Annotated in this window: 63 protein-coding genes (2 of these 63 cut by a window edge); 12 read left to right on the forward strand and 51 right to left on the reverse strand. The window is 34.4% G+C overall.

Annotation, left to right across the window (positions count from 1 at the left end; translation table 11 throughout):
• The 4 genes in view from QPK98_RS09700 to QPK98_RS09715 are tightly spaced (at most 32 nt apart) and all read right to left on the reverse strand, a layout consistent with a single transcriptional unit that may run on beyond the window.
• A protein-coding gene (locus tag QPK98_RS09700; protein WP_310993069.1) for a VIT1/CCC1 transporter family protein crosses the window boundary here: on the reverse strand, positions 1–592 show its 5' portion. Its footprint begins 122 nt before the window's first position; the window shows 592 of its 714 coding nt (coding positions 1–592); it begins with the start codon at positions 590–592; the stop codon falls past the left edge of the window.
• A 32-nt stretch (positions 593–624) separates the two neighbouring features.
• A complete protein-coding gene (locus QPK98_RS09705; protein ID WP_310993070.1) occupies positions 625–1,509 on the reverse strand; it encodes an HlyD family secretion protein in 885 nt (294 codons plus the stop codon).
• A 10-nt stretch (positions 1,510–1,519) separates the two neighbouring features.
• Positions 1,520–2,776: a TolC family protein gene (locus QPK98_RS09710; protein ID WP_310993071.1), complete on the reverse strand. Its 1,257-nt coding sequence runs from the start codon at positions 2,774–2,776 to the stop codon at positions 1,520–1,522.
• Complete coding sequence (locus tag QPK98_RS09715) at positions 2,773–3,387, reverse strand: TetR/AcrR family transcriptional regulator (RefSeq protein WP_310993072.1); 615 nt, start codon at positions 3,385–3,387, stop codon at positions 2,773–2,775. The genes QPK98_RS09710 and QPK98_RS09715 overlap by 4 nt, the downstream gene beginning before the upstream one ends.
• Before the next feature lie 222 nt (positions 3,388–3,609).
• On the opposite strand from QPK98_RS09715, the gene QPK98_RS09720 reads away from it, so the two are divergent.
• Positions 3,610–4,242: a hypothetical protein gene (locus QPK98_RS09720; RefSeq protein WP_310993073.1), complete on the forward strand. Its 633-nt coding sequence runs from the start codon at positions 3,610–3,612 to the stop codon at positions 4,240–4,242.
• 7 nt (positions 4,243–4,249) lie between these two features.
• On the opposite strand, the gene QPK98_RS09725 is transcribed toward QPK98_RS09720, so the two are convergent.
• A complete protein-coding gene (locus QPK98_RS09725; protein ID WP_310993074.1) occupies positions 4,250–5,083 on the reverse strand; it encodes a universal stress protein in 834 nt (277 codons plus the stop codon).
• Between the two features lie 225 nt (positions 5,084–5,308).
• Here QPK98_RS09725 and QPK98_RS09730 point away from each other — a divergent pair, with 225 nt between their 5' ends.
• The 8 genes from QPK98_RS09730 (at position 5,309) to QPK98_RS09765 (ending at position 12,778) form a co-directional block, all read left to right on the forward strand.
• On the forward strand, positions 5,309–5,815 hold the full coding sequence (locus QPK98_RS09730) for a cytochrome c (protein ID WP_310993075.1): 507 nt from the start codon (positions 5,309–5,311) through the stop codon (positions 5,813–5,815).
• Positions 5,816–5,886: 71 nt separating this feature from the next.
• The gene (locus QPK98_RS09735; RefSeq protein WP_310993076.1) at positions 5,887–6,462 is read left to right on the forward strand and encodes a fasciclin domain-containing protein; all 576 of its coding nucleotides are present in this window, start codon (positions 5,887–5,889) and stop codon (positions 6,460–6,462) included.
• A gap of 33 nt (positions 6,463–6,495) precedes the next feature.
• Positions 6,496–8,466 carry a Sec-dependent nitrous-oxide reductase gene (gene nosZ / locus QPK98_RS09740; protein WP_310993077.1) on the forward strand — a complete coding sequence of 657 codons (1,971 nt, stop codon included), beginning with the start codon at positions 6,496–6,498 and terminating at the stop codon, positions 8,464–8,466.
• A gap of 213 nt (positions 8,467–8,679) precedes the next feature.
• Positions 8,680–9,294 (forward strand): hypothetical protein, encoded by a 615-nt coding sequence (locus QPK98_RS09745; RefSeq protein ID WP_310993078.1) that lies wholly within the window; start codon positions 8,680–8,682, stop codon positions 9,292–9,294.
• Positions 9,295–9,412: 118 nt separating this feature from the next.
• The gene (locus QPK98_RS09750) at positions 9,413–9,847 is read left to right on the forward strand and encodes a nitrous oxide reductase accessory protein NosL (protein ID WP_310993079.1); all 435 of its coding nucleotides are present in this window, start codon (positions 9,413–9,415) and stop codon (positions 9,845–9,847) included.
• A gap of 205 nt (positions 9,848–10,052) precedes the next feature.
• A complete protein-coding gene (locus QPK98_RS09755) occupies positions 10,053–11,306 on the forward strand; it encodes a nitrous oxide reductase family maturation protein NosD (RefSeq protein ID WP_435373097.1) in 1,254 nt (417 codons plus the stop codon).
• Positions 11,293–12,003 carry an ABC transporter ATP-binding protein gene (locus QPK98_RS09760; protein ID WP_310993080.1) on the forward strand — a complete coding sequence of 237 codons (711 nt, stop codon included), beginning with the start codon at positions 11,293–11,295 and terminating at the stop codon, positions 12,001–12,003. Before QPK98_RS09755 ends, QPK98_RS09760 begins: the two co-directional genes overlap by 14 nt.
• Positions 11,996–12,778, forward strand: a complete 783-nt coding sequence (locus QPK98_RS09765; RefSeq protein ID WP_310993082.1) for an ABC transporter permease — start codon at positions 11,996–11,998, stop codon at positions 12,776–12,778. The genes QPK98_RS09760 and QPK98_RS09765 overlap by 8 nt, the downstream gene beginning before the upstream one ends.
• 416 nt (positions 12,779–13,194) lie before the next feature.
• Here QPK98_RS09765 and QPK98_RS09770 read toward each other — a convergent pair whose 3' ends face one another.
• The 4 genes from QPK98_RS09770 to QPK98_RS09785 form a co-directional block, all read right to left on the reverse strand.
• The gene (locus QPK98_RS09770) at positions 13,195–13,752 is read right to left on the reverse strand and encodes a hypothetical protein (RefSeq protein WP_310993083.1); all 558 of its coding nucleotides are present in this window, start codon (positions 13,750–13,752) and stop codon (positions 13,195–13,197) included.
• Between the two features lie 77 nt (positions 13,753–13,829).
• Entirely contained in the window at positions 13,830–14,270 is a 441-nt protein-coding gene (locus tag QPK98_RS09775; protein ID WP_310993084.1) for a hypothetical protein, read from the reverse strand.
• Positions 14,271–14,470: 200 nt separating this feature from the next.
• Complete coding sequence (locus QPK98_RS09780) at positions 14,471–14,773, reverse strand: type II toxin-antitoxin system RelE/ParE family toxin (protein WP_310993085.1); 303 nt, start codon at positions 14,771–14,773, stop codon at positions 14,471–14,473.
• Position 14,774: 1 nt separating this feature from the next.
• Complete coding sequence (locus QPK98_RS09785) at positions 14,775–14,996, reverse strand: hypothetical protein (protein ID WP_310993086.1); 222 nt, start codon at positions 14,994–14,996, stop codon at positions 14,775–14,777.
• Between the two features lie 803 nt (positions 14,997–15,799).
• Between QPK98_RS09785 and ltrA the strand changes: the two genes are divergently transcribed.
• On the forward strand, positions 15,800–17,062 hold the full coding sequence (ltrA, locus tag QPK98_RS09790; RefSeq protein WP_310993087.1) for a group II intron reverse transcriptase/maturase: 1,263 nt from the start codon (positions 15,800–15,802) through the stop codon (positions 17,060–17,062).
• Positions 17,063–17,199: 137 nt separating this feature from the next.
• Here ltrA and QPK98_RS09795 read toward each other — a convergent pair whose 3' ends face one another.
• The 15 genes from QPK98_RS09795 to QPK98_RS09865 form a co-directional block, all read right to left on the reverse strand.
• The gene (locus QPK98_RS09795) at positions 17,200–18,072 is read right to left on the reverse strand and encodes an alpha/beta fold hydrolase (protein ID WP_310993088.1); all 873 of its coding nucleotides are present in this window, start codon (positions 18,070–18,072) and stop codon (positions 17,200–17,202) included.
• A gap of 70 nt (positions 18,073–18,142) precedes the next feature.
• Positions 18,143–19,699, reverse strand: a complete 1,557-nt coding sequence (locus QPK98_RS09800; protein ID WP_310993089.1) for an IS1182 family transposase — start codon at positions 19,697–19,699, stop codon at positions 18,143–18,145.
• A 180-nt stretch (positions 19,700–19,879) separates the two neighbouring features.
• On the reverse strand, positions 19,880–20,746 hold the full coding sequence (locus QPK98_RS09805; RefSeq protein WP_310993183.1) for an IS3 family transposase: 867 nt from the start codon (positions 20,744–20,746) through the stop codon (positions 19,880–19,882).
• Entirely contained in the window at positions 20,674–21,132 is a 459-nt protein-coding gene (locus tag QPK98_RS09810) for a helix-turn-helix domain-containing protein (protein ID WP_310993090.1), read from the reverse strand. Before QPK98_RS09810 ends, QPK98_RS09805 begins: the two co-directional genes overlap by 73 nt.
• A gap of 207 nt (positions 21,133–21,339) precedes the next feature.
• Complete coding sequence (locus tag QPK98_RS09815) at positions 21,340–22,716, reverse strand: alpha/beta hydrolase family protein (protein ID WP_310993091.1); 1,377 nt, start codon at positions 22,714–22,716, stop codon at positions 21,340–21,342.
• Positions 22,717–22,721: 5 nt separating this feature from the next.
• Positions 22,722–23,030, reverse strand: coding sequence for a DUF3784 domain-containing protein (locus QPK98_RS09820; RefSeq protein ID WP_310993092.1), 309 nt, complete (start codon positions 23,028–23,030; stop codon positions 22,722–22,724).
• A gap of 1,028 nt (positions 23,031–24,058) precedes the next feature.
• On the reverse strand, positions 24,059–24,673 hold the full coding sequence (locus QPK98_RS09825) for a hypothetical protein (RefSeq protein ID WP_310993093.1): 615 nt from the start codon (positions 24,671–24,673) through the stop codon (positions 24,059–24,061).
• Between the two features lie 139 nt (positions 24,674–24,812).
• Positions 24,813–25,907, reverse strand: coding sequence for a HigA family addiction module antitoxin (locus tag QPK98_RS09830; protein WP_310993094.1), 1,095 nt, complete (start codon positions 25,905–25,907; stop codon positions 24,813–24,815).
• A gap of 25 nt (positions 25,908–25,932) precedes the next feature.
• A complete protein-coding gene (locus QPK98_RS09835) occupies positions 25,933–26,253 on the reverse strand; it encodes a type II toxin-antitoxin system RelE/ParE family toxin (protein ID WP_310993095.1) in 321 nt (106 codons plus the stop codon).
• A gap of 240 nt (positions 26,254–26,493) precedes the next feature.
• On the reverse strand, positions 26,494–26,922 hold the full coding sequence (locus QPK98_RS09840) for a DUF1801 domain-containing protein (RefSeq protein WP_310993097.1): 429 nt from the start codon (positions 26,920–26,922) through the stop codon (positions 26,494–26,496).
• A complete protein-coding gene (locus QPK98_RS09845) occupies positions 26,915–27,388 on the reverse strand; it encodes a GyrI-like domain-containing protein (protein WP_310993098.1) in 474 nt (157 codons plus the stop codon). Before QPK98_RS09845 ends, QPK98_RS09840 begins: the two co-directional genes overlap by 8 nt.
• A gap of 4 nt (positions 27,389–27,392) precedes the next feature.
• Positions 27,393–28,154, reverse strand: coding sequence for a helix-turn-helix transcriptional regulator (locus tag QPK98_RS09850; RefSeq protein WP_310993099.1), 762 nt, complete (start codon positions 28,152–28,154; stop codon positions 27,393–27,395).
• Positions 28,155–28,754: 600 nt separating this feature from the next.
• Complete coding sequence (locus tag QPK98_RS09855) at positions 28,755–29,267, reverse strand: hypothetical protein (protein WP_310993100.1); 513 nt, start codon at positions 29,265–29,267, stop codon at positions 28,755–28,757.
• A gap of 164 nt (positions 29,268–29,431) precedes the next feature.
• Positions 29,432–30,799: a T9SS type A sorting domain-containing protein gene (locus QPK98_RS09860; protein WP_310993101.1), complete on the reverse strand. Its 1,368-nt coding sequence runs from the start codon at positions 30,797–30,799 to the stop codon at positions 29,432–29,434.
• Between the two features lie 281 nt (positions 30,800–31,080).
• Positions 31,081–31,878: a hypothetical protein gene (locus QPK98_RS09865; protein ID WP_093246026.1), complete on the reverse strand. Its 798-nt coding sequence runs from the start codon at positions 31,876–31,878 to the stop codon at positions 31,081–31,083.
• 447 nt (positions 31,879–32,325) lie between these two features.
• Between QPK98_RS09865 and QPK98_RS09870 the strand changes: the two genes are divergently transcribed.
• Entirely contained in the window at positions 32,326–32,952 is a 627-nt protein-coding gene (locus tag QPK98_RS09870) for a putative quinol monooxygenase (protein ID WP_310993105.1), read from the forward strand.
• Positions 32,953–33,024: 72 nt separating this feature from the next.
• Positions 33,025–33,888 carry a helix-turn-helix domain-containing protein gene (locus QPK98_RS09875; protein ID WP_310993106.1) on the forward strand — a complete coding sequence of 288 codons (864 nt, stop codon included), beginning with the start codon at positions 33,025–33,027 and terminating at the stop codon, positions 33,886–33,888.
• A 157-nt stretch (positions 33,889–34,045) separates the two neighbouring features.
• On the opposite strand, the gene QPK98_RS09880 is transcribed toward QPK98_RS09875, so the two are convergent.
• From QPK98_RS09880 to QPK98_RS10010, 27 genes are all read right to left on the reverse strand, one after another.
• Positions 34,046–34,567 (reverse strand): hypothetical protein, encoded by a 522-nt coding sequence (locus QPK98_RS09880; RefSeq protein ID WP_310993107.1) that lies wholly within the window; start codon positions 34,565–34,567, stop codon positions 34,046–34,048.
• 155 nt (positions 34,568–34,722) lie between these two features.
• Positions 34,723–35,013, reverse strand: coding sequence for a hypothetical protein (locus QPK98_RS09885; RefSeq protein ID WP_310993108.1), 291 nt, complete (start codon positions 35,011–35,013; stop codon positions 34,723–34,725).
• Positions 35,006–35,281, reverse strand: a complete 276-nt coding sequence (locus tag QPK98_RS09890) for a hypothetical protein (RefSeq protein ID WP_310993109.1) — start codon at positions 35,279–35,281, stop codon at positions 35,006–35,008. Before QPK98_RS09890 ends, QPK98_RS09885 begins: the two co-directional genes overlap by 8 nt.
• A gap of 225 nt (positions 35,282–35,506) precedes the next feature.
• On the reverse strand, positions 35,507–36,055 hold the full coding sequence (locus QPK98_RS09895) for a hypothetical protein (RefSeq protein WP_310993111.1): 549 nt from the start codon (positions 36,053–36,055) through the stop codon (positions 35,507–35,509).
• Complete coding sequence (locus tag QPK98_RS09900) at positions 36,037–36,525, reverse strand: hypothetical protein (protein ID WP_310993112.1); 489 nt, start codon at positions 36,523–36,525, stop codon at positions 36,037–36,039. Before QPK98_RS09900 ends, QPK98_RS09895 begins: the two co-directional genes overlap by 19 nt.
• Positions 36,526–36,731: 206 nt before the next feature.
• Positions 36,732–37,292 (reverse strand): hypothetical protein, encoded by a 561-nt coding sequence (locus tag QPK98_RS09905; RefSeq protein WP_310993114.1) that lies wholly within the window; start codon positions 37,290–37,292, stop codon positions 36,732–36,734.
• Positions 37,293–37,844: 552 nt separating this feature from the next.
• Positions 37,845–40,469 (reverse strand): AAA family ATPase, encoded by a 2,625-nt coding sequence (locus QPK98_RS09910; protein WP_310993116.1) that lies wholly within the window; start codon positions 40,467–40,469, stop codon positions 37,845–37,847.
• Positions 40,470–40,707: 238 nt separating this feature from the next.
• A complete protein-coding gene (locus QPK98_RS09915) occupies positions 40,708–41,052 on the reverse strand; it encodes a hypothetical protein (protein ID WP_310993117.1) in 345 nt (114 codons plus the stop codon).
• A gap of 1 nt (position 41,053) precedes the next feature.
• Positions 41,054–42,322 (reverse strand): bifunctional DNA primase/polymerase, encoded by a 1,269-nt coding sequence (locus QPK98_RS09920; RefSeq protein ID WP_310993119.1) that lies wholly within the window; start codon positions 42,320–42,322, stop codon positions 41,054–41,056.
• On the reverse strand, positions 42,315–42,695 hold the full coding sequence (locus tag QPK98_RS09925; RefSeq protein WP_310993120.1) for a hypothetical protein: 381 nt from the start codon (positions 42,693–42,695) through the stop codon (positions 42,315–42,317). The genes QPK98_RS09920 and QPK98_RS09925 overlap by 8 nt, the downstream gene beginning before the upstream one ends.
• Positions 42,696–42,709: 14 nt before the next feature.
• On the reverse strand, positions 42,710–43,180 hold the full coding sequence (locus tag QPK98_RS09930; RefSeq protein ID WP_310993122.1) for a hypothetical protein: 471 nt from the start codon (positions 43,178–43,180) through the stop codon (positions 42,710–42,712).
• 195 nt (positions 43,181–43,375) lie between these two features.
• Complete coding sequence (locus tag QPK98_RS09935) at positions 43,376–43,837, reverse strand: hypothetical protein (protein WP_310993123.1); 462 nt, start codon at positions 43,835–43,837, stop codon at positions 43,376–43,378.
• 193 nt (positions 43,838–44,030) lie between these two features.
• Complete coding sequence (locus tag QPK98_RS09940; protein ID WP_268225853.1) at positions 44,031–44,825, reverse strand: cation efflux transmembrane domain-containing protein; 795 nt, start codon at positions 44,823–44,825, stop codon at positions 44,031–44,033.
• A 528-nt stretch (positions 44,826–45,353) separates the two neighbouring features.
• Positions 45,354–46,364 (reverse strand): hypothetical protein, encoded by a 1,011-nt coding sequence (locus tag QPK98_RS09945; protein WP_310993125.1) that lies wholly within the window; start codon positions 46,362–46,364, stop codon positions 45,354–45,356.
• Positions 46,365–46,545: 181 nt separating this feature from the next.
• Positions 46,546–46,881, reverse strand: a complete 336-nt coding sequence (locus QPK98_RS09950) for a hypothetical protein (RefSeq protein WP_310993126.1) — start codon at positions 46,879–46,881, stop codon at positions 46,546–46,548.
• A 4-nt stretch (positions 46,882–46,885) separates the two neighbouring features.
• A complete protein-coding gene (locus tag QPK98_RS09955) occupies positions 46,886–47,284 on the reverse strand; it encodes a hypothetical protein (RefSeq protein WP_310993127.1) in 399 nt (132 codons plus the stop codon).
• A 174-nt stretch (positions 47,285–47,458) separates the two neighbouring features.
• Entirely contained in the window at positions 47,459–48,367 is a 909-nt protein-coding gene (locus QPK98_RS09960; RefSeq protein ID WP_310993128.1) for a hypothetical protein, read from the reverse strand.
• A gap of 134 nt (positions 48,368–48,501) precedes the next feature.
• Entirely contained in the window at positions 48,502–49,401 is a 900-nt protein-coding gene (locus QPK98_RS09965; protein WP_310993129.1) for a cation diffusion facilitator family transporter, read from the reverse strand.
• A 2-nt stretch (positions 49,402–49,403) separates the two neighbouring features.
• Positions 49,404–49,907, reverse strand: a complete 504-nt coding sequence (locus QPK98_RS09970) for a DUF2231 domain-containing protein (RefSeq protein ID WP_310993130.1) — start codon at positions 49,905–49,907, stop codon at positions 49,404–49,406.
• Positions 49,908–49,911: 4 nt separating this feature from the next.
• Positions 49,912–50,232: a hypothetical protein gene (locus tag QPK98_RS09975; RefSeq protein ID WP_310993131.1), complete on the reverse strand. Its 321-nt coding sequence runs from the start codon at positions 50,230–50,232 to the stop codon at positions 49,912–49,914.
• A 216-nt stretch (positions 50,233–50,448) separates the two neighbouring features.
• A complete protein-coding gene (locus tag QPK98_RS09980) occupies positions 50,449–51,054 on the reverse strand; it encodes a hypothetical protein (protein WP_310993132.1) in 606 nt (201 codons plus the stop codon).
• Positions 51,055–51,348: 294 nt separating this feature from the next.
• The gene (locus QPK98_RS09985; RefSeq protein WP_310993133.1) at positions 51,349–52,548 is read right to left on the reverse strand and encodes a protein kinase family protein; all 1,200 of its coding nucleotides are present in this window, start codon (positions 52,546–52,548) and stop codon (positions 51,349–51,351) included.
• A gap of 3 nt (positions 52,549–52,551) precedes the next feature.
• Positions 52,552–53,847 carry a hypothetical protein gene (locus tag QPK98_RS09990; RefSeq protein ID WP_310993135.1) on the reverse strand — a complete coding sequence of 432 codons (1,296 nt, stop codon included), beginning with the start codon at positions 53,845–53,847 and terminating at the stop codon, positions 52,552–52,554.
• A complete protein-coding gene (locus QPK98_RS09995) occupies positions 53,847–54,653 on the reverse strand; it encodes a vWA domain-containing protein (protein ID WP_310993136.1) in 807 nt (268 codons plus the stop codon). Before QPK98_RS09995 ends, QPK98_RS09990 begins: the two co-directional genes overlap by 1 nt.
• A gap of 11 nt (positions 54,654–54,664) precedes the next feature.
• Entirely contained in the window at positions 54,665–55,165 is a 501-nt protein-coding gene (locus QPK98_RS10000; protein ID WP_310993137.1) for a DUF805 domain-containing protein, read from the reverse strand.
• A gap of 313 nt (positions 55,166–55,478) precedes the next feature.
• Positions 55,479–56,228 carry a Plug domain-containing protein gene (locus QPK98_RS10005; RefSeq protein ID WP_310993139.1) on the reverse strand — a complete coding sequence of 250 codons (750 nt, stop codon included), beginning with the start codon at positions 56,226–56,228 and terminating at the stop codon, positions 55,479–55,481.
• A 156-nt stretch (positions 56,229–56,384) separates the two neighbouring features.
• A protein-coding gene (locus tag QPK98_RS10010; protein ID WP_310993141.1) for a hypothetical protein crosses the window boundary here: on the reverse strand, positions 56,385–57,020 show its 3' portion. It continues 30 nt past the right edge of the window; 636 of the gene's 666 nt are visible here — the last part of the coding sequence; its start codon lies off the right edge, out of view; it ends in the stop codon at positions 56,385–56,387.

Raw genomic sequence — 57,020 nt, forward strand, 5'->3', positions numbered from 1 at the left:
CTCCTAAGATCATTAGGAATAAGATGGCAGAACCGTAAAGTATATATTCCATGTTTTTTAAAGGAAAAAACAGGGTTACGGCAAGCGGAAGAATGCCCCCAGCAATAAATGAAGCTCCAGAAGCTAGTGCTGCTTGCATGGGGTGTGCTTGGTTCATTTCATTAATTCCCAATTCATCTCTAACGTGTGCTGCCAAGGCGTCTTTTTCAGTAAACTCTTTTGCCACAAGCAGGGCGGTTTCTTTTTTAAGCCCTCTTTTTTCGTAGATCTCGGCTAATCTAAGCAGCTCGATTTCGGGCATTTCCGCCAATTCTATCTTTTCTCGCTCAATATCAGCTTTTTCAATATCTGTTTGGGAACTGACAGATACGTATTCGCCAGCTGCCATTGATAAAGCGCCTGCTACCGAACCCGCTACTGTTGCTAAAATTATTGGATCTCTTGTTGTGCTTGCCGCTGCTACGCCAATTGCAATACTAGCTATAGATAAAATTCCGTCATTAGCGCCAAGCACTGCGGCTCTTAACCAATTACTCTTGTGTATAAAATGGTTGTCTAAGTAATTATCTAAATTGGCTGTGTTTGTTTCCATTTTTTTTTATTTTTCCCATTTACTACTCACCACTACTCAGAAATCCACATTTCCGCTGGCATTCCAATTTTTAGACTTCCATCGTTTTTTACTGTAAGCTTTACGGCATAAACTAAGTTTACACGTTCTTCTTTGGTTTGAATAATCTTCGGTGTAAATTCTGCCGAAGCCGATATCCAACTAATTACGCCTTGGTAGGCTTTCATTTCTGCACCAGAATCTATTTTTACAATTACTTCTTGCCCAATATTAATGCTTGAAAGTTGCGTTTCGCTTACATAAACCCGCAATGTCATTGCTTTCATATTTGCAATTTTGTATAAAGGTTTTCCGTAGGAAACAACTTCTCCCGGTTCAGCAAATTTGGTTAAAACCGTGCCTGTTATTGGGTTGGAGATTTTACTCTTGGCAAGCTGGTCATTGAGTTGTGCTATTTTTGCATCAACCGATTTTAATTCGTTTACAATTGGCGCATTTTGTGTTTCAATGTTTTTTATCTTGCTTTTAAGTACGTTCACTTGGCTGTTCGCTTGATCTAACTGGCGTTGGGTAGCGGCATTTTCCGCAAACATGTTTTGAACGCGCTGGGCTTCAGATTTAGCGGTTTTCAATTGTTGGTTTATTACATTGATTTGCGACCAAACTCCGCCTGACTTTGACGCAACCGTTTTTTTTGAAGCTAGTAGCTGTTGTTTGTTTAAATAAAGTGGAAGGGTGTCAACAAGGCCAACAAGGGCTCCTTTCTCTAGAACCTCACCTTCTTCAAGATTGAAAAACTCGAGTTTCCCATTTGCTTCAGAAGAGACTATTACCTCAGTCGCCTCAAAATTGCCGTAGCCATCTGCTTTCTCGCCGTTGGAACAGGAGAGAAGTGCTCCTAAAAAGGATGCAATTACAGGTATAAAATGTTTTTTCATGGCTATCCTTTTAGTTTCCTTTAATTACTCTATAATTCGCTTTTGCCATTGACAACTGTATTTTATGCAATTGGTGGTCAATTTTCGCTTTGTATAGATTGTTCAATTCTACGATGTACTGTGAAGAAGTAATTGCACCATTCTGTAATTGTGAGGCTGTTGCCTGCAACACTTTTTCGCGTAGTGTAATTATTTCAGCGTCTCTTTTTAGCATTGCGTCATATTTAGCAATGTTACTTTTGGTTTCCTTTTGTTGCATTTGGTTGTTCAAGACAAAGGTTTCTTTTTCGGAAGAAATTATTTCTTTTGAAATATCTACAGCTTGTTTTTGAACTTTCGTCTTGCCCCAGTCAAAAACGTTCCAATTTAGCTTTAGGCCAACCATATAAAAATCTTGAAACGAATTGTCGAGCATGTTCAACCCTGGATTGCCATAACCAGCTTGGGCAAAGCCTAATAATTTAGGGTAGTTACTTTTAGTAATTACCTCTTTTGAAGTTTCTAATTGTGTGTTCTGAAGCTCGAAAAGTTTTAGTTCCGGGCGTTGAGCGTTAACTTTTTCTGTAACTAAGATGTTTGAATTGGTTAAGCTTATACGATTATCCAAATCTTTTGAAATTAGGATAGACAAGCTATTTAAGGCTTTTTCTCGGTTAAAAGTTATTTCCGAAAGTTGTTGTTCTAATAGAAGCAATTCTGCTTTCAATACTTGTTGGGAAGCTGGGAGAGCTACGCCGTATTTTACGCCAGTATGTATTTCGTTTAAGCGGGCTTCTAATTGCTCCATTTTTGAACGTAGGAGCTTTTCTTGTTCTTGATGTAACAAAACACTAAAGTAACTCTGATTGATGCGAGATTTTAGCGTGTATAGATTTACTGCAACCTGTTGTTGTTTTGTTTCAAGTTCGGCGGTTTTTAGCCTTGTGTTTGCTGCAATTTTACCACCGTTATAGATTAATTGGTTTGCGTCTAAAGTGGCTCGATATTGATCTTTATTTGGCGGTTTAATTTCAAAGTTTGGAACTTGTAAGGGGAGTTGAATAACATCAGACTGGTATGTTGCCTGTGCGTTTAAATCTAGCTTTGGAAGCCTTTCTTTTTTGAGAATTCTAGTCTCGGCATTCCATTTATCTTGCAATAAAGCTGTTTGTTTTGTCAATGGATAGTTTTTTTCCGCTAGAGAATAACAATCTTCCAAGGTCAGAGTTTGCTGGGCATAAGCCAGAAAGGGAGCAATTAAGAATATTATAAATACAATCCTTTTCATTTTTTTATCGAATTGATAATAAAGTCAGATACCGCTACTTTCCTTTCTTCCATTAGTTGGTTGAAAGCTTTGTCTTCAATCTCAAAAAAACCTTTTATTAATGGTTTAGCGATGAAAGGAAAAATATTCAGTGAAATTAAATTTATAAAAAGCTGCTCACCGTCAATAGGCTTTAGGATGCCTTTTTTTACTTCAGCTGCAACTTGATTGTTAAATTTATCGAGTGAGGGAAAAGCAGCACTCTCTTGTATTTTCTTAAAAAATTTTGGGTTGCGATTCATTTCATGAATAATGAAGTTGGGCAAATATGGATGCTTTGATATAAAGGAAATATAATTACTGGTAAAGTTTTTCACCTTTTCTTCAATCGAAGAATCGTCATTCAATACGCTATTCAGCTGGGGAGCTAAAAGAGAAAATGCATTGCTAAAAACCGCTTCAAAAAGTAATTGTTTGCTGCGGTAGTAATAGTGGAGCATAGCTTTGTTTATCCCGGCTTCGTCTGCAATTTGTTGCATTCGGGCACCGTCCATCCCTTTCTTCTGGAATATATTTTTGGCTGCTAGCAATATTTGGCCTTCCGTGTCTTTATGCTTATTTCTTTTTGCCATAATTTAACTTTATGGTTCAACCATTTGGTTAACAAAAATACATAATTTATCTTTACGAAAAGTTATTTCGTATAGTTTTATAAAACAGCGAGTAATTTTTAGGGGTAATCACTTTTGAAACTGTGGGTTCGCTGCAACTTTTTAATCAAGCTTAGATTTTAAAAAGAGAAACGTATATTTACAAGAACGTACCTTGGTAAGGTTTCGGCTAATTTGAATATTATGAAAAAACTACTTGCGTTATTGATTTCCCCGATTTTCTTCTTCAGTTGTTCAAGTACCAAATTGGTAGATGAATACATTAATACCGAAAACCCAAATTTTCATCCTAAAAAGGTTTTGGTGATTGGGCTAACGCCTGATGGTGGTTTACAACGTCAATTTGAATTTAGCCTTGTCAATGCGCTGAAAGCCGAAAATGTTAATGCCGTAAAAAGTGTTGACTACTTTGAAGCCCATGTAGCTACAATTGATCAAGCTGAGGGGAATCTGGCAAACCTTGAAAACGAACTTTTAAAAACTGGTTTTGATGCCGTTATTTTTTCTAAAGTTATTGGGCAAGAGCATAAAGTTACCCTCGCCCAATCTTATAGAAATTTATCAAAGAGCTTTCAAACATTTAGTGACTATTACAATGAAAATAAAATAATTTCTGGCAAAGAAAACACAGAAGATTACCCTGTTTATAATACCGAAACCTCATTGTATTGTTTATGCCCAAACCAAAAACAGGATTTAATATGGCGCGGAAACATAGATATTGTCAATCCATCCGGTTCAGAAACTACCATTATGGATTATGTAGAAACGCTTTTAAAACGGTTTAAAAAGAATAAAATCTTAGGAAAAAATTAATTCTACTTTACTTCAGTATTAATAGAGGTACCGACGAGGCATAGCTAATTTTAGTTGTATCTGAACCAAAAATAAACCGGTCTAAAAATTTCTTTTCATCGTCAATCACAGCATGAAAATCAATTGGGATTAGTTGCTCAAAAGCACTAACTGCCACTGGTGCAGGTAGATCTTTAATGCTGAAACGTTCAAAATTGACATCTTTAAAGATAGCTTCGGTAGCCTTTCGCTTGCCATCTAGGTTTTTCACACTTTTGCCTTTTTCTAAAGTTTCAAGAACCTTAAGTGCTGCGGAATGATTGATAAGTGTGTCTAATAAAGCTTTCATGTTCTCTTCCGTAATGTCATGTTGATAGTTTAACGAAAGTAAAACCGAATTGATGTCCTTAAAACCATAGTTTTCAGGTATTGCAAGAACTGGGCATTTTGCATTTCTAACGGCCTTAACGGTGTTGCTTCCAAAAACAACACTTGCCGCCCCCGTAGCACCTTTAGTACCCATTACAATTAATTCAATATTGTGATCGGAAACCGTATGGTTTATAGCATCTATTATGTTTGCAAAATCAACTTTTGAGACAAAGCTAAAATCCTCATTTGGAGCAAGTGATTTGCAAAACTCAATCAATTTTTCAAGCTCCTTTTTGTTATCACTTAAGATGCCATCATGAATGGAATCTGCTCCGGTGCCGGTAAATACATCGGCAGTCATGTAACTGGAGGGTATTTGCGAATTTAAGAGGTGGAAGGTGCAAGTCTGCCCTTTAAAAAATTGCATGGCATATTTAATAGCATGCTTTGCGTTTTCTGAAAAATCTGTAGGTAAAAGAATGTTTCTCATGGTTTTTGTTTTGGTGAAAAATAAGCAATAAGAAACGTATTCAAAATGACTTTTGTCATACCCTGGCTTCTTAAATATGTTGATATTTAAAACGTAAGAGATTTGATTGCCAGTAACATATTAATTGTTCAGATTATAGGATTAAAAAATCCTATTTATGATAAAAGTCATATTCTATTTGGTAATACAAGCCTAATTTTGTCACGTAAATTAAATTTAACAACTATGAAGATCATAATTAAATCAATGGCCGCATTAGCAATACTATTATTAGTTAGCTGTGGCGGAAAAGAAGAAAAAAAGGATGAAGGCATTAAAATTGGCCAAAAGCCAGCTGCTACCGAAACTCCTAAAGAGGCTCCTGCCGAATCTACAACCAAACCCTCTGAAACAATAGATTTGACTAACAAGGGTGTTGGGCCTATCAAAAATGTAGAGATTGGTGAAAACATAGATCAAGCAATGGCAGCAAAAGGAGCAGAGGTTTTTAAAGCTAACTGTACCGCATGCCATAAAGTGGATAAAAAGTTTATTGGTCCCGCGCCAACTGGAATTTTAGAAAGACGTACGCCAGAATGGGTTATGAACATGATTATGGATCCAGAGGGTATGACCAAAAACGATCCGCTTGCCAAGGCGCTTTTAATGGAATTTAATGGCTCGCCAATGGCTAACCAAAATATGACTGAGGAGCAGTCAAGACAGATACTTGAGTATTTTAGAACACTTTAATATTTTACTTAAACAACCAACCAGCCCTTGTAGGATGCTAAAGCCTACAAGGGCAAAAAACCAAGATTATCATGAAAACAACCATCAAAATGCTATTCGTTTCAACTGCAATACTCGTGTTTTCTGCTTGTAAAAACGAAACGAACTCTGAAGGGAATGCGCCTGTAGTTGACAGTCCCACAGAAACTGAGGTATCTTCAAATAAAGGGCAAGCTTTTATTACTGATGATGAATCTGCACCAAGCGTGCTTCAAATTGCAATTGATTCTCCAGACCACACCACCCTGGTTGCAGCCGTACAAGCGGCCGGATTGGAAAATTCACTGGTTAATGCAGGACCCTTAATGGTTTTTGCACCTACTGACGCTGCTTTTGACGCTTTACCTGCCGGGACGGTAGACGATCTTCTAAAACCTGAAAATAAAGACCAGTTAGCGGCTGTCCTAAAGCATCACGTAACTCCTGGAAACTATTCAAAAGATTTTTTGAAAAAATTTAAGAAAGTAGGCCAAGCTGGTGGTCAGGACGCCAAAGTAGAAGTAAAAGACGATGATGTATACGTAGGCGGAGCCAAAATAATTGGTAGTGTGCCCGCAGGAAACGGTATTGTTCACGTAGTGGATAAAGTAATATTACCAGAAAATTAAACTTAAAATCAATCTAATTTAAACCATAAAGTAATGAAAAAAACAATTAATATTTTGATTGCTCTTGTTATGGCTGCCGGAATGGTGAGCTGTAATGATGGCGGTAAGCAAAAAGCTAAGCGAGGCGCTCAAGGAGGTCTTTCTACTAACGCTGCCGAACGCGTGTATGTAGCTCCAGGCGAGCACGATGAGTTCTACGGATTTATGTCTGGTGGGTTCAGTGGTCAGCTTGGTGTGTATGGGTTACCATCTGGACGCTTGTTGAAAGTGCTTCCGGTATTCTCACAAAACCCAGAAAACGGATGGGGATATTCTGAAGAAACAAAGCCTATGTTGAACACCTCATACGGGTTTGTGCCATGGGATGACTCTCACCACCCCGATATTTCGCAGACCAATGGTAAGTTGGACGGACGTTGGGTATTCATTAATGGTAATAATACCCCACGTATTGCACGTATTGGTCTGGAGAGTTTTAAAACCGAAGAAATTATAGAGATTCCAAACAGTGCAGGTAACCACAGTTCTTCTTTTATTACTGAGAACACAGAATATGTAGTTGCAGGAACCCGATTCTCTGTACCTGTTCCACAAACAGATATGTCTATTAAAGACTATAAAGGAAACTTTAAAGGCGCTTTGACATTTATAGAAGTGAATCAAGAAACAGGAAGAATGGGGATTAAATTCCAGCTGATGATGCCTGGGTTTAACTATGACCTTTCTCACCCTGGACGTGACAAGAGTCATGGTTGGTTCTTCTTTACAACATATAATACAGAAGAGGCACACTCTTTATTAGAGGTAAATGCTTCACAGAACGATAAGGATTTTATTGCAGCAGTTAACTGGAAAAAGATTGAGGAATACGTAAATAACGGGGGCGGAAAAACAGTTCCTGCTAAATATGCACATAACATCTTAGATGAAAATTCGCATACTGCTACTTCAACCATTAAAGAAGAAGTGCTTACGGTAAACCCAATGGATGTTCCTGGAGCGGTATATTTCTTGCCTACTCCAAAATCTCCACACGGTTGTGATGTTGACCCAACGGGTGAGTATATTGTAGGTAACGGAAAACTTTCTGCCGACTTAACAGTTCATAGTTTCACCAAAATGATAGATGCTATTGAAAATGAAAGATTTGATGGCGAAGCTTATGGAATTCCAATCTTAAACTTTGAGGATATTCTTGCAGGTGTTGTAAAACAACCTGGATTAGGACCACTTCACACTGAATTTGATGGTAAGGGGAATGCGTATACCACTTTCTTTATCTCTTCTGAAGTTGTAAAATGGAAAGTTGGTACTTGGGAAGTTATAGACCGTCAACCGGTATTCTATTCTGTAGGTCATGGAATGATTCCTGGAGGAAACTCACGCGAACCATTTGGAAAATACTTTGTAGCCCTAAACAAGATTACGAAAGATAGATATTTGCCAACAGGGCCAGAGCTTACACAATCTGCTCAACTGTTTGATATTACAGGTGAAAAAATGGAATTGTTGTTAGACTTCCCTACCATTGGTGAGCCGCACTATGCAGCTGCGATTCCTGCAGAAATGGTTGCTCCTAACTCCAAAAAGATCTTTAAACTAGCTGATAACACGCACAAGTATGTTTCACATTCAGATTCTGATGTTAAAGTTGTGCGCGAAGGGAAAGAAGTTCATGTTTATATGAATATGATCCGTAGCCACTTTAACCCAGATAACATTGAAGGTGTAAAAGTTGGTGATAAAGTATATTTCCACGTTACAAACCTTGAACAAGATTTTGATGTACCGCACGGGTTTGCAGTAATTGGTGCTAACAATGCTGAATTGCTTGTTATGCCAGGAGCAACCGAGACCCTTGTATGGGAGCCCAAACAAGTAGGGGTGTGGCCAATCTATTGTACTGACTTCTGCTCTGCACTTCACCAAGAAATGCAAGGGTACGTTCGTGTAAGTCCGGCCGATTCCGACATCGAATTGTCTTGGAGTCTAGGAGAAGATTAAAAAGATGTTTTTAGTTGTGAAAATACTCGATTAGTGATTAATGGTATTTTCAATAAAGACGGGGGTTGTTGATTTCCCCCGTCTTTTTAAAAACAATACTTATAAAACCCTGTGTTTTAAAAAGTATAAAATCACACTTCCAAATAGCTTCAGCCACACTCTAGCTAAAAATCCAACCAAACACTGATGTTTAAGCACTAAAATTTAAACAAAATGAAAAAAGCAGGAATTATAATGATAATTGGCTCCTTGCTATTATTGGGTCTTTTTAAGTTTCCACTGTGGAACATTGTATTGGGTGCTCCCCAATACCCAGATCCGCTTGGAATGAATATTTATATACAAGGTATTGAAGGGGTAGAAGAGTTTGATATTCAGAATATTGATGGCCTTAACCACTATATAGGGATGAAACCCATTCCGAAACCAGAAGAGATGTGGGAGTTTGAAGTGTTTCCTATGGTAATAGGTATTATGGTTGCCCTAGGTGTTATAATCGGAATCCTTGGTTTTTTGGGTAAAGTAAGTTATAAGTGGTTTCTGGGCTGGTTTATAGTAATGTCTATCCTGGGCCTTCTAGGAATGTATGACTTTAACCTTTGGTTAATTGAATACGGAACCGATCTTGACCCTATGGCAATAATGAAACTCGAAAATTTAGATGGAACACCAATGACCTATAAGCCACCTTTACTCGGGTACCAAAAAATGCTCAACTTTGATGTTGACTCATGGCCTTCAACAGGCGCATACATGATATTTATTGGTATGTTACTGACCGTTGTGGCGTTCTTTGTAGGGAAAAAGGAATATAACAAAGTAAATTAAAAAAGCGCTCCTTCCTTTTTTTCCAAGGGAAGGAGCTTATTAAAAAGCTGCAAATTTTTTAACAAAACGAAAGAGGTAAAATGGAATTAAGTAAGGCCTAACTTTAATAAGAATAACTATGAAATTCATAAAATTAGCATGTATAATACTACTATTTACAGCTTGCAATGTAAGCCCACAGCCTATCAATTATGGTCAGGACGCTTGCCACTATTGCGATATGACCATTGTAGATAGACAGCACGCCTCTCAAATGGTTACAGCCAAGGGAAAGGCTTTTAAATATGATGCTATTGAATGTATGGTACATTCGTTACAAGACGAATTTAAAAACACCGAAATGGCATACTATTTAGTGGCAGATTTTAATCAGCCTGGCGAATTGGTTAATGCTACAGCGGCTTCGTTTTTGGTTAGTGAGGAATTGCAAAGCCCTATGGGTGAAAATCTTTCAGCCTTTAAAAATGAAGAAGCTGGAAAAAAAGCCAAAGCAAAATTTACCGGCAAAACTTATACTTGGCAAACAATTCAAGAACATTTAAAGTTGCGTTAAACAAATAAGAATGATAACACTAACTCGTATAAATGATTCTCTTAAAATTTTTCGAAATCTTTAAAACATTCATAAAACCAGAGGTTGGTCTAGTGTTGAAATAACAACATTATTATCGGTATCTATTTAAAATTCTTATCTTCATCTTTTTTTAATTCACTTCAAAAAAACGAATATTTTCGTATTGAAAAACTTTACTTGAATTTTGAAAAATAAACCCTATATATTATTTCTCTTTATTGCTTTGTTTTCTATCGCAAACGTGTTGTCAAATACAATAACCGTATGCGCTACTTGTTCGGTAAAAACAATTCAGCAAGCGGTGAACCAAGCAACAGAAGGCGATACAGTCTTAGTGAAAAAAGGCGTTTATAAAGAGGCTAATATCAAAATTAACAAAAGCATTACCTTAATTGGAGAAGACCTTCCTACCATTGATGGGGAAGAAAAAGGCGAAATTATAACCATTGGCGCCGACAATGTTACGCTAGACGGATTTAAAATTATCAATGTTGGCGTTAGTTATACTACAGATTATGCCGCTGTACGTGTAGTAAAAAGTCAAGGTTTTACCATTCAGAATTTAGAACTTGAAAAATTGTTCTTCGGAATTTATCTTCAAAAGTCTGATGATGGAAAAGTCTTGAACAATACCGTTAGGGGAGAAGCGGTAACCGAATTTAACTCTGGGAATGCCATTCACCTCTGGTACTGCAAAAATGTTGAAGTAAGAGGGAATGATGTGCAACGAGTTCGCGATGGCATATACCTTGAATTTTCAGACAACATTCGTATAATAGATAACTTTAGCAAGGGTAACGTGCGGTATGGTCTGCATTTTATGTTTAGCAACGACAATTATGTTATTAATAATGTGTTTGAAACCAATGGAGCTGGCATTGCCTTGATGTTTTCAAAATTTATGGAGGTGCACAATAACGTCATTAAAAACAACTGGGGTACCGCCGCTTATGGCTTACTTCTAAAAGAAGTTAACGATGCCAATATAAAAAACAACACATTTAAAGAAAACACAGTTGGTATAACGGTAGAGGGAAGCAACCGGTTAGAATACTCCAACAACGATTTTGTTAGCAATGGTTACGCGTTAAGAGTGAAAGGCGCTTGCTACGAAAACTTTGTTGTTAAAAACAACTTCTTGTATAATTCATTTGATATTTCTTATAACGGAAGAATCAACGACAATAAATTTGATAATAACTATTGGAGCAGTTACACGGGTTACGACCTTGATAAAAATGGAATTGGCGACGTGCCTTTTCGCCCAGTAAAACTGTTTTCTTATATCGTTAACCGCACGCCAGAGACTATTATTTTAATGCGAAGCCTGTTTATTGACATTATTGATTTTTCTGAAAAAGTTTCACCTGTATTTACACCCGATGATTTGATGGATGAAAATCCACAAATGAAACGTATAGACCATGATAGAAATTAAAAACTTACATAAAAAATTTGGAAAGAACGAAGTGCTAAAAGGTATCGATCTTTCTATAAATGAAGGGGGAATTTTTTCAATTCTTGGCCCAAACGGATCTGGAAAAACCACACTGATAAAATCAATCTTAGGGATGGTATTGCCAGATTCCGGCGAAATATTTATCAATGGAAATTCCTTAAAAAACGACTATAAATATCGCGATAAAATTGACTACCTACCGCAAATTGCAAATTTTCCTGGAAACTTAAAGGTGAAGGAGCTCATTGCCATGATCAAAGATTTAAGAGCTTCAAAAGCCACCAATGATGAGGAGTTGATTGCTTTGTTTAGGTTGGAGCCATTTTTAGACAAACGATTGGTAAACCTTTCAGGAGGCACCAAACAAAAAGTGAACTTAGTACTCACGTTTATGTTTAATAGCCCTTTGATAATTCTGGATGAGCCAACCAGCGGTCTAGACCCGATTTCGCATCTGCGATTGAAAAACTTGATATTTGCCGAAAAGGAAAAAGGAAAAACCATTCTCGTTACGTCGCATATTTTGAGTTTTGTTGAAGAAATTGCCGATGAGATTGTTTTTCTTTTAGAAGGAAAAATTTATTTCAAGGGCAGTATCCCAGAATTGAAGACCAAGACCGAACAACCCGATTTTGAACACGCAATAGCCTCCATTTTATCCGCTAGTTATGCTTAAGATATTAAAATACAGTTTTTACGATTTAATGCGAAGCCGTTGGAGCTACGTATATTTTTTATTCTATTTATTGCTGGGTGTTGTATTGTTGTTTTTAAACAACGACCTCTCTAAGGCAGTAATTACCCTAATGAACGTCATTATTATTCTCGTGCCGCTTATTGGGACAATTTTTGGAGTAATGTACTATTACAACTCCCGTGAATTTACCGAACTGCTTTTAGCACAACCCGTAAAACGGAGTTCCATATTTTTGGGGCAATACTTTGGTGTGGCTACCAGCTTGGCAATGAGTTTGGTCATTGGGTTGGGCCTGCCGTTTGTTTTCTACGGAATATTTAATAGTAATGCTATCTGGGACTTTTCACTATTATTGGTAACGGGTGGTTTTCTTACCTTTATTTTTACTGCTTTGGCTTTTGTAATAGCACTTTCAAACGAAAATAAAATCAAGGGCTTTGGCTATGCAATACTTTTATGGCTCTTTATGGCAGTAATCTATGATGGCATCTTTTTAATGTCGCTGCTATACTTTGAAGATTATCCGTTGGATAAATTCTCTTTGGTGGCCACAATGTTAAACCCCGTAGATCTGTCGCGGGTATTGATCTTGTTAAAACTGGATATTTCGGCATTACTGGGTTATACCGGAGCTGTTTTTCAAAGGTTTTTCGGAACCAATTTCGGTTTAATCCTATCATCCGTAATGTTGGTCTTTTGGGTAGTAGTACCAACTTTCTTTATTTGGAGAATAGCCAAACGGAAGGATTTTTAAACAAGTAACACACCGTTTGAAGCATAGGTGTGAATAGAACGTTTGTAAGGCACCTAAATCATCAATCCTATGTTTTCACTTAAAAACATACCATGCTTAAAAATGGCTTATCGAAGCTCGGTTTTATAAAAATTATCATTAGTGTCCGATTAAAAGAGTGAGAAAATTTGTTGAGTCACAGAAAATAGGCAATTAGAATATTTTTTATTTAATGACAGCATGCTATTATACTTAGCATCAAAATTTATCGATTAAAAAGTATGTTTAATCAATTTTATCTAGTTTTCAATCTATTAAAAAGCAAGTCTTACGTCTTTCAGCGCAGCGGTCTTATATCTTAGTCGGACACGACTAAAAAGTTATAGGGTTTTGTACTTATTTGTCGTAGGAGGAATGGCTACTTTTGTTAGCAAATGTTATTTGTTTTTAGCTTTTTTTAAAGCTTCCCAATATTCTGGATCTACTGCTTTCCAATATACTTCATAAAATTTTTTGTTTTCAAAGTCATGGCTTCTTATAAGATCAGCAAAAAGAGTGGTAATGGCTTTCTTTTCGGTTGAAGTTTCAGACAACAAATCTTTATTTTTACTATCAAATACCATAACCGAAGCATAAATGTGTTTCCTGTTCTCAACTCCATTAGTCATAATAGTATATTTTTTTCCATTAGAGAACAAATCAATATTCTCCCATTTTAATATGGGTCTAATACTATTGCTTGGGTAGATTTCCTTATCCCATTTACCATAATTATCATACATCACTTTATGTGTGAAGACTGAATAATATACACATTGAAACCTTAACTCATTGAATAATATTGTATCATTCTTGTATACTGTTTCGTATTTTTCATTTCGTATTTCAGAAAAGTTATTCTTGTAGATCTTTGGACATTCATTTTTTCTATTAGTTTTTGCAGAAGAGCAGCTCAATATTATTAATGTTCCCATTAAGGTTGAAATAGATTTCATTTTTTATTTTTAGTGTTTGCTGGCGGGTTATAATAATTGCAGTTATGGCTATACTGGTGTTGGCACGTCACTTTTATTTACCAACTCAAACAGAAACTATTTTTGCCCTGGTCTCTGTCAATTTGCATTGAACCTGCTTCAGCTCCATAAGTCCAATGGCCGGCAAAATTCAGTTTTATTGGATCAGTGTTTTTAGTTACCGTGACGTTACTTATTTTCCAAATTCGGGTCGATTCGTAGCCTTTAGTGTTTCGTGTGTCAGTGTCTAAAGTCCATTTAACAATTCCGTTTTCTTTTAAAGTTAGAGTAGGCGATAGCGAGTCATTTCGATTGTCTAAAATCAGAATTCCGTTATTTTTCAACTCAAAGAATTCCGAGTTTTCCGAAATTTTATTTTGATTAATTAATACGGCATTGAATGGTCCGTCATCCATTCCGCAACCACTCGCAAAAGTGTACATTACATACCCTACAAATCCTATGTATCCCATTATTCCGATTCCAATAATCGAAATCATCCAAATTAGTATTTTTTTTGTGGTTTTGTTCAATTTGTACGTTCGTTAAGGCGCAACGGTTAGTGTATGAGCAGTGGCGTGTTTCAGCAACTAAATTAGGGAATAAAAACCGAATTGAAAATCCGCGTCCCGATAGCTATCGGGATTCGTAAGTAGGCGAGAACTAGCAATGAATTATACACGGTGTTGGGCTTTCGTTTTTATATTTCTTTGTCTAATTTATTTGGGTTTTGTCTTGTGTCAAATAAAGTAACAATATTGATTCGCTTGGAATTATAACGATAGTATAAAGTCGTTTGTTTTGTGATTACACATTTTCTTAAACTTTTTCCTTTTTTAGATTCAGGAAATATTTCAGGCTGGTTTTTAATAATTTCAATAGATGAATCTAATTTTTCAACAAAGTCTTTTTTTGCTTTAACAGACCACTCTTTGATTAAGTATTCGAAAAGTTTTTCTAATTTCTTTTCGGCTGTTATTGAAATGACCACTCTTCTGCTCAATTTACCTGTGTTTTTGCATAAAAGATTCGTAATCTGTTACTTCTCCATTTTCTATTTCGCGAGAAGCTTTCTCAATTTCCTTTCGTTGTTCCATGGATAAATCGTCCCAAAAATCAGTTGTTTTTGATTTTTTGAAGATTTTTTTAATTGATTCAATAATTTTGGGATTTTCTGTATCCAAAAGCATTTTAACAAGTTCTATTTTTTCCGCCTGAATATTCATCACGTTTTATTTTAAAATCAAAAATAAGGATATAAACCTAAATTTTTGTTGAAACGATGTTTTTTTTAAAATGCTTGGCAACGTCCCGGCTATGAATAGTGCGTCTAAAAATACACTGATTTTTGAAATAGGCACTTAGCCAAAGCTTTGTTTTTTACTTATTTTCAGTATTGCGCCAAAATAAAGTTTTGGCGACCTCGTAAATATACGATTGCTTTTGGAATAATCTCCGGCGCAGCATTATTTATAGCCATTGTGTGTGCCCAGCATGGGCATCTTTTAGATTACCGAAAGGTAACTAATTAATCTTGAGGGTGCAAGTCCCTTATGGGCAGGGGTAACGCCTTGAACCATTAGTAAGCTGTAAGGTCGCTATCCGTGAGGATAGGACTGAAGGGAGCAGGCCTACAAACCTCGGTACTGACGAACAGGAATCAGATAAGAGGCTGTTAGGTTGGATGAGCAAGCACATCATTGTGAAGTCCAGAACACTTTTAAAGTGAACACCGAAGCAGTAGATCTGGCAGGAATCGAGGGAAAGAAGATGTCATTACCCCGATAAAAATCGGGGCAGGCTCTGGGGAGGTCTCTATAACCACGAATTGGGTCAATAGAGAAGTCAGCCGAGGTCATAGTACCCACGGGAAACGAGGCGCAGAGAAGACTGCACAGGCCTCACAAGTGGGGAAGGACTGAACGATAATGGTCCTTAATGAACGAAGGAGCGATTTTACGCTACGGATAGTTTTCCAGTAAGATAGTAGCCTTTGATTAAGCGGGACAGCAAATTAATTTTAGTATTAATGATCAAACAATTAAGAAGTAAAAAGAACCTAAATGCTGCCTATCGGCAGGTGTACCGCAATAAAGGGGCGGCAGGCGTGGATGATGTTCAAATAACAGAACTAAAATCCATTCTACAAGCTCACGGAAAACAATACGCCCAGCAGATAGAAAAGGAATCTTATCAAGTGTCTCCAATACTGGGTGTTGAAATACCAAAAAGCAATGGGAAGATACGTTTACTCGGTATTCCGACAGTTGTAGACAGGGTGTTTCAACAAGCATTGCAACAAGCTTTGCAGCCCGTACTCGAGCCAGATTTCCAAAAGCACAGTTATGGGTTCAGGCCAAACCGCAATGCGCATCAAGCCCTTGCACAGAGCCTTGAAAATATCAACACAGGACACCAGCACATAGTGGACATTGATTTAAAGAGCTTCTTTGATGAAGTGGAACATTATGTGCTTCTTGAACTGATATATAAAAAGGTAAAATGTAAGGCAACGATGAAGTTGTTGCGTTCATTTCTTAGAGCACCAATACTGATTGACGGTAAACTGCACAAACGCAGAAAAGGAGTTCCGCAAGGTTCTCCTTTAAGTCCATTGCTTTCCAATATCCTGCTCAACGAGTTGGACAAAGAGTTGGAAAAACGTGGACATCGTTATGTAAGGTATGCCGATGATTTCAGTATTTACGTCAAGAGTAAGAAAGCTGCAAAACGGGTAGGCAACAGTATCTACAAGTTTTTGCGGGACAAACTCCAGCTTCCCATAAATAGGGAGAAGAGTGGCATACGCAAGCCTTTGACCTTTCAAGTATTAGGATTTGGTTTTGTACCGACCTACAAGAAAGGGGAAAAAGGGAAATACCAACTCGTGGCTGGATCGTCAAAATGGAAAGAGTTCAAAGCAAAGCTTAAATACTTGACTAAAAAGACAATCCCCGTGAGTTTTGAAGAACGTATCTCACGCATCAATCTGCTGATAAGAGGCTGGATAAATTACTTTAGACCGGCATCCATTCAGGGAAAACTTAAAAAGTTGGAAGAATGGCTAAGAAACCGTTTACGGTACTGCATATGGCACCACTGGAAGAAACCCGAAAGGAAACGGAAAAACCTGATTCGATTGGGAATTGACAAAGATCAAGCTTACGCTTGGAGCCGTACCAGAATGGGCGGTTGGGCAGTTGCCCAGAGTCCTATTTTGCGTACCACCATTACCGTAAAACGGATAAAGATGAAAGGTTATGTTAGTTTGACCGAATACTACAAACGATGAGTTTCATTATTGAACCGCCGTATACGAGACCCGTACGTACGGTGGTGTGAGAGGCGCACCGTGGGCTTTACTGCTCACGGCCGTCTACTCGATTGGCAGTAGTTATTTTATTGTACATAATTGTATAGTTTTACATTTTACTGTTTTAAAAACCTTATAATTGTTTCATTAAATTCTTTTGGTTTCTCCATATTTAATGAATGACCAACATCTGTTAAAACAACTCGTTTAGAGTTCTTTATGTTTGACTTATATAGTTTTGAAATTTCTAAAATATCTTCTGAATCTTTATCTCCAGAAATTATTAAACTAGGTATTTCAATCTCTTTTAACCTATCAATCGAGTTTATGGAATCTAAAGAAGAACGAGCTTCGCCCCAATGGTTGTTTATGTTATAAGATATCATTTCCTTAAGGTTTGTTCTAGCCTTCAAATCCATTTCGGACTCTTTTCTTTTAGGGCCAACTATCCAGTATTTATAAGATAATTTTCCCACTTTTAGACTATCATTATCTTCATACGCTTTTTGTAAAATTTCATATTTTTTTCTAGTTTTTTGGTTTGCAAACCAATCCCAACCATTTATTCCAGGTGAAACTAATATTATTTTGGTTACTTTATTTGGATATTCAAGAGCATAATCTGTTGCAAGAACTCCTCCCCAAGATAAACCAATGATACTCACTTTTTGACCGTTACATTTTTCGTTTATAAAATGATTGATTATTTCAGTTCCTTTTAGGTCAACCTTTCCTCTTTGCGTTTTTCCGTGTCCTAACTCCGAATAGCGAATGGTTTTAAAATTTTGTTTGTTCAAATCTGAAATTTGGCTATCCCAAGCAGATAAGTTCAATTCGCCACCGTGTAACAAAAGTACTGGATTCCCTGTTCCAGAAATTTTATAATGAACTTTGCTATCTTCAATTTGTAAATAACCTTCTTCGGTTACCTCTTTTTGGGTACAAGAGGTAACAATTAGAAATAATAATAGATTAACTAATAACTTCATTTTTTAATTCTAGTAACTGGTTTTTAATTACTGCCAACGTCAGTCTGTCTCAAAACTACGTTAATTTCCTTTAAAAATCTGGTGCGGTTCTGATATTTCCAAATTCAATGATATGTACGAGATGTTTATCAAAGTCAACTATCGGTTCGTAGGGAAGCGAAAAATGGGCAATATCTTCCAAAATGGGCCCTAAAAGCGAATTGAAATGTGCGAAAAGGGAGTTTAGGCGCATTTTCACCCCTAGGTTGAAGAGTCTTTTTAGATTATAGGCCAAGGTCATCAGGCCGGCATCTGCCGAAGCCACCGTTATCTTCCTTTTGGTGATTATGTGGTCAAAGCCCCACTGGCGTTTCAGGGTGCCGTACGGATGTTCCACCAGTGCCTGTCGTTGTTTATAGCGTTCCTTGTTCTGGGCCACCCTACTGGCATTGGCTTCTATGTAAGGGGTGTATTCACTTCGCTGGACGATTTTTCCATTTTTTGCCTTGGTGCATAAATCGCGAGCCGGACAACCTTTGCAGGCCTTGGTCTTGTACTGTTTGAAAGTGTAGTTTCGTGCTTTATAGCGGCTTTGGTTACTGGTGAGTCTATTTCCCTCGGGGCAGGTGTAGGTATCGGTTTTTTGATCGTACTGAAAGTTCTCGGCATTGTACCTCGGATCGGGCGCCTGGCTGGCACGGCCAATGGCGGGGATGGCAACCAAGGTATCGATGTCCAGGTCGTGTGCTGTTTTAAACTCGCTTCCGGTGTGGTAGCCTTTATCGTACAATGCCGTAAAAGCACTGGTTCTTAAAATGGACTTAGCTCTACAGAGCATGTTTCCCATGGCTTTCTTATCATTTTGGTTGGTGAGCTTGTAGTCTATGAGTATCTTGTTTTGGGCATCGACGGTGGTTTGAAGTGTGTAGCAGACCTCTGTGATCATCCCGCGTACGATTTGGTGCCGGCTATCGGGATCTGATGTGGATAGCTGCGGGTTTTCCGAGCTTTTGTCCGCCTCGAGCTCTTGTTGGATCCGCGTGTATTTTCCGTGGTGTTTTTTGTGCTTGGCCAATTGCGCCCGGTGCTCTTCTGCTTTATCCCCGTCGGCTTCTTCCAGTGCGGCACTGTGCTCCTTGAGCTTGTTTTCGATATACTCCAGGTGGCGTTCAATTTTCTTTTTGTTGTAGTTGTTCTTCTTGCTGTTCTGGGCGCGCAGTTTGGTGCTGTCCCCAGCGATGAGCATACCGCCTATGAGGTTGAAGTTGCGTGCTATGGCAACGCTCTGTCTAAACACCCTACGGATGGCCTTGGGATTGTCTTTCCGGAACCGGGCGATGGTATTGTGGTCGGGGGTCAGGTTCTTGAGCAGCCAGATGGCCTCGATGTTTCGCCGGCACTCTTTTTCAAGTCGGCGGGAGGAACGCATTCGGTTCATGTAGCCATAGATAAAAAGCTTGAGCAGGTCAGCGGGGTGGTAGGGTGGCCGGCCTTGAGCGGAAATGGATTTAAAACCCATCTGGGCAAGGTCGAGCGACTCGACGAAGGCATCGATAAAGCGGACCGAATTGTCATCCGGAACCATATCGTCAATACAGGTGGTAAAAAGTGCAAGCTGATCGCGGGGCTGTCCTTGTTGATATTCCATGCTTCAAGATCGGTATTTAACACGGGTTTTCCACGAAAAATCAAAGCAAGTTTTTCACAAAATAAACGGGAGTGTATTATACTGATATAGGTTGACCTTTTTTCGGGTCTGTTTTGCACGTCCAAAATATTTTTTTTAGCCGTTTGGAAGGCAAAAAAATCCTTTGGACTAGGTTCGTTCTTAAATCTTAAGTTCAGGTAAATCTACTTTATTTTTTCGATATGACTTGTATTTGATGTTTGGATTTAAATGTACTTCAGCCGGTTTTCTTAAATCCAGGCTAAAATGGGTTCTTAAATTGTTGTAAATATATACAGCTTGCTGTGTCATTTTCTGAGCTAATTCTTTGTTTTTGATAGTTCTCTTAAGCCCATATTCGTATTTAAGCGTCCTGTTAATGCGTTCGGCAACAGCATTTTCGTAAGGGTCATATTGTTCTGTCATACTCATTGTGATACCGTTGCTTTCGGCAAATACTGTATATTTTGGATTGCAATATTGAAAGCCTCTATCTGAATGATGAATGAGTTTTTGTCCAGGATATTTTCTATTTTTAACAGCCATAGCGAGCGCCTTTGTGCAGAGTGATGTTCTCATATGGTTGTCTATATTATAGCCCATAACCTGCTTTGAATAGGCGTCTGTAACTAAAGCCAAGTAGTTATGGCCATTTTCTGTTTTGATGTATGTAATATCGCTTACCCAGAGTTGTTCAGGTCGGGTAGGGAGTTGGTCTTTTACGAGGTTTCTATATTTTTTGAACATATGGTTTGAGTTGGTTGTGGTGATATAATTTTTAGTTTTAGGTACCAGTAGGTTATGGAGCCTTAAGAAGCGGTAGAACTTATCTCTACCTATCTCAATACCAGCGTTTTTGAAATCTTGTTTGAGTTCACTGTATAGCTTGATTCCACCGGTTTTAGAGCCTACTGCTTTACGGTAGTCCTTTACCATAGTTGCCATTTTTTGATGGTCTATTTGCTGTTTTTGCTGGGTTTTGAGTCTTTTGTGGTAGGCTTGTTTAGAGATTCCAAGGCACTGATAGATCCATTTTGTTTTGAACGGTTTTTCTTTTTTCGTTCTATCTCTTTCGCGAGTGACTTGGGCAAGGACTTTTTTGCCATATCGACGCCTGTAATCAGTTCCATTTCAGCGATTATGTCTTGTTGAAAGTCCTTTGCGAACTCAAGTTCTTCAATCTTTTCCTTTAATTTTTTAATCTCATCGTTTTTACTCATACCTGTATTTTGTTGTACTAAGGTACTGTATTTTCTTAACCAATAGGTAATGGTGGTTCTGGGAACGTCGTACTTCTTGGAAGCAAAGCTTGTGGATAATTGTCCGTTTAGGATTTGGTCAACGACTAAAAGTTTAGTCTCTAAAGTTGCTTTTTGGTAGCTTTTTTTTAGCCAGTGTTCATTTTTTGTTTTCATAAGTGACTGTAATTAATTGATTAATTTTTAGTCAACCTATTTCAGGAAAGTATATGGTCTAAATGTTGCACAACGGTCTAGGCTATGAGTAGTTGCGTGGGTTAGCACTAAACTTTGCAAGCACTCACCAAGCTGAAAATCCGCAAGGATTTTCAGAAGTAGGGGAGAACAAGCAATTACTTATAGCCATTGTTGTGGTGTCGTTTTTTATTTAATCTGTTTTTTTATCCAATCAGTTATTAAGTCCAAAACATCTGGCGATATGGTTTGTTCAATTTCTGAATATTCAGACGATATTCCTGTATTGCATTCTTGAAACAAATGGTTTAAATTTTCCAACTCAATTATTGTTACATCATTATTTCCGTTTTTTTCAATAGCATCCTTTATGGCGTTTAGATTTTCTTTTGAAGGAACTTGAAAATCTTTATTTCCATTGATTGCTAAAACAGGACAATTGACTTTCTCTAAATACTTTGAGGGTTTTGACTTGATTAAACTCAATACTTCATTTCCCGTAATTTGGTTTACCAATGTCTCTCTTTGGACTTCAGGAAACATCTTGCCATACTTATTTATGTAAAATGAATTTAGACTGTCTTTTAGGGCTTGATTATCAAGATTGGTACTGACAATAATGTCATAAGCTCCTTTTACTAATTCTTGTCCTTGTGCAATTTGTAGTTCATTCATTCCCATAGTTTTTTCCAAAGTTGCTTTTTGGGAAAGCATTAATTTATCACCATTTATCCCAGGTGCAGCCATAAGAACAATGAAATCAACATCGTTAATTTCCGAAGCTACTTTTGGTGCAATAATGCCTCCAATACTGTGTCCTATCAATCCAATTTTTGAAGTATTTATATCATTCCTTGTTTTCAGGTAATCAATAGCAGATTTGATATCAGTTGATAATTCTTCGATTGTAGCGGTGTTGAAATTGCCTTCGGATTTTCCTACTCCACGTTCATCAAATCTTAAGACACCAATCTCATTTTTTGTGAGTTGGTCAGCAATGACGTAATATGGTTTATGTCCGAACATTTCCCCATCTCTGTTTTGTGGCCCACTACCACTTATTATAATTACTATGGGAAATTTTCCATCTTTCTTTGGAAGTGTTAAAGTTCCTTTTAATTTTAAATTGTCTGTAGTATTGAAAGTTATTTCCTCTGAATAATAATTAAATGGCGGTTTTGGTTCTTGTGGTCTATTGAGAACGATTTCTCCACGCTTTAGATTTAAAGAGACAGGATAACCACCTTTAAACAAATTTCCTATAATCTCGTTTTTATCGTTGATACTTCCCTTATATTCTAAATTGAAATTAGGAAATGTTATTGTTAATAGCGTGTCATTTAATTTGGTAGTTTCCGCTTTGGCTCCATTCAATCCTTGTTTTGGAATATCCATTGTAGATTCATAATTATTTCCATTTTTTGTGATTTTGAATGCAACATCTAATTTGCCGCTTGGAATTGGTATTTCTCCAATCCAATTTCCGACATAATCTTGTGCGAATGATGTGATTGAACAAAGGGAAAATAGCAAAAGAGTAAAAATATTCCTCATTCTTTTTGTCATTTTAATTATTGTTTAATTTTATACTTGTTTGAATTAGCTTTAATAAGTAGATATGGTATTCCAATTAAAATTGCGATAAACATAAAAATCATTTCAAGATTTGGTTTGTCAAGCCATTTTGAAATGAAGTAGCCCAGTATTATTACAATAGCCATTGCAAACATTACATTTCTCATAAGTGTAGCAATTCCGTCAATATTATATTTTGCTTTTTTTTCAGTGGTCATTGTATTGTAACCAGCAATCAAAAAATACATTTTCCCGTACTTTATTAAAATTCCAAGTATTATGAAAATTATTGCTACTAATATCATTTTTTTCAATTTTATACGTTTGTTTTTTCAAAATGCACCACAACGTCCCGGCTATGAATAGTGCGCCCAAAAACACACTGAATTTTGAAATAGGCACTTAGCCAAAGCTTTGTTTTTTACTTATTTTCAGTATTGCGCCAAAATAAAGTTTTGGCGACCTCGTAAATATACGACTGCTTTTGGAATAATCTCCGCCGCAGCATTATTTATAGCCTTTTGTTGCCAAGCGTTTTTTTATGCAGTCTCCATTCAGATTCCGCTTCGCTACTTTTTCTCTTTTAAATTTTAAAATTCTAGTATTCGATTCCGCCCTGATTGCGTTTTGCTGATAAATTTTTTATCCTTTTTAGAGTTCCGCACCTGCTTCGGATGGTTTATGTGTCTGATGGATTTTGAGCTAAAATCGCGGGTTTGATTGTCCAGAATATATTTATCAAATGCTTGGCAACGTCCCGGCTATGAATAGTGCGTCTAAAAATACACTGATTTTTGGAATAGGCACTTAGCCAAAGCTTTGTTTTTTACTTATTTTCAGTATTGCGCCAAAATAAAGTTTTGGCGACTTCGTAAATATACGACTGCTTTTGGAATTATCCCCGCCGCAGCATTATTTATAGCCTTTTGTTGCCAAGCGTTTTTATATGCAGTCTCTATTCTGATTCCGCTTCGCCGCTCAATTCTATCACGATTTGTGGAGCTCCGCTTTGCCGCTTTTTCTCTTTTAAATTTTAAAATTCTAGTATTCGATTCCACCCAGATTGCGTTTTGCTGATAAATTTTTTATCCTTTTTAGAGTTCCGCACCTGCTTCGGATGGTTTATGTGTCTGATGGATTTTGAGCTAAAATCACGGGTTTGATTGTCCAGAATATATTTATCAAATGCTTGGCAACGGTCTCGTATAACCGTCAGTTACGGGTTAATATGCGTTAATTTTCGGTTTAGCACAGGCTTTAGCAATTCCGAGTGGATTCGGACGCAGTCGAATCCGCCGTAATTGCGGTTATACATTGTTGTGCATAGTATTTTTTATTCCGTACTCCATTTTTCATTTCTTTTGGCTTGGTCATTTAACGATAAATAGTGAATTGCTAAAATCAATTGAACATTGGGGTCATTTAGGTCAAAATATTTTTTATTTTTTGATACTTTTGAGTAGAGCATTTGTAAAGGATTGAAGTCTCCTGAAGCATTAATCCAATGTGCATATTCCTTAATTTTGGGATTATGTTTTCCTAAATCGAAAAGATAATTATTATATTCTCCAATGGCATTAGCACACAAAGATTTTTTTTCTTTTCCAGTTTTATATTCGATTGATTTACAAAACCACCAAATTTTATCAAACGTTGATCTTGATATTTGTTTGTAAAGTTCCTTTTGTTCCTCAAAGTCTATATTTGTCCAAAACCCATTTCCTGTTGCTTCTAAATATTCGTGAGGAATTCGTTCATAACAAGTTTTAAAATCAGAGTCCATATTTAGGCACATTTGATTTTTAAAAAAGGTAGTTATTTTTTTTAAATCGGCTATTTGTTCAGAAGTAAAGTTATTGTTTAATTCGGTCACAGAATATTGAGATTTACAAGCGAAATTCAGTTGTAAAATTGTAACTCCAAATATCAATATTATTGCTTTCTTCATATTATGCACAACGTCTCGGCTATGAGTAGTTGCGTGAGTTTGCGATTAACTTAGCAAGTACACACCAAGCTGGAAATCCGCGAGGTTTTTCAGAAGTAGACGACAACAAGCAATTACTTATAGCCATTGTTGGCAACAGTTATTTCATTTTTTTGTCAATCTTTGTTCTTATTGCATAATAATCCATTTCATAGCAAACTCGACCCAATAATATAGCTGGATTAATTCTATGTTTATCTCCTAAAGCTATAATTTTCTCATCATCTAAAGGAAGATGATTGTCTAATATATCTTGCCAAATATTATTAGGGATTAATTTTTGTTGAGCGTAATTGTCGGCTTCAGTCTCGCATTTGTCTACATTCTGTTTTCGAGTTAAGTCCATAAACTTTCTGTCCTTGTCGTTTCTCAAATGTAAATCAATATGTCCCATTTCGTGCATAATTGTAAAAGCAAAATTATCTATCCGATTATACCTCAAAGTCAATGCTATAGCTGGATTTTTTCCTGACCAAAAAGAGAATCCATCAATAGGTGTTTTCTCTAGTTTGTCAATCAGTAACATTTTAATCCCAAATTGATTAAGTACAGATTTAACTCTTTCTGGTGTTCCAGAATTTTCATAAAATATGTTATTTAAATTTAAACAGAGTTGATTTAAATTGTCAAAATTAAAAGTATTTGTCTTTTGATTTTTAGCTTCATATTGAGCTAATGAGCTCCAAGCAAACATATTTTTTTCATCAATTTTCAGTTTATCAGACTTTCGAAAATATGCGTATTTATCTTTGGAAAATGAAGAGACTAGTCCATCAATAGTTTCCACTTCATAAATGTTTTTTATAGTTTTAATGTCACTTTCAATATCATCGCTTAAATAATTATGTTTCTTGAAATATCGAACAGGAACATATTCTTTTATGATGCTCCATAGTTCAATATTTCTTACTTTTTTAATATTCTTTTGCTTTACTCTTGCTTTATCAATCTCATATTGAGATTGAAACTTCATCCAATAGTCCGCTGAAATTCCCAATATTTTTTCTAATAAAATTGCAATATCTGCGGTAACTGGTCTTTTCCCTTTAATAATTTCGTTTAAAAATGATGGTTGAACATCTAATTCTTTCGCCAATTTTCTTTGGTTTAAATCAGGTGTTGCATCTAGTTCATCTTTAATTAGAACTCCTGGATGTGTCGCTTGTAACGGTGTTAATATTTTTTTTGTTGCCATCTTTCCCTGTGTTTGTTTGTAGTAATTACTTGTAATGATTACTCAATTCAATAATTGAGCATATTGTAATACTATTAGGTTCTTCTCCTTCTAGTGTAGTTATAAATTCTATTCGATACTTGCCATCCACTCGAACAGACTCTAATCCTTTTTTATCGCCAATAAGTTTTTCGTAATTCAAACTTCTAATGGGATATAACTCTTCTGTATTTTTTGCAACTCTTAATTTATCTATTGTTTGTATATACTTTTTAATAACATTTGGTTGAAACCTATGCTTTTTGCTTCGAGCCTTGCCGTTTTCGTACAGTTCTTTTAGATAATCTTTCTCGAAATTTATTTCCATAGCTTTCTTTTATCATAGTGCAAAGATACAAATAAAAAAAATAAAAGTTCACTTAAATAGTGAACTTTTTGTTGTTTATCGTAATTGTTGCCAACGTTTAGTATATGAAAAGTAGGCGATTTCGAAGCCCAGAACCTTCGGTTAAACACAAAGCTCGATGCGAGCCAAAACTCTTTATTTTACTACTATTTCGCCTATTTTTTATATACATTGTTAGCCACTGGCTTTTTTATTCATTTCTCAAATTCCCAATGTAATCTGTTCCTTTACATTGTGATAAATCAAAGATGCTTTTATGCATTCCTTTAATTCCATTTCAGGAATTTTTTGGTTTAACTGAAAAACGATTGCTCGTTTTCCTTCGTATTGAAATTTGTGGTCAAAAACTAATCTGAAAGTATCAACTAATCTACTCGTGCATTGGAAATACATTGCATATTGGTCAGGTGTTTTTTCTTTCCAATCCATACGCAATGTGCTTCCATTTTTGGTAACAAAACTGGGTTCTCCCCATTTCAAAGTTTCTTCCAAAACAGTTACGCCTTCGGTTTCTTCTGCTGTTTCTATTACCAATTCCCGAAGATGTTGCAATTTATCCCGAACAAAGTCGGGATAATTCGCAAAAACTTCATTTACTCTTGGGTCTGTCTTTAAGGATAGTTTACCCATTTATTTCTTGCTTTATACCTACATAGAAATCTACTTCCGCATCAGAAGGATTTTGTGCTTTTTCCCCGAAAATCTCAAAATCGGCATCATAGGTTCTGTCTAATTCCATTTCAAAAATTTTAGACCATTGGTTAACGATCAATCCTTGCATTAAGTCTCCTTTTGCAGTTGTCTTGTTGTATGTTCCTCCACTAAATGATTTACCAACCATTCCGTTGGGAATATTGTCTAAATTTTCAACTTTGCAACCAAGTATTGCCGTATAAGGTTTTGTATGGTCTTCTTCATAGTCCGTATAAAGTGAATAAATTTCATTATCAACTTTGTTAGGGATTTTTGATAAGACACTCTCGGACATAAACTTACCCCAAAGCTCTGCAATTTCTTTGCTTGCCTGTCCGTTCTCGTTTGTCGTTCTAATAGAGATTCCGATAATGTTAAAAGGTTCAATTTTTACTGTTTGCATTTTTTTAAATTTTATGATTTAATGCAAAAGTAGATTGACCTTGTGCCAAAGGTGTGTCAGGGGTGTCTTTATATTTTTCACTACATTTTTCAAGGTATTCTTGCAAAGTCATTTTGTGTGGTTCAAAATGACTACCAAAGATTTCTATTTTTTGGATACAATCAAGGCGAAACGCTCTAAAGTCATTTCTTAATTTACAAAAGGCGATAAGTATCCAATTGTCCTGTGTAGTGTAAAGTGCAAACGGTTCGATTTTTCTTTGACTTTGCTTGTTTTCCAATGACAGGTAATCAATTTTTATTGTTTGATAATTTGATATAGTAGATTGAAGTTGTATCAGATATTTGCTTGTTTTTTCATTCTCACGATTATTGCGTACCTGTATTCTGTTAGTCAACAATTCGGCTTTTTCTTTTTGGGCGTAGTTTAAGACTGACTTGATTTTTGTTACAGCACTTTCGTATTGTTCTGTCAAAGATTGGTCTTTATTCTTTCTGATTAGTTGTTCTGCTGTTATTAAGGCGTTCGCTTCGCCTTGGGTAAACATAACTGGCGGAAGTTTATAACCTTCCATAATGGAATAACCTTTTCCTTCTTCCGTCACGATTGGAATTCCTGATTTCTCAAGCGTTCGGATATCTCGATAAACCGTTCTGATACTTACATTATGCTTTTCGGCAATATCCTTTGCGGTTACAATCCTTTTCGACTGTAATTGGGTTAGGATTGCTGTCAATCTTGCAAGTCTGGGTTTTTCTTTGTCCATTTGTTTTTTTCAGCTTGTGGCTAACGTCCCGGCTATGAATAGTGCGTCTAAAAATACACTGATTTTTGGAATAGGCACTTAGCCAAAGCTTTGTTTTTTACTTATTTTCAGTATTGCGCCAAAATAAAGTTTTGGCGACTTCGTAAATATACGACTGCTTTTGGAATTATCCCCGCCGCAGCATTATTTATAGCCTTTTGTTGCCAAGTGTTTTTTTATGCAGTCTCCATTCTGATTCCGCTTCGCCGCTCAATTCTATCACGATTTGTGGAGCTCCGCTTTGCCGCTTTTTCTCTTTTAAATTTTAAAATTCTAGTATTCGATTCCGCCCTGATTGCGTTTTGCTGATAAATTTTTTATCCTTTTTAGAGTTCCGCACCTGCTTCGGATGGTTTATGTGTCTGATGGATTTTGAGCTAAAATCACGGGTTTGATTGTCCAGAATATATTTATCAAATGCTTGGCAACGTGTTTGTGTATGATTAGTGGCGTGTTTTACGGAACTAATTTAGCAAATAAAAACCGAATAGAAAGTCCGCGAGGACTTTCGTAAGCAAGCTCTAATTAGCCATTAATTATACACGTTGTTGTGCCTAGTTTTTATTTCAGAATATTCAATCCAGCCTTTTCGGCAATTTTCAATATCGGAACTATTTTTTTCTCATCAGTATACCAAATAATATTAGTCCAATCCCATTCTTCGCTATAAATCGCAGAAAGTTTTGGTAAAATCATACTGTATCTTCTTCCACTTTGCGACCATAAATTATCAAAATCACATTTCCTTAAAACGTCTTTGTAATCCATTGGTTTTTTCAAAACCATTCGATAATTTCGTTTATATTTCCAAAAATAAATGTCAGTTGCTTTATATAATTCCTCTGCAACAATTTCGAATTTTTTTCTACGTGCTTTTAATTCATTCAAATTTTCATCGACAAAAATCATTTCACTCGCCTCTTCATTTGTCAACCAATGGTCAAAAACACTAATAAAAATCTTTTTATATTTTCCGTTTTCAATGTATGAGTCATCTTGTTCAATTATCTTCTTATAATCGGGAAGATTTCGCTTTATTTCCTTTAATTCCGCTTTCGAAATATTCGACATCATAGTTAGTTCGGGCATTTTTTTAAATTAGGCACAACGTTTAGTATAACCGCAGTTACGGATAAATACACGAGGTTTTTCGATTAAGCACTGACGTTAGCAATTACGCGTGGATTCGGACGCAGTCGAATCCGCCGTAATTGCGGTTATACATTGTTGTGCTTTCGTTATTCTTTAACGATTTTATAAGTAGCTTTCTGATCAGCAATCTCAATCATAATAATATATATTCCTAATTTAAATTCTGACATATCTATCGTTTCAGTTAGAGTGTTAGGTGCTGTGGTAAGAATTTGTTGACCTATTATGTTATAAACCTGTATTGAATTAATTTTATCATTCGCAACTATATTCAGTGTATTTTTCGTTGGGTTAGGATATAAACTTAATTTATTTAGCCCATTTTTATCAACTGATAATAATGCACTTAAATCATAAACACTGACCCTACCTGAGTCTGTTGTCGAAGAATCATATTTTGGTGCGCCAATACTGATAAAATTTCCTTCTGAAGATAATGATATTGCGTTACCAAAAAAATCTTGAGGACCATTAAGATTTCCATTTAATTCAGTTACTAATGACCATTGTTCATCTATAAGCTCATAAACCCTGACGATACCATGATATCTTGCTCCGACTGCTAATATATTTCCATTAGGTGATAATGATAACCCATGTGAGCCTAGAGATTCGTTAGGTTCTTGGCCAAAAATATCTTGACCGATTTGAACCCAATTACCACCATCGTATTCAAAAATGGTTACTTTTCCACGATTTGAACAACAATTCCATCTTGAAACTGCTACTCTATTACCATCCGAGGATAATGAAACTTGTGCTCCAAATAAAGCATTACCTCCCACAATAGTCTCCCCAATTTGAACCCAAGTGTCAGATTGATTTTCAAATATTTTTAATTTCCCATCATTCGCTCCATCTGCTGGAGCACCAATTGCCAATATGTTTCCATCTGATGATAAACTTATTGCTTCACCAAAATGTTCTCCCCCTATTCCGCCATAAATATCATCTCCCACTTGCACCCAATTACTATTTATATATTTATATACACTTACATAATCTTGAAGAGAAGATCCAATCGCTATAATAGTACCATCTGATGATAAGGATACGGCACGACCTCCAATATCAATAATATTACCTATTTGCACCCAATTCTCTCCGATATTCTCATATATATTTACCTTTCCAATTCCTGTTAATCCAACGGCTAACACATTGCCATTTGAAGACAATGCTAGACTTTCCCCAAACGATTCAAACACCTCGGCACCCAATAAATTTTCTCCAATTTGAACCCAACTATTATTTTCATTTCTAAAAACACTTACCAGCCCTGTAAAGTTGTTATAACGATAACCGGCTATTGCTAGAACATTACCGTTAGAGGACAATGCTACTTTGTCGCCAAATTCACCATTTTCATATACTCCGAATATATCTTGACCGATTTGTATTTGAGTAAACCCTAGAAAAGGGAGTATTAAAAGTATAAGCAGTAATTTTTTCATATATAAAATATTTTAATGTTTCTAATTTAGGTGTGTCTTTGTATTTATTATTATGTCATTTTATGGTCATAATGAAGCACAACGGTCTTGTATATGGCTCGTAGCGTGAAAATTAGAAAATTATTTTCGGATTAAGCACAAGCCAGATTTTTAAATTTTACTATTTATCTTTTTAATTGGAAATCGTCAAATTTAAAAATTTGGCGACTTTCCAAATATACCTTAATTTCGATTAAGCAACTGCCCAGCTATGAGCTATATACGTTGTTAGCCACAGTCTTTTACCCATACCTTCTGTCCAATTGGTAAATTTCATCTTCGGTATAATTTGGGTTTACTTTTTTAAACAATTCTTTAAATTTCTCAAATTCTTCTTGTGGTGGTTTTCGACCGCAACAATATTTCATCATTTCTTGAGCGGATTCATCAAAATCGCTTTTTAATTTCTCATCTTTTGAAATAAATTCCTCCTGTATTTTTATCAAGACTTCGGATAATTCTATCGAATGCATATAAACAGAAACGTGAGCCATTTGAAATTCCTGAATGTCATTAAACTCTTTTAGGTTTACTTTTAAGTCACTTATGATACTGTAAAATTCGTAAATGTAATTAATAACTTTAGACGACATATACAGCATATTATTAGCTATCTCTTCGTGATACTTAATTATCGATTTGTCAAATTTCTCAAGGGAATTGTCAATACAGTTTTTGTCAATACAAGTTCCAGATAACGAGACGTGAAGTTGTTGAACATCGAATAAAATTTTTGACAAAGACGAATAAACAACTCTTTCTTGATTTTGAATTATTCCTTTTTTGTCAATTTCTTCCGATAGTTCTTTATCAAGTTTTTTAGAATCTAAATTCAGTTTGTTTTCAAGTTTTTTAATCCGAACATTGTTTCTGTTGTTTAACCAAACTAAACCTAAAGGTAAAAGTAGTCCTGTTACAATAGATAAAATTATAGATGGATTGTCTTGGATAAATTGAACAAACCAGCCAGTATCATTCGGTATCTTTTCAGCAACATTTTCAGTAGTTTCTGCTTGTAATAATGTTGTGAATATTGTCATTTACGATTGGTTTTTTAGATTGTGGCTAACGGTTGTGTATATGGCTCGTAGCGTGCAAATTAGCGATATTTATTCGGATTAAGCACAAGCCAGATTTTTAAATTTTACTATTTATCTTTTTTTATTGGAAATCGTCAAATTTAAAAATTTGGCGACTTTACAAATATGCCTTAACTTCGTATAAGCAACTCATTAGCTATGAGCTATATACGTTGTTATGTGCATACTGAATTTAATAGTGTTGCTTTTTTAGTATTACTTTCCTGAAAATCGTCCATGCCATAGTAATAAACATCCATTCCACAGTCCTTTATTTCTCTCCAAATTTACACTGTAACAAAAAAACAAGAAAAAATGAAAACTACAGTTCCATTATAATTAGCGCTCCTGGTTTTTTTACTAGGATTTACAATTCAAACATTTTCAAAAACTAAAAACACAAACATTATGAACAGTACAAAAAATGAAACAATCGGATTATTAGTAATTATGAAGGCAAAACCAGGAAAAGAACAAGACGTAAAAGACTTTTTGCTTGGTGGATTAGCACTAGTCAATCAAGAACCTCAAACAGTATCTTGGTTTGCCTTTCAGATAGACAGTAAAACTTTTGGTATCTATGATACCTTTGAAGTTGAAGAAGGTAGACAAGCGCATTTACAAGGAGAAGTTGCAAAGGCACTATTAGCAAATGCAGATGATTTATTAGAAGATTTTGATGCTGACACAGATATTCAAGCCATAGACATATTGGCATCTAATCATAAGTCTGGACTGCAAAACAAAGGCTTGCTTGTTATCATGAAATCTAAAGAAACAAAGACAGCAGATGTCGAAAACTTTCTAAATGTTGGAAAACAATTAGTAAGTGATGAGCCAAAGACTTTATCTTGGTATGCTATAAAAATAGATGCGACTACGTATGCAATCTTTGATACTTTTGCTGATGATTCAGGTAGAGATGCCCACTTAACAGGTAAAGTTGCTGCAGCACTTATGGAAAATGCTCCGGTTCTTTTAGAAGGTTTTAAACCAACTGCAATTCAAAAAATAGACATCATTGCTTCAAAATAATTGATATCTTTAGAAAGGAGTGCAATAAGCACTCCTTTGTTTTTAAGGATACTAAAAAAGAAATAGATGTTTATGGCTCAAATTATTATTGATAAACAAAATGGTGAATTAGCCTTTAGACTAGAAAGGTTTGAAAATCTTAATCAATTTGACCATTTACAGCGAAAGAACTATTATTCTATTATTTTACTTTACGGAAGCAACTATAAGTTAAGTGTGGACCTTTCTAAGTATGAACTGCAAGGTTATCAAATGATTTGCCTGTCGCCTTATCAGCCATTTATGATTTCTTCTGCAGCATCTTGTTCGGGCTGGTTATTAAATTTTCACTCAGATTTTTTCTGTACTTATCGTCATCAAAATGATATTGAAACAGAAGGCGTTCTTTTTAATAATTTTAGTGGAATACCACATTTTAAGATTTCTGAAGAGGCTTTGTTTTTTAATCTCATAGACCAAATTTCAAAAGAGATGGATAAAGATTCTATAGCTCAACATGAAGTTCTTGTCGCATTTTTAAAGATATTTTTAATAGAAGCAGTGAGGCAGAAAAAACAATTCGATAAAGAGATAGTTCCAAAATTTTCAGATGGCCAATCTGAAATACTACAAAATTTAGTAGATTCTATTGAGAAAAACTTTTGTGAATTACATTCTCCCAAAGATTATGCAGATGTTTTGAGTGTTAGTACAAAAACATTGGCAAAGATTGTAAAAAAGTATTTACAGCAAACACCCAGCGATTTAATTTCAAATAGAATTATTATAGCGGCCAAACGGGAGCTATATTTAACGTCAAAACCTTTGAAACAAATTGCAGCAAATCTAGGTTACGATGATGAGTTTTATTTTAGTCGGTTTTTCAAAAAGAAAGTAGGTGTTTCTCCAGATAATTATAGAAAGACAGTTGGTTTCGCCAAATTAGAAAAACTATAATTGTCATTGTCTTAAGTTGCACATAACGGTTTTGTGTATGATTTCGTTGCGTGTTTAAGCACTAAAGTTAGCAAATAAATCACAGATAGAAAGTCCGCGAGGACTTTCGTAATTAGGCTCTCACTAGCAATGAATTATACACGTTGTTGTGCGTTCGTTATTTCTCAAACGGTAATTTCTGTTCAAATTCGGGATTCCGTTTTTCCCAATTCGTTTTTTCTTTTTTATAATGTTTCTTAAATTCCGATATCATTAATTCGTAATCAGCTTTTAAGAATTCAAATCCGCTTATTTTTTCAAACCATTCAGATTTTGAGCCAACTTTTTCAGCGTTATATTCTGTTGTTTTATCAATTCCTAATTTGTTCCATTTAATTGTTTTTCCACAATTTTCAATTTCCGCTAAAATTATAGTGCAGGAAAAATCATTATCGTCAGGACACATTAGAATTGGGCAAATTGTTATTTCTCCAATTTTCGGTAAAACTCTATTCCAAACAACTTCTCGTTCCTGTTCAATTTCCATCCAAAAAAGTAGAGTAGGATAAAGTCCTTTATACATATTGTTCGGATAAAGCTCTTCGAGTTTTTCGTCAAGCCAAAATTCGTCAATTTTCAGATTCGGAAAATCATCTCTTCCGTAGTCACTTTTATCTATTTCGGATTTTATCGTATTCATTGGTTTTAATGACGCACAACGTGTTTGTGTAAGCGTCAGTAACGGGAAAGTGCGCGAGTACTTTCCGCTGACGCCACCAAGTTAATAAAAAGGCGAGAATTTTCGGTAGAAAATTCCGCCGTTATTGCGTTTACACGGTGTTGCCAACAGTATTTTTAATTAAATCCATTATTTTTCAATTCAATAAACAACATAATTGAAAATCCGATTGCTATTAAAATTCCAATTCCGTTGAGTACTTTTTTGTTCTTGATTATTAAAGTCAGAATAAAGTCAGTTAGTAATCCAAAAAGTCCGATTACAAACAATCCAACCATATAAACAACTCCCCAACCTTCTGCATAAGAAAGTGTCTCCCACTTGATGATTGTAAAAATCAAACAACAAGTCAGATAGACTAATAAATAGCCTTTGAGAAAAGTCCATTTGGTTATTTTTTTAAGCATAACTTAAATTAAAATCAATCGCAAAATGTAGAATGTAAACTATTCCGATTATGCTTATAATCCAATTATATTTTTTCGTTATCAGTCTGCTGATTAAATAGCCAATAACAGTCAAAACTCCGATTAAAGGTGGATAAATTAAGGGAATAAATCCGCCGTGATTTGAGCTCGCTGGCAAGTCAGTCCGCATTGCAATAATCCACGCAATTATAGTTCCGACTAAAATTCCGATTAGGTTGTATTTTCGGCTATCGAGAATTTTTTTCATATTGTTGGCAACGGATTTGTATAAGAATAGTAGGGCTGAAAAAAGGCGACTACCATTCGGTTGAACACAAGCCGAATTTTTATATTTTTCTTATTATCTTTTTTTTAATAAGCCAAATTTAAAAATTTGGCGACCTCGCAAAAGTGCCTTTGCCATTGGGTTAAGCACTTATTGCCCTATTATTTTTATACGTTGTTGCCCACAGTTATTCTGTGCCAAGATTTATCAGTATATTCTAAACTCTTGAAAGCGCAATGTTTTTATAATTTTATAATTTTTCTTATTTTCTTTAAAATCAACAATAGTTAAATATACTAAGCCACTGTTTGAAATTGGATATGTAATGTAAAAAGATTGTAATTCTTCGAACCTTTCCGACTTTGCCATTTGCACTAAAAAATCAAAATATTCGTGGTCATAATTTTCTCCTGGATACCATCTCTTTACATCCTTGCAATAATTATTATCGATGCTTGCATAATCGTAATTGAATCTTTCAGTTATTATTTTTGCTTGTAGCGTTTTATCCTCATTTCCATAAATTTCAATAATATAAGCACGTTGATTTTTTACAATATTTTTTTCTAATACAAGATTAATTAAAGATTTTCGAGATTTTCGAATGCAATCGGCAAAATAATCTGAAAAACCTTCTTCCACATACTCGTAATTATAGGTTTTATTAATGGACTTAACTAAACTTGATTTACAAGACATAAATAAAAATGATATAACTACAAAGGCTATTTTAACAGTTATTTTATTCGTGTCCAAATCGTGTAATGTTTTTCAGTTCCTAATTCAAGTCGATTTTTAATGATTGATTTCAATTCTAAAATTACCGGTCTGTAATAATAAAATCCATCTTGTTTTTTTATTATCAATTTTTTTTTAAGATACGATTCTACTCGTTCTTTATTGTTTTCAATTTGATTTTCCGATAATCTATTCTCAAGCGTTAATTTATGATTTTCAATATTATATTTTCCGCAACTAATTTCATTTAAATTATAATAAAACTCAAAATCATTATTTTTTTTGAATGTTCGGTCAGCGTATTCAGTTCCATTTTCAGTTTCAGGTCCGCACGAAATTACCACAAATTCGGATTTTTCTGTTTCTGTTCTTAAATCACACTTTTTTTCAAATCTCCACGTTCCAATAATCAATTCAGATTGAGTTTTTTGAGCACTCAAAAGTCCAATTTGAAAAATCAATATTATTGTTAGTAGATTTTTTTTCATAATTGTGGGCAACGGTTTTGTTTATGGCTCGTAGCGTCTAAATTAGCGATTATTTTCGGTTTAAGCACAAGCCAGATTTTTAAATTTTACTATTTATCTTTTTTATTGGAAATCGTCAAATTTAAAAATTTGGCGACTTTCCAAATATGCCTTAACTTCGATTAAGCAACTACCAAGCTATGAGCTATATACGTTGTTGCCCACAGTTATTTATTAATTATACTTTTCTTCAGTTTTTGAAATTCAGTCCACTTATTTGAAGGATAATCTTCTATAATTAAACTTGAATCTTTTGAAATAACTCGATTTACAATTCCACTATGAGAAAAAGATGATTTTGAATTAATTTTTAGTTTAGTCAGTTCCATTATTGCATTTTCAATCAATTCAATTTGCTCGCGGTTCAATTCGACACTATCAATGGTTTTTTCCAACTCTTTGTACTCATACCATTTTTTCGGTTCTTCGTTCTCTTTCGGTGGTTTTGGTGGCTCATAAGAACCCAAATATCTCAAATAGTTTGCGTAAATTTTTTCACCATCAGAGTAAACTACTATGATGTCAGAGTTTCCGCCCCATTCTCCGAATTCATCATCAGTTTGAGCAAGTTCAATTTTATTCCACCTGTCAATATATTCGAGTTTAATTTCGCTTTCCGTTTTAGTCTTTTCCGATTTTATAGTTCCTGTTGCATCCAACTTATCTTTTTTATCAGCACAATTGGCAAATAAAATTCCGATTATCATTATTTGCAGGATTTTTTTCATAATTGTGGGCAACGTCCCGGCTATGAATAGTGCGTCTAAAAATACACTGATTTTTGGAATAGGCACTTAGCCAAAGCTTTGTTTTTTACTTATTTTCAGTATTGCGCCAAAATAAAGTTTTGGCGACCTCGTAAATATACGACTGCTTTTGGAATTATCCCCGCCGCAGCATTATTTATAGCCTTTTGTTGCCAAGCGTTTTTTTATGTAGTCTCCATTCTGATTCCGCTTCGCTACTTTTTCTCTTTTAAATTTTAAAATTCTAGGATTCGATTCCGCCCTGATTGCGTTTTGCTGATAAATTTTTTTGTCTTTTTTAGAGTTCTGCACCTGATTCGGATGGATTTTGTGTCCGATGGAATTTGACCTGAAATCGCGGGTTTGATTGTCCAGAATATATTTTATCAAATGATTGGCAACGTTTAGTATATGAAAAGTAGGCGATTTCGAAGTACTGAACTTTCGGTTAAACACCAAGTTAGATACGAGCTAAAAGCCTTGATTTTATTACTGTTTCGCCTATTTTTTATATACATTGTTATGCTTTGTTATTTATTGTCTTTTTCTTTTTCGCATTTCACCTAAATAATCTTCTAGGACTTTTAAATCTATTTCAACTTCATCACAATCAGGCATATTTTCAATTAATGCACCCGAAGAATCGTGACCAGTCATATATGTTGAGCATTTCTTCATATTTTCTTCGATTAAGCTATAGTCATCATCCGTTAAATCAGTAAGGACTTTTATTCTTTGGGTTTGTATTTCTCTACCAAATCTTTGAACAACTTTGTTTAATAAGATTTCTTCAATAAATCTTTCCCAAGTTTCTCTCAATTTACCATAGAAAGGTTTTACTCGCTCCTTATAGATTTCTTCTGTTTCGTTTTTTTCGATTGATTTTAATTTAACTAAGCCGTTTTTTAGAACTCCAATTCGTTTTTTTACAGATAGTGTATCCCAAGGTGGATTTGTAGCGATTATTCCAGTTTCAGTTTTCTTTCTTGTAAGGCTTTTTACTTCTAATGGACAATTTAATTTTTTTGAATGTTCTTCTATCATAAGAAGAAATGCAATATCGTGAGTGAAAACAATAACTTGTCGTTCTAAAGCTTCTTCTGCAATTCTTTTTGATATTTTATTTCTCCATTTATGGTCGAGTGATGAAACTGGGTCGTCAAAAATTATAGCACTTTTATGCTCTGAAATGGATAATTCCGATAAGAATGTTGCCAAGGAAATACACCTATGTTCTCCTTCACTTAAAACGTCTTTTAATGCAATTCCATTGGCGTTTTGTTCATCAAGTCTTAAGTAGTGATATTGTTTTCCTCTTTGTCCTTTTGTTTCGGTTTCTATCTTGATGTTTTTAAAACCTAGTTTGGTAAGTTCTGCTTTAAAATTCTGTTTTAGATGTTGGCTTATGTAATTTGTTGCTAAATCATTACTAAGGGTAGTAATCGTTCGGGTATTACATTTACTAATGCACTTATTTAGCAGTTTTATCTTTTTTTGTCGATAAATCTCACGACCTAATTTGGGTTTATAATCAAAAATCTTTTTTTCTCCCTTTAATTGATTTAGTTCCTTATTTAGTGGTTTTAAATCTTCTTCAATTGACTGAACTGCTAATTTCTCATTTGCTTCTTTTAAGTCTTTAATGAGATTTTGAATTTGAGTTTTAGGTGTATTCTCAATTTCAATTGAATTAATAGTTTCAACAGATTTTTTAGAATTAAGTAGTCTAACTAAATAATCTTTCTGCTTAGAAAGTAACTCTATATATTGTGATTGATTTTTCGAATATTCATCAATCAGTTCATCTAACTCAATTGTTGTAGGCTTTTGTTCTTCAAAAGAAAAATCCAGATTATTTAAGTTTTCTAATTCTAAATCAAATTTATCAGAAGCTTCATCAAAAGTTTTTTGAATATCATTTTTTACAAAATCTTCGAAAGCAGTAAATCTGCTTTTTGCATCTTCTTCTAAATCTTGAAAACAAAGAGGGCAATTACTCTCTCCATTAACTTTTGGGAAATCTTTTGTTTCTGTACTTTCGTTATAGAATTTTCGTGCACTTTCCCAAAGTAATTTCCAAGAACTACTACCAACGCCTTCAATTGGTAATTCTGAGAATGCCTTATCAGAAGATTCTTTAAGTGCTTCACTTGTTGCTGAAAAATTATTTAATACTTGTTTTAAGCCCTCTAATTTTTCTCCTGTCAAGTTATTTTCGAGTGTTTGAAATTTGCTTTGTAAAACCTCAAAGCGTTTTATCTTATCGTTGTTTTCTTTTAAAATTTTCTTTGGGTCGGTTGCTTTTAACTTATCTATTTGCTTGGTTAGCTCTTCAATTCTAGAATTTTTAGTTTCATTCCAAATTGCTTCTGCTCTTAATTCGTTAAGTGAAGTTTCCGAATTTAAGTTGTCGAGGAATGTTTTAGCAGTCGAACAATCTGAAACCTCTAAAAGAGTGTGGTCAAATTTTTCTAATCCAGGGTCTGAAAATTCTGCATTTAGTTCATTCTCAACTTTCTTGATACAGACTGCTAATTTTTCTACAATAGATAGCCCTTGAGGAATAAAAGCGATTTCATCTTCTCCTTCAATGTAATGATTAGCGCTAAATGTATCGAAAACATCAATACTTTTTAAAATAGAGTCATTTACTACTTCATTTAAGAGATTTATAGTGTAGAAGTTTGTTCCATCAATTGTATATTCAATATCTGCTTTTTTATCGTTTCCAAAACAAGTTGGGTCGTATAAATTATCATTTATTTTTGGCTTATTTCCTCTAGTATTACAAGCGTGTTTTAAGATACTAACATAGCTTGATTTCCCTGAACCATTATCTCCATAGACAAGCGTAAGACCATTTGATGCAAATTCTAATTCACTAGTTTTTGAGAGTGCGTTTATGTTGTCTACATTGGAAATTTTAGAGAGTATTATGTCATCACTGCTTGTTGCATTGTTTGCGAAATCTCTTAAATCATCAAAGTCCACTTCATCAAAATCAAAGTCTGATAATCCATAATCTACTTTACAGATTTCCTTTAGTTCTGAAATATCATTTTCAGTTAGTTCATTGTTTCTGATTATACGGTCAATGGCAATTTGCCAAAAAACAGGCTTGTTTTCCACCCAATCAATTATATCATTTAGTATTGGCATTATTTGTATTTATCGGGTTGGTTTTTAATAAAGCATAACGTGTTTGTATATGGCTCGTAGCGTGTAAATTAACGATTATTTTCGGGTTAAGCACAAGCCAGATTTTTAAATTTTACTATTTATCTTTTTTATTGGAAATCGTCAAATTTAAAAATTTGGCGACTTTCCAAATATACTTTAACTTCGATTAAGCAACCAACTAGCTATGAGCTATATACGTTGTTGCCCACAGTTTTTTTCAGAATGGCATTGTATCTATAAATATTTTCTCGTCAGTTTTTTTCACGACTATTGATAATCGAGAGTATTTATGTTTGCTGTCATATAAATTATAATATTCAATTGATTTATCCTTTTCCCAGATAGGTTTTTCAATTCTAAAAGTTAAATGTCCAACCGAATTTTCTTTTGCACACAGAAGCATATATTTGTAAAACTTGTAAAAACGAACTTTATTCGGCATATCTGTGATGACTTTTTTAGAAAGCAAATGAGGAATAAAATGACTGGGATTAAAATTTAAACACGATTCAATAAGTCCATTCAAAATTTCTTGGTTAGTATGATGTTGTTCTCTTTTCATACTATGTTTTAAGCTTTTCCAAATTTCCTTTATATAATAATTCTTTAACACATTTTGCAAGTATCGTAACATCTGAATTAGCGTTGTGAAACTGCTTAATTTTGTGATTGAAAAGGTGTTCGAATAACTCTGTTAATTTCGGAAATTTCGGCTCTGGATTGAATTCATTCGATAACAGTTCTGTTCCAAAATCCATTGTACAAAATCTTTCCAAAGAATCGAAATTAAAGTCAATCTGATATTTGCGAAATTCGTTTTCAAGAATTGACAAATCAAATTTTAAATTATGGGCAGAAATTATTTTGCAATGTTTTAAGTCATAAGTCATATCCAGAAAAACATCCGAGGGTTGTTTTCCTATTTTTTTTATGATTGATGGATTTAATTTGTTGATTTTAAACGCATCAGAATTTTCGTTAAAATCCGAATTTACTAATTCTGTATTCTTTTTATAAACAATGCCATTAGTATCCATTATCATCCAAGATACTTGAACAATGTTTGGGTATTTTCCATTTTTTATTAGACCATCTGTTTCTATATCAAATAAAAAGAATAAGTTTTCTTCTATATTGGAAAGGTCAATTAGGTTAATGTTATTGGGTAACGTAACATTTCTGTGTTTTTCTTTTGAAAGTGAGAAATACACCTTCTTTTTTTCGATTTCAGAGATATTTAAAAATAGACTTTCAATAATTTTAAATTTATTAATATCTATAAAAGTTGGTTTTTCTTTTGGGAATTTACAATTCGCAAAACTATATTTTGAACCAGATTTATGAAGTGAATTAGGTAGAACTATGTGTGTACTCCATAATAATTCTATTTTTTCAAATAAAGCTGTATTATCCAAATTAGGTGGATATGAAGATGCAACTTGGTCTTCTTCCAACACTTCAATTAAGTCTGAAAAAAAGTATATATGATAACCGTCTAAACTTCCAGTTTTTACAACCCATTGATAACTTTTTGGAAGTCCTAAAATAATTAGTAAATCCTCAATAAATTCATAATTAGAACAACCGTCAATGTCTAAAATATGTAGATTTTCAAATCCAGCTATTGTTCCAATTCCAACAGCATTATCCCAATCGTAATTCTCTAATTCACTTAATGATTGCCTTTCGTGTTTAAGATGTTTCCATTCGTGATAAGGACCTTTAAGAATATTTGCATCATAAAAATTATTTTCTGTAACGTAGTTAGCAATGCACGTAATGTTCAATCCTAATTTATAAAAGTGGTTGGCAAGTATTTTGTTGTTAAGCATATAAACCTTTATTTATTAGCGTTTCCAAAACATAAAAGGCATTTTCATAATCACTTTCTTCATTAAACCTAATTTGGATAAAGTCTTTACCTGTGTCGCTATATGTGCCAAATAATATCTTACTTTCATTATCCCAATAATCATTATCAATATGTCTCGTTTTAATTAATAATGGTTTTAATACATCTATGTATTTTTTTTCTTCTATTGATATTCCAAAATCTGGGCGATAGTCAAATATATCCCAAAAAAATTGATAAAAGTAAGCGTTGTCTACATATTGATTTTGTTCATTTGGGTCTTGCTTTGCAACCCAACAAAAAAATTTATTAATGCTTTTTGGATAGCGATTTTTGAAATTTAGGTAATTCATATTTGATAATATTGTTATTCCTTTTCTTCTATTTCTTGGACTAATGAGCAAGTTATTAATGAAGCATTTTTAATTAAGATGAGATTTCTGTTATATTGTTCTTCTGAATGCTCAAGTTTTCCGTAATGCGTTATGTTATCTCTGATTGCTTGCAAAAGTTCATAAACTGCTCTTTCTAAACTTTTTTTATATTTATGTTCAATTTCTTCGCCAAGAATTTCCTTTCTTAAGAAATCAGTAGCATTCTTAACTATGGGTCTTACTTCAAAATTGTAATTGTTCGATTTTATATAATCTTGTTGGATTACTTCAGATATTTCTTCCTTACAGATTTCAATTAGTTTAGTATTTTCCGATAGTAAGTCAAGATAATTACCATTATTATATTTTTTCTTACAGTAATTCTCAATAAAGGAATAGCAATCTCGAAAATTATTTCTGTGATTTTGATATTCTGCCGATACTTTTTCTTTAAATTCTCTCACTTTTTTTCAAATTGTGGGCAACGGTTTTAATAAACGCAGGGCGGCTTCGTCCGTGGTGTTGTAAAGAAACGGAATGTTTCTCTGTCAACCGAAAATCCCTACCGGAGCGGGATTAAAGCCGCCTTGCGTTTATTTTTTGTTGTGCATCGCTTTTTTTCACAACCGTATTATAACAAAGGTGGCAAATGCTGGTTTTTACAATGGAGTACATTCTACTGTTCCATAAATCTCACTTTGATCGGCTGGATTTAAAAACTGAAAGGATAATTTTGTCTGATTTACGTTTAATGTTTTCAGAATTGCATCAAGATTATTTTCATTACATATACTGGATACTTTGAAGTCTACCTCATTGTCATTTCCATATATGCAGGCTTCATTTACAGCAATAGTAGTGTCTGAAGGAAGGTTAATATACTCTTCTTTAATGCACTGACAATTTAACCCCGTAAAAGTGTAAATAATATAATACCTGTTGTATTCAGGAGATCCTAATGTGTCAGATAGTTCTTGAGTTCTCCACGGCCCATATTCTTGCATTTTACTAATTGTAGAAAGTGACTCGCCTCCTTGACTATCATCTTTTTTGCAACTACAGAAACATGTGAAAAAAAGAATTGCTGTTGATAGTGTGAAAAATAAATTGCGCTTTTTCATTTGTCTATAAATTTAGTGGTTACTTGATTTATTCTTGTTTACGAGTGATGCACAACGGTTGTGGCTATGGCCAGTGTGGGTTTTGGGACACGGGTTTTGTCAACCGTTACGGATGTTTATTAAGTTGCAAAATACTCATTTTTAACGATTCAGCCCACATTGGCTATAGCCGATGTTGTAGCCAGTGCTTTCTTTATTTTCCAAGTTTTAATATTCGTACCGCTCCTTGAATTACCAAAACGAAAACTATTGTTCCGATAATAAGGTCAGGTTTATTTGAATTTAGCCAATTGACCAAAAGTCCGGCTGTAATAACTCCCAAATTGATAATTACGTCATTTGAGGTGAAAATCATACTTGCTTTCATATGAGCCTCTTCTTTGCTTTTTGATTTTTGAAGTAAATACAAGCAAATTCCGTTTGCAATTAACGCTAAAATGGAAACGAAAATCATTGTTGTAAAATCGGGAAGTTTTTCCGCTCCGAAAAATCGTCTCAATACTTCTGCAAATCCAATAATTGCAAGAGTAATCTGAAAATATCCCGCAATTTTTGCAATCCGTTTTTTTCTTATTAGGGTTCCTCCAACTGCAAAAAGGCTAATTCCATAAACGAACGAGTCGGCAAGCATATCCAAGCTGTCGGCAACCAGTCCCATTGATTTGGAAATAAGTCCAGTCGTCATTTCGATTACGAAAAAAGCAAAGTTGATGACAAGAACTGTCCAAAGAAGTTTTTTCTGATTTGAATTCTCTTTAAACTCTGTTTGGTCAGTTTTCTCAGTTGTTAGTTTTTGTCCGCCTAAATTCAGTTCGAGAATTGATTTTTCGATTTGGTCAATTTGTCCGCTGTGGAAAATGGTCAGTCTTCTGTTGGAAATGTCAAAGTCTAAATTTTTGATACTTGAAATTCCATCCAATTTCATTCGGATTAGGTTTTCTTCCGAAGGACAGTCCATCTTGGTAATTTCAAATGTTGTTTTTTCCATTCACGTTCTCGTTTTTTTGCATTGGCTACAACGGTGAAGTATAAGCGCAGTAAGGGATTTCAGAGCAGTTCACTGTCTGGATACCGCAAAAGTTCTTTGTAACAAAAATGCGCAATTTTAACGGAAAACCCTTATTGCGCTTATACATTGTTGCCAGCAGTTTTCCCACCATTAGCCGGCTATAAAGCCCAAACCCTAATTCACTTTCCTCAGGAGCCCAGGCAAGAGGAGTTTTCCAGAGCCAGCGGTTTTATTTCCTAATCCTAAAAATTGTCCACCGTCATAAATGCCTCACGCGTGCCCCACGGCCGGTGGGTAAAAACCAACCTGGGGAAACCGGAAAGGCCTTTTTTTATCAATCTTAAAAAGTAAAAAATCAGTTGTTCAAAATTGCTGGCAACGTTTTGCAGCTAAGAAACGTGGGGCTTTTCAAAGCACTTTCCTGTCCGCCTGCGACAAAGGTAGCCACGAAGAACGAACCTTGCGGAAACCGCTGTCCGCCCCATGTTTTCTTAGGTGCTGTTGGGCTTAGTTTTTTTCTGTTTCTACAATCTTTTTATCCGCATTTAAGAGTTCCGATAGTTTATAATAGGCTCTAAATGCGTTGTTCCTTTTGGGTCTTGGTTTATGTTTCAGTTCTATTTGATTTGATTGAGATAGAATGAAAAACTGCTTTTCGTTGTCATCATAGTTTTCTTCTCCCCACAGGTCGTTGCAGTAATCCGTCACCCTTTTTTTCACTTCGTCCGAATATACATTGTTCTTTAAAAATGATTGAAAGTCAGTTTTCGGGTTCATAATAATAATGTCATCCACACCAAATATCTTTTCCATAATTCCAAGTCTCTTTCTAAATGCCATAAATAACGGCTTCTTCATTGAAGTATATCGAGATCCTTCATTTGGGCATTCGTAAATGTTAGGATAATCGTATTGATATTTATGGCTATTTCCTGCCGGTATTGAAAAAACTTCTTTCTCGTAAAATTTCATTGTTCCTTTTATGTTAGATATGAACTCTAAAAATTCTTTTGCCAAACCACTCTTTCCATTCAGCATCTCAAATATGCTACTCCAAGAAATAGCTGTGATTTTAGGATTATTCATTATTAGGTCGTTCTTAGTGAGTGAACAACCATAAATATCAAAATCATTTAATTCAGAAAATTCATTAGGTTTTATGTAACCCGAGATTTGCTTGACAATCTGTTTAGCAGAACTGTTTATTTTGACACTTTTAGCTTCAATAATCAGAGCAGTTTTAGGTTTTTTATTTTGAAATAATTGAATTACAATATCGGCTCGTTTTTTATTTGACGATATTAATTCAGAATGGACAATTACTTTACTGAAATTTTCGAGCTTTAATTTACCGAGAATTCTCTGGATTTCTTCTAAGTTGAAAAAATCTTGAAGAGTTTTCTTGTCTTTAGAAAGTAGATATGCAAATGCTGTTGTCTGTTTTACTTCTGTATCTCCACTTAAGAGGTCAAATACAGTTGCATTTAGCGAATTATATGTTCTGAAAATGTGTTTCATTCAAATTAAGCCCAACGGTTTTGTATATGGCTCGTAGCTTCTAAATTAGCGATTATTTTTCGGTTTAAGAACAAGCCAAATTTTAAATTTACTACTTATCTTTTTTATTGGAAAGTTGTCAAATTTAAAAATTTGGCGACTTTCCAAAAACGCCCAATCTTTGGATTAAACAACTGCTTAGCTATGAGCTATATACAGTGTTGTGCAACGTATTTTTTATTATTCTCTTTTTATTTCTCAATAATGTTATTCCAGAGATCAGTCCAATTGTCGCAATTCCAAACATTAATATTTGTTGTCGATTAACACTTTTAACACTTTTCTCTAAATTATCAATTTCTTTAGATTTTTTCTGAATTTCTTTTTCAGTCAGTTTTTTTGAATCTATATCTAAAAATATTCTTGCGTGTTCAACTTGATATTTGTCAGTTACCATTGTTCCTAAAAGTCCAACTCCAGATAGAGGAATTAATAAAAATAAAATTGAGACAATGATGTAAAATAAAATTGGTTTCAAAATATTAAATGTTATGAATTCTCCCTTTTAGTTTTCTTCTATTAAAAGAATTCATTCTTGTTTGGTCTTGCTTTTTTATAATTCCGTATGCAATTATAGGAACAAGTAAAAATCCGCCAACAATATATATTACATAATGATTCCGACTTCCAGTAAAAATTGGATTTACAAACAAAAACATTAAAGGTGTTCCAATAAAAAAAATCAATCCAGCTCCAATTTGAGCAATTTTCGATTCTTTTGTAAATAATTCGTCAACGTGAAATTCCGTTTTTATTCCGCAATTTTTACAATTCAGAGTTTTATTTTCTCCATCTTGCATTGCAAACTCAACTCTTGTGTTTGCACTCGTTGAATATTGAATTTCGTTTTGGCAATTTTTACATTTTCCGTAAATTTTCATTCGTTTTCTACTGTCGTTTTATATGTTGCACAACGGTTTTGTATATGATACGTTGCGTGTGTTAGCACGAAAGTTAGCAAATAAAAACCAGATAGAAAATCCGCGAGGATTTTCGTAAGTAAGCCAGTACTAGCAATGGATTATATACGTTGTTGTGCCACGTTGTTCTGCGCTTCAAAATCCGTATTTTATTTTTCTTAAACTATCTTTTTTCTGTTTCAATTCTAACGGTTGTAAGCCAATCGAAATTCTATTGCTATCAACTTTTTTAAGGTCATCAATCATATTTGCATATCCACCACCTTGCGCTCCATAAGTCCCATAAATTTGAGGTTCATCATTGTATAAATGAAATTGGTCTACCATAGTTCCAACTGCTCTTGGTGGTGCGGAACCATTTTTTACAAACTCCGTAACTTTTGGAACAAAATAGTTCATTCGGATACTGTCATCTGTGTGCAATAAAAATAATCCTACATCAACTGGATAATCCATCGTATTTGGCCCGACGGTTTTGGATGTTGGATAACCTATAGTTTCAAAAATTTCAATTAGTCTTTTTTCGTGGATTTGGTCAATGCTATCTTGTTTTGTCCAATCGGATTTTCCATTTCCGCCACGATACATTTGGTCTGCACTTCGCATTGAAACCAGTTCGTCACGTAAATCAAAATCGGCATTTTGAGTAAATTCTAATCGTAATTTATCATATTCCGCTGTAAGTTTCTCGCCATATTTTGAAGACCAGAATTCATTAAAACTCTCATTGTTTTGAAATCTTGATAACTCAACACCATTAAGAATTTGTTCTTTAGCATATTCGTATGTAATGTCAAATTTTCCAAGAATAGCCGAACTTTCTGTAAAATCTCCAATTTCATTTAAACCAAGTGTGTTTTTTGCATCACAAACACTAAAAACATCTTGGTACAATTCAAATGCTTTTTCATAATTTTCTAAATCAAATTCTAAATCTGCTTTGTAAACTGTTGGGAAATAATCTTCGATATAATTACAGTCGTTTTTTTGTTCGCTGGCGCAACCGAAAATTGTTAAAAGCACTAATGGTAAAAGTATTCTCATAATTTTGTTTTCAATGTGGCACAACGGTCAAGTATAAGCGTAGTGCGGGATTACGAAGCCGACACTTCCCATTTTACCGATAAGTTTGTTAATAGTTTATAAGTTCAAATTTAGCACTTTAGTCCGCATTACGCTTATACAATGTTGGCAGCTGGTTTTTTATTTTCAGGCTCTATATGTGTTGTAATATGCGAAATTTCAGGAATTTCTTTCTGAATTTTATCTTGTAGTTTATGTGCTAAAAGATGTCCTTCTTCTACTGTGATTTTTCCGTTTACAATGGCGTGAAGTTCTATAAGATATTTCATTCCTGCTTTGCGAACGTAGCATTTTTCAGTTCCTTTTATTCCATCAACGGTCATCGAGATTTTACGAATTTCCTTTACCAAATCATCATAACGATGTTCATCCATAATTTCCCCAAGCGCTGGTCTAAAAATAAGGTAAGCATTGTATAAAATGAAAACGGAAGCAAATAATGCTGCCCAATCGTCTGCGGTTTCATATCCCTTTCCAAAAACAAGCGCAATGGAAATTCCAATGAATGCAGTTACGGAAGTTATTGCATCGCTTCTATGATGCCAAGCGTCTGCTTTAAGGGAAGAACTCTTTGTTTTGTTGCTCTTATTTAAAACATAACGATAAGATGCTTCTTTCCAAATTATGATTAATGCCAAAACAATCAATGTCCACGCTTCGGGGACTTTGTGAGGCGTTCTGATATTTATAATACTTTCATAAGCAATAACTGTGGCGGAAGTAACTAAAAAAGCAACTACTAAAAAAGTAATTAATGGTTCTATACGAGAATGTCCATAAGGGTGATTTTCATCAGGCGGTCGTTGAGCATATTTGAATCCTAATAGCACAAAAAACGATGAAAATATATCCGCTGTGGATTCAATTCCATCTGCTATTAAGGCATACGAGTTACCAAGAAATCCCGATATCAACTTTATGGCAGCCAATAATGTATTTCCAATAATGCTAAAATAGGTTGCTTTTATCGCGGACGACTCGTTTGATTCTTCCATCTTTACTTAACAAATTCAGAACAGTTCGCAGAAGGCTTGTAAGTTCCCGCGCCTTGTTGATAAACTAATGAAGCACCTAAATGACCTGTGTAAAAAAGACCGAAAAGAGCCACGATTAATAAAACCCGATTTACAGTCTTGATTAAATTGGAAAATCTGGATTCAATGAATTTTAAACTTATTTGAAGTAAGAAAGCCGCTGAATAAACGATTAAAGTCGCATAAGCCCACCATTGGTGTTCTTGCAAAACTTTTGGGTCGCAAATTTTTCTTACTTCAATACTGTAAGCTAATTCTCCTGTATAAATGGCAATCCAACCGCTGAAAACACCAATCGTCAACATTACAAAAGTGGTCTGTTTTAAAAACAAATTTTGAGCTTCACTTTTTACTATTAAACTTATAATAGCAGTTAATGAAGCTAATAGCAATGTAACGATTGGTAAATGAACAGATAGCGGATGCCAAACTTCTTCTCTCCAAAAAGAAGGAATTTCAGCAATCATTTTATTATTTAAGAATTTTTACAGAAACAGGCACGTTTTTGTTTCCTTGTTTTTCAACGGTTATTTCAACTTTACCATTTTCCTTTAGGGCATCGAAAGTGGTAGTTTGTCCGTCACTGGTCATTAGTTTAGTTTCTTCTGTAAAATAGAGTTCAACTAATTTATCATCAGAGGTTCTCACATAAATTTCTTTTTCTCCTGGCTCGACTTCTTCAGCCACACCTTGATATGTTCCTGAATTTACAACATCAGTATTCTTGTTTTCGCCACAAGAGTTTAGTAAAAAAACTCCGCCTAATAATAATCCTAAAATTAATTTTTTCATTGTTCTTGTTTTTTATGTTTTTTCAAAGTTATAAAATGTATTCTGTCTTTTTGTGTTATCACGTTTTTTTTAACTTGCTGCCAACGGTCTCGGGTATGAAACGTAGGGCATTTCGAAGCTCTTAACTGTCCGCCCGAAACCTAGCTTTCTAAGAAACCGAAACTTGCGGGAAGCACTGTCCACCCTATGTTTTATACCCATTGTTGTGGGCAGTTTTTATTCATTTTTTTCAATTTCAAAATGATTCAGCCATTCTTTTTCAGTCCGAAATTTTCCTTTTGAATCCTTTTCCATAAACAATGCACCTTGTTCTTTGTCAATCAAAAGCGTATCTGGAATAAAATCGTTGTCATATGGCTTCTCGCTAAAAATTATCAAATCATTTTCAATTTTGTATTTACCGTAAAATGTCTGCGAAAACCCAAACATTCCATTAGCTTGATTTTCGACATTTCCATTCCTTCTTAAAATCAGTCGGTAATAATAAAGGTCGTCCTTTAGAACAGCAGTCATTATTTTCTCTGATTTGAAAATTTCAGAGTGATACAGATTAAAAGCAAAAATTGAGAACACCACTATTCCGTGTGCAGTCAGTTTGATTTTACTTGTCTGCTTACCTTTTCTGATTAATGAAATAATAGTGTCAAAAATTGAAAAAGTATAAAGCAGTATTACTGGGATAATTATTAGTCCATAAGAGAGTAACCAAATAATCATTCCGCCAAAAAAGTCAGTGATAATCCAACCAATTAGTCCGACTGCTGAAATTACTGCAATAATCTCAGACGCTGATAATTTGGTTTTTCTGTTTTCAGTCGTCATTCGTTGGTTTTTTCAAATTGCCCACAACGTTTAGTATATGAAAAGTAGGCGATTTCGAAGCACTGAACTTTCGGTTCAGCACAAAGTTTGATGCGAGCCAGAACCCTTGATTTTATTACTATCTCGCCTATTTTTTATATACATTGTTATGCCTCCGCCCTTTTTCCTTTCGTTTGTTTTGTTGTCATTTCGTATCGTTTTCTGTCGAGCGTTACCTTGGTGGCTCTTTTGCAAAACTTGGCTTTTGGGTTGGCTTGAGCGATTTTGCAAATGTGCCACCAAATGCTTTGGCAGTTAGTTAAATTCTATTTCGATTAAATTTTGATGTGTGTTTAGAGTAATCCGTTTAGTCTCCTTGCCATTAGAAACTATAATTACTTTACCCTCATAAGTGTTTTTGTCAAGTTCTAATGGCGTTGATCCTAGTCTCTGAAATGTAGAAGTCAATATTGAAGCAGAGCCACAATTTGAAGTTATTTTATACTTATTACTCGAAACTTTTTTATCTGTAGGTTCTGTATTGATATTTTTTGGAATGAACCTTTGATGTTCAGTTGGAATTGTATTTGTTGTTCCTACTTCTTGATTAAATAATACTGGTTTAGTAATAACAGAATATTCACTATTACAAAACCATTTTAACTTATCTAAGTAATAGTTTAGGTTTGAAGAGTTAAGTTTATAAAGTCGGTTAAATAGAGGAGATTGATTTGGATTCAAAAAATCTTGAATTGTAAAGAGGAAATTGTCAAGCGTGTTGAAACCTCCTTGCATTACCTCTCGCCAAAGAGTCTTGTCTATCTTTAGTGCCTCCAAAGCTGTTAGCATTACCCAAAATGAAAATCTATCCATTTCTGGATTGAAATTATTTAAAGTCCTTTTTGGGTGCTGAAATTCACTTCGCCCTTTCTCAATTGACTTTTTAAAAGCAAGTTCAGGAACATACATGCCATCATAATCAATAAGTTTTACTTGGAAATTTGAAGAATAGCCCGAAATAACAATGTTCCCACATTGTAAATCTCCATGACCTACTTTGTTTTTTTCTAAATCATCAGAAATTGAAACTAATTTATTTTGCAATTCTGATAAGACATTATTATTTGACAAGTTTTGTGAAACAAATTCATTGATTAAAACACCGTTAATCCATTCCATTTTTAAAACTGGATAAGATTTGCCATTAACTGTAATTTCACTATCAATAAATTCGCACACTGTTTTCCATGAAGAATTCAATTGAGAAATGTATTTACAAATGCTTTTGTATCGCTCTATTGTTTCATTTTCAGCAGAGAGGAAACAACGAATAGCATAGGTGCTCCCATTAATTGAACCTTTAAATACGGCTGCATATGCTCCCGAACCAAATAGGTAAACCTTAATTGGGGTAGTTCTTGATGGAATTAGGTTGATACCATTTAGAGACCTGAAAGAATTACCACCTCTTTTTTGAATTACCTGATTATACTCTCCAATACTGGGATAATTCATAGCTTATTTTTTTGATTTCTTAGATTGATATTCTTGCCAAGCTTTCTCTGATTGCTCACCCCAAATGCCATCATCAGTTAATTTATAGCCCGCCTTAATTAATTCCTGTTGTCTTTTCTTTGCCTCATCTTTTGTGATAGGTTTAGTATTATTTTCAGTTTCTTTTACCGTCTCCTTACTTTCTGTAGGCACTATTGTTTCCGAAATTTTATTTTTAAGTGTTTTTATTTCTGATTGTAAATCTTTAATTGTTTTCTCATATTTTCCTTCGGTTATAGTTTCTGTATTTTGTTTATTTGGAATAGGCGTATTTGTTTTTGGGCGAAGCAAATACATCATTAACATATTTACCATTAATAAACTTACTGTTACCATAAGTAATATTTCATGAAGTTTAAGTTTTGATTTTACATGGTGCATATCTTTTGCTACACCATTAAATTGATTTCTTATTTCATTCATTTCCATATTTGAATTTTTTGTTGGTTTGTTTTCTGTCAAGGATGCTGGAATAAATTCCTCCTCTTTTTCCTTCGGGAATTCAAATTTATTTGGAGGACAAATTAATTTGATGTCTGTATTAGTTTCAGATGTAATAATAATTGCTGAAATATCATCTTCCTCAAGTTCTTTTGCTTCCCATTTTTTCAGACAAAAATCGAGTAAGTTTTCAAATGTCTGGATTCTTAAAAGGTCTTTAATTGTGTCTGGTTTTTTTAATATAAGGCGACTTAATGCATCTGTAGCTAAAATAATTGTATCACTTTGGCTATACGATAATGATGTGCTTTTGAAAAATGCTTCATCAATTCCATTTTGGAGAAGAACTTCCGTATTCACAAAGTGATTATTGGCATCAAGACTATTAATATCAGAATATGGAAATGTTTTAATTTTATTTTCGGAATTTAAAAGAAATAAGTTTGTGTCACCACAAGAAATCACTTCAATATTGTTTCTTTCATTTATTCTTATTCCAATAAATGTAGCTGTACCACCTTTACTCTGTTTAGCCCTCTCCAAAGAAGCCTTTGCTGGGTTTGGACTAAAGTCGAACTTTGCATTTTTATATGCGGAAACGGATTCTTTAAATTTTGTAATTAAATTTTGAGGCAAAAAATTCGGATTATTAACAAACTCCTTTGTGATAATTTCTGCCCATAATTCAGAATTGAAACTTTGTGTAGTCCCGTCTGCTAATGCAAATACACTATTGTCTGAACTTAGAGCATATCTGTCCTGAATATATTTGTATTCATAGGAAGCTCTTTTATGAAGTTGTAAAATTTTAATACTCATTACTGTGGTGTTCCAATGTTTAAGAAATTGATTAAATCTGATGCATTACCATTAAATACATAACCTTTTGCACCATTATTAATTCGATAACCTTTTTGCAAAGCGATTCTAATCATGTTTTCGTCAAGAGGCGTGGAGATATCAAAAAGTAGTTTTCCAAATCTATCTATTGAAGGTGTCTCATTTGGGAATAAACTTTTATCACCTGCCTTAGACGAAATATGAATGTTTAAAATGTTTACACTCCCATAGTTAGTTCTCAACTGTTTTATTTGTTGAGTTTCGTTAATTAATGGGGCAAAACTACTACCTGCATCAGTTGCTTCTCCATCGGTTATATTTATGATTATCGGTGGGTGACAATCTCTGTGGTTTCCCCAATTTATCCAATCGTTGCATAATCTTTTTGCATTCTCAAATGCCTTGGTCATTGGTGTGTTTTGCTCTGCATAGGGTTTAATCCAAATTGGCTTATCGTTTTGCTGTCCTAATGGGTATTCAAAAATATTTTTAATAGAGACCACCCATTTTCCTGCTAATTGTCCTTCCCAACCCGATTGAGCAGAGTTTTTCTCTTTACCATAACCAATTATCGCAATTTCAAACCTGTTTTTAAGTTCTCCACCGCTACCAATACATCTTAAACCCACTTCATAAATAATGTCGTTTATTGCCTCTGCAACCTCAAATGCTTTGCTGTGTGAAGCATTCCCAAATTGCTCACTCATTGAATAACTTTGGTCAATAAGATAAACAATCAAGCAAGGGTTTGTACTGCTTATTGTTAGATTTCTAATGTCGTGCATATTTCTTTCTTTTAATTGTATAAATCTCCGTCTTTGTATCCGTCACGGTTTGATTCCTGACCTGCTTGATTGAAGTTTGTATTTGGATTATTATGTCCACCACTATAACCACCTTGATAACCGGAACCTGTATTTATTTGAGGATTAGAATTTCCTTGAGTTGGATTGTTGGAACTTCCTTGATACGTTTGTCCACCCATAACTTGAATGCCTTTTGGGTTTTCTCCATATTGATTTACACCTGGCTGTCCGTCTTGAAAAATTAGCCAAAGAGCATAGAAAGGTATAAGTTGCCACCATCCACTGTTTCCAACATCATGACATCTTTTTGCACCTTGAGCCCACAAAAACCAAAGTAATGGTATGTAAGCAATCATAAGAAAAGCTGCGTCACCTCGACTTTCTTCTACTATGACATTAATAATTCCTGCTGCAACAGCATAGATAATAAAACTTAGACCGTATTCAGTTCTTCTGATACGTCCTTCAAATGAAAATGGATTTTTGAACATGTTACTTGTTTTTAATTGTTTATGATTAGAATTTAAAATTGTTTTCTTGTGCGTTGGGGCAAAAGCAAATGTGCTGCATAGCGTTGGTTTTGAGCGTTGGGATGCAGCTCTTTTGATTTTGCAGAAGCGTTGGCTTCATATTGTTTCTTTTTTCTTTCATTGTCGTTTCTGTCTTTTAGGGTGAGGCATAACGGTCTCGTATAACCGTCAGTTACGGGTTAAAGTACGCAAATTTTTCGGTTTAGCACAGACGTTAGCAATTCCGAGTGGATTCGGACGTAGTCGAATCCGCCGTAATTGCGGTTATACATTGTTACCTGCCGTATTTTTTCCATATTTTTTTAAATCTTTTTTCAGATGTCAATAGTAATATAACTCCATTTATTGCTCTCGAACCGTAAATACTTGCAGATTGTTCTTTAGTCAGATATTTTATCGCATAAGTTTCCACAAGTAGTAATTCTTTCAATGGTTCTCTATTTTGTAATGGTCGTCCATTCACCACAACAAGCGGTTCTGGATTTCCAATTCCACCATCTCGTATTTTTATTTTCACATTCGGATTAGAGTCCGAAATTTTTACTCCATAATTGTTTGCTGTACTATCTGGATTGTAGTTCAACACTTTAAAAACTAAAGAGTCAACATATTTATATACCTTTTGTTCAGATAGCTTGTCAAATCGCATTAATTTCAGTTCCTGTGAATTTTGTTCTTTTAATTCGACGATTCTAAATTTGTCGGCAAGAATTCCGTTTTGATGATATTCGATTACTTGTCCGAAATCTGTTTTTCTTAACTTAATTTTCTCCTTTCCAACAATTCCACTGATTCTTGGTGGTTCTGTACAAATATTTAATTCGTTAGTCTTAAATTTTCTCTTTTCTATTGTCCATTTAGTTTGGTGGCAATCTTTAATGTTTGGATAAAATTTAATCGTGTCCGCTTTTGAAAACAACTCCGTATTGGTTTTCCAAATTCCGTTCAAATCTTTTTTCTTTATTTGAGAGAAACTGAAGTTAGTTAATAGGAAGAAGTATATTGTTAAAGCTGTAATTTTCATTTGTGGTTATATGGCAGGTAACGGTTTTGTGTATGGTTAGTTGCGTGTTTAAGCAACTAATTTAGCAAAAGTGGACGAACCAGAGGAATTTCCGAAGGAAATTCCGAGTAGACCTGAACCAAGCAATTAATTATACACGTTGTTGCCAACAGTTTTTTATTCCGTTTCTATTAATTCAAATTTATTTTCCGATTCTAATTCTTTAATAAATTCAGTCATAATTTTGTCCCATTCCACAATCCTTGATTCTTTATTAAACTCAAAGTTTAAATTTCGTTCAGGATAATTTTCGTGAATTATTTCGTATTCCATTCCTTCCCAGCCTCTTTCTTCCCATTTCTTAATTTCCTCTTTTGTGTATTTGCGTTTAGAAGCATATACTTTTTTTTGGTCAAACTCTTGTAAATCAAAATAGTCAAATTGCTTATCAAAATTTTCTTTGCCCGATTTTATTACGAAATGTCTAAAGCAAGAATGAGAAATTGTTATTCTGCTTGAGTAAGTTTTATTTCCGACAATTGAGTCTGGTTTGTATTCAAAATGCTCAACGTTCTCAATATTTAATTTCTCTTTGTTCTTTTTATAAAAACTAAAAAAAGTTGAGTCCGTAAGTTTAATCGGTTTGAATTTCTGTAACGATTTATTATCGTATTCAGAGTTTTTAAATTTTTGAATAAATGTCGAATTTTCTTTTTTCCAGAGCAAATATGCAGTTGAGGAAACTCCATAATTTATGCAGGTCAGTTTTGTGTATCCAATTTCTTTTATTCCGCTTGTTTTTAATTCAGCAAT

Source organism: Aequorivita marina (assembly GCF_031631895.2).
Classification (GTDB): Bacteria; Bacteroidota; Bacteroidia; order Flavobacteriales; family Flavobacteriaceae; genus Aequorivita; species Aequorivita marina.

What these genes read in the sequence shown, in the direction of transcription:
- QPK98_RS09720 (WP_310993073.1), top strand. Translation starts at nt 3,610, where the DNA reads ATGAAAAAACTACTTGCGTTATTGATTTCCCCGATTTTCTTCTTCAGT.
- QPK98_RS09750 (WP_310993079.1), top strand. Translation starts at nt 9,413, where the DNA reads ATGAAATTCATAAAATTAGCATGTATAATACTACTATTTACAGCTTGC.
- QPK98_RS09880 (WP_310993107.1), bottom strand. Translation starts at nt 34,567, where the DNA reads ATGAATACGATAAAATCCGAAATAGATAAAAGTGACTACGGAAGAGAT.
- QPK98_RS09865 (WP_093246026.1), bottom strand. Translation starts at nt 31,878, where the DNA reads ATGACAATATTCACAACATTATTACAAGCAGAAACTACTGAAAATGTT.
- QPK98_RS09995 (WP_310993136.1), bottom strand. Translation starts at nt 54,653, where the DNA reads ATGCACGACATTAGAAATCTAACAATAAGCAGTACAAACCCTTGCTTG.
- QPK98_RS09900 (WP_310993112.1), bottom strand. Translation starts at nt 36,525, where the DNA reads ATGAAAAAAAATCTACTAACAATAATATTGATTTTTCAAATTGGACTT.
- QPK98_RS09875 (WP_310993106.1), top strand. Translation starts at nt 33,025, where the DNA reads ATGGCTCAAATTATTATTGATAAACAAAATGGTGAATTAGCCTTTAGA.
- QPK98_RS09760 (WP_310993080.1), top strand. Translation starts at nt 11,293, where the DNA reads ATGATAGAAATTAAAAACTTACATAAAAAATTTGGAAAGAACGAAGTG.
- QPK98_RS09730 (WP_310993075.1), top strand. Translation starts at nt 5,309, where the DNA reads ATGAAGATCATAATTAAATCAATGGCCGCATTAGCAATACTATTATTA.
- QPK98_RS09785 (WP_310993086.1), bottom strand. Translation starts at nt 14,996, where the DNA reads ATGAATATTCAGGCGGAAAAAATAGAACTTGTTAAAATGCTTTTGGAT.
- QPK98_RS09955 (WP_310993127.1), bottom strand. Translation starts at nt 47,284, where the DNA reads ATGAAAATTTACGGAAAATGTAAAAATTGCCAAAACGAAATTCAATAT.
- QPK98_RS09840 (WP_310993097.1), bottom strand. Translation starts at nt 26,922, where the DNA reads ATGGGTAAACTATCCTTAAAGACAGACCCAAGAGTAAATGAAGTTTTT.
- QPK98_RS09725 (WP_310993074.1), bottom strand. Translation starts at nt 5,083, where the DNA reads ATGAGAAACATTCTTTTACCTACAGATTTTTCAGAAAACGCAAAGCAT.
- QPK98_RS09860 (WP_310993101.1), bottom strand. Translation starts at nt 30,799, where the DNA reads ATGAAAAAATTACTGCTTATACTTTTAATACTCCCTTTTCTAGGGTTT.
- QPK98_RS09770 (WP_310993083.1), bottom strand. Translation starts at nt 13,752, where the DNA reads ATGAAATCTATTTCAACCTTAATGGGAACATTAATAATATTGAGCTGC.
- ltrA (WP_310993087.1), top strand. Translation starts at nt 15,800, where the DNA reads ATGATCAAACAATTAAGAAGTAAAAAGAACCTAAATGCTGCCTATCGG.
- QPK98_RS09925 (WP_310993120.1), bottom strand. Translation starts at nt 42,695, where the DNA reads ATGAATTACCTAAATTTCAAAAATCGCTATCCAAAAAGCATTAATAAA.
- QPK98_RS09935 (WP_310993123.1), bottom strand. Translation starts at nt 43,837, where the DNA reads ATGAAAAAGCGCAATTTATTTTTCACACTATCAACAGCAATTCTTTTT.
- QPK98_RS09710 (WP_310993071.1), bottom strand. Translation starts at nt 2,776, where the DNA reads ATGAAAAGGATTGTATTTATAATATTCTTAATTGCTCCCTTTCTGGCT.
- QPK98_RS09845 (WP_310993098.1), bottom strand. Translation starts at nt 27,388, where the DNA reads ATGCAAACAGTAAAAATTGAACCTTTTAACATTATCGGAATCTCTATT.
- QPK98_RS09745 (WP_310993078.1), top strand. Translation starts at nt 8,680, where the DNA reads ATGAAAAAAGCAGGAATTATAATGATAATTGGCTCCTTGCTATTATTG.
- QPK98_RS09970 (WP_310993130.1), bottom strand. Translation starts at nt 49,907, where the DNA reads ATGATTGCTGAAATTCCTTCTTTTTGGAGAGAAGAAGTTTGGCATCCG.
- QPK98_RS10000 (WP_310993137.1), bottom strand. Translation starts at nt 55,165, where the DNA reads ATGTTCAAAAATCCATTTTCATTTGAAGGACGTATCAGAAGAACTGAA.
- QPK98_RS09835 (WP_310993095.1), bottom strand. Translation starts at nt 26,253, where the DNA reads ATGGAAATAAATTTCGAGAAAGATTATCTAAAAGAACTGTACGAAAAC.
- QPK98_RS09735 (WP_310993076.1), top strand. Translation starts at nt 5,887, where the DNA reads ATGAAAACAACCATCAAAATGCTATTCGTTTCAACTGCAATACTCGTG.
- QPK98_RS09885 (WP_310993108.1), bottom strand. Translation starts at nt 35,013, where the DNA reads ATGCTTAAAAAAATAACCAAATGGACTTTTCTCAAAGGCTATTTATTA.
- QPK98_RS09820 (WP_310993092.1), bottom strand. Translation starts at nt 23,030, where the DNA reads ATGATATTAGTAGCAATAATTTTCATAATACTTGGAATTTTAATAAAG.
- QPK98_RS09705 (WP_310993070.1), bottom strand. Translation starts at nt 1,509, where the DNA reads ATGAAAAAACATTTTATACCTGTAATTGCATCCTTTTTAGGAGCACTT.
- nosZ (WP_310993077.1), top strand. Translation starts at nt 6,496, where the DNA reads ATGAAAAAAACAATTAATATTTTGATTGCTCTTGTTATGGCTGCCGGA.
- QPK98_RS09940 (WP_268225853.1), bottom strand. Translation starts at nt 44,825, where the DNA reads ATGGAAAAAACAACATTTGAAATTACCAAGATGGACTGTCCTTCGGAA.
- QPK98_RS09830 (WP_310993094.1), bottom strand. Translation starts at nt 25,907, where the DNA reads ATGGCAACAAAAAAAATATTAACACCGTTACAAGCGACACATCCAGGA.
- QPK98_RS09855 (WP_310993100.1), bottom strand. Translation starts at nt 29,267, where the DNA reads ATGATGTCGAATATTTCGAAAGCGGAATTAAAGGAAATAAAGCGAAAT.
- QPK98_RS09890 (WP_310993109.1), bottom strand. Translation starts at nt 35,281, where the DNA reads ATGAAAAAAATTCTCGATAGCCGAAAATACAACCTAATCGGAATTTTA.
- QPK98_RS09980 (WP_310993132.1), bottom strand. Translation starts at nt 51,054, where the DNA reads ATGACGACTGAAAACAGAAAAACCAAATTATCAGCGTCTGAGATTATT.
- QPK98_RS09775 (WP_310993084.1), bottom strand. Translation starts at nt 14,270, where the DNA reads ATGATTTCGATTATTGGAATCGGAATAATGGGATACATAGGATTTGTA.
- QPK98_RS09945 (WP_310993125.1), bottom strand. Translation starts at nt 46,364, where the DNA reads ATGAAACACATTTTCAGAACATATAATTCGCTAAATGCAACTGTATTT.
- QPK98_RS09800 (WP_310993089.1), bottom strand. Translation starts at nt 19,699, where the DNA reads ATGGAATATCAACAAGGACAGCCCCGCGATCAGCTTGCACTTTTTACC.
- QPK98_RS09965 (WP_310993129.1), bottom strand. Translation starts at nt 49,401, where the DNA reads ATGGAAGAATCAAACGAGTCGTCCGCGATAAAAGCAACCTATTTTAGC.
- QPK98_RS09765 (WP_310993082.1), top strand. Translation starts at nt 11,996, where the DNA reads ATGCTTAAGATATTAAAATACAGTTTTTACGATTTAATGCGAAGCCGT.
- QPK98_RS09715 (WP_310993072.1), bottom strand. Translation starts at nt 3,387, where the DNA reads ATGGCAAAAAGAAATAAGCATAAAGACACGGAAGGCCAAATATTGCTA.
- QPK98_RS09975 (WP_310993131.1), bottom strand. Translation starts at nt 50,232, where the DNA reads ATGAAAAAATTAATTTTAGGATTATTATTAGGCGGAGTTTTTTTACTA.
- QPK98_RS09850 (WP_310993099.1), bottom strand. Translation starts at nt 28,154, where the DNA reads ATGGACAAAGAAAAACCCAGACTTGCAAGATTGACAGCAATCCTAACC.
- QPK98_RS10005 (WP_310993139.1), bottom strand. Translation starts at nt 56,228, where the DNA reads ATGAAAATTACAGCTTTAACAATATACTTCTTCCTATTAACTAACTTC.
- QPK98_RS09915 (WP_310993117.1), bottom strand. Translation starts at nt 41,052, where the DNA reads ATGAAAAGAGAACAACATCATACTAACCAAGAAATTTTGAATGGACTT.
- QPK98_RS09905 (WP_310993114.1), bottom strand. Translation starts at nt 37,292, where the DNA reads ATGAAAAAAATCCTGCAAATAATGATAATCGGAATTTTATTTGCCAAT.
- QPK98_RS09795 (WP_310993088.1), bottom strand. Translation starts at nt 18,072, where the DNA reads ATGAAGTTATTAGTTAATCTATTATTATTTCTAATTGTTACCTCTTGT.
- QPK98_RS09825 (WP_310993093.1), bottom strand. Translation starts at nt 24,673, where the DNA reads ATGAAGAAAGCAATAATATTGATATTTGGAGTTACAATTTTACAACTG.
- QPK98_RS09960 (WP_310993128.1), bottom strand. Translation starts at nt 48,367, where the DNA reads ATGAGAATACTTTTACCATTAGTGCTTTTAACAATTTTCGGTTGCGCC.
- QPK98_RS09985 (WP_310993133.1), bottom strand. Translation starts at nt 52,548, where the DNA reads ATGAATTATCCCAGTATTGGAGAGTATAATCAGGTAATTCAAAAAAGA.
- QPK98_RS09810 (WP_310993090.1), bottom strand. Translation starts at nt 21,132, where the DNA reads ATGAAAACAAAAAATGAACACTGGCTAAAAAAAAGCTACCAAAAAGCA.
- QPK98_RS09870 (WP_310993105.1), top strand. Translation starts at nt 32,326, where the DNA reads ATGAACAGTACAAAAAATGAAACAATCGGATTATTAGTAATTATGAAG.
- QPK98_RS09910 (WP_310993116.1), bottom strand. Translation starts at nt 40,469, where the DNA reads ATGCCAATACTAAATGATATAATTGATTGGGTGGAAAACAAGCCTGTT.
- QPK98_RS09815 (WP_310993091.1), bottom strand. Translation starts at nt 22,716, where the DNA reads ATGACAAAAAGAATGAGGAATATTTTTACTCTTTTGCTATTTTCCCTT.
- QPK98_RS09990 (WP_310993135.1), bottom strand. Translation starts at nt 53,847, where the DNA reads ATGAGTATTAAAATTTTACAACTTCATAAAAGAGCTTCCTATGAATAC.
- QPK98_RS09920 (WP_310993119.1), bottom strand. Translation starts at nt 42,322, where the DNA reads ATGCTTAACAACAAAATACTTGCCAACCACTTTTATAAATTAGGATTG.